The organism is Nocardia thraciensis (assembly GCF_054782435.1).
Genome location: NZ_BAAGSM010000011.1, coordinates 170,102 through 225,417 on the forward strand (window position 1 = coordinate 170,102; position 55,316 = coordinate 225,417).

Sequence of the window (55,316 nt, forward strand, 5' to 3'; positions counted from 1 at the left end):
AACCCCGGCCAACGCTAGGCCCTGCAGCGCCCGCCCCGCCAGCAGCATGTCCAGCGTCGGGCTGAACGGCAGCAGCAGACCGATCGCGCTCGCCGCCACCGCCGAGGCGATCATCACCCGGGTCCGGCCGAACCGGCCGGACAGCACGCTCACCGGCACGATCGCGACCGCCAGCAGTCCGGTGGTCAGCGACACCGCCAGCGCCGCGTGCGCCGGTGTCGCCCCGAACGCGGCCGACAGGCTGGGCAGCAGCGCCTGCGCGCTGTACATCGAGGCGAACGTGGTCAGCCCCGCGGCGAACAGCGCCAGCGCGATCCGGCGCTCGTGTGCCGCGGTATCGGGCGAGGTGGCGGCGGGTGCGGTGGTCATGGACCCAGCATCGGCCCGCCGGGCTTCGAAAGAAAATGCATAATAATCAGCAAGTTGATGCGCTGACGGTATTAGCCCAGCTCCCGCTCGAAAGGTGCACCGTGCCGAGTGACGATTTGCACTGGTTCCTCACCCTCGCCGAGTTGGAACGCGTCGGCGCAGCCGCCGATCAGTTGCACCTCGCCCAGCCGACGCTGTCGCGGATGCTGGCCCGGCTCGAGCAGCGGCTCGGTGTGCCGCTGTTCGACCGCCACGGAAAACGCCTGACCCTCAACGACTTCGGCCGCATCTACTACGAGCACGCTCGCCGGGCCCAGGCCGAACTCGACGCGGCCGGGCGGGAGCTGTCCGACCTGACAAATCCGGCCAAAGGCGTTGTGCGGCTGACGTTCCTGCATTCGTTCGGGGCGCGGCTGGTACCGGAGCTCGTCGCCGGATTCCGCCGCGGTTCGGGCCGGATCACCTTCACGCTCAGCCAGGACGCCGCCGAGGCGGTGACGGCCCGGGTGCTGGACGGGACCGCGGATCTGGGCCTGGTGTCGCCGCGGCCCGCGGCCGCGGGCCTGGGCTGGCGCACCCTGCTGCGGCAGCGCCTGGCGCTGGGCGTCCCGGCCGACCACCGGCTCGCGGGGCGGCGCCAGGTCCGGCTGGCCGAGGCCGCGGACGCCGAATTCGTCGCCATGCCCACCGGTTTCGGCATGCGCCGCATTCTCGACGACCTCTGCGCCGCAGCCGATTTCCGCCCGCGCGTCGGGCTCGAGTCCAGCGATCTGGTGACCGTCGCGGGCCTGGTGGCCGCGGGCCTCGGGGTCGCGCTGCTGCCGATGGAGGAGCCGCCGGTCCGGGGTCCGCATGCCGGGCCGGTGCTGGTCCCGCTGGCCGATCCGGGCGCCGCGCGGGCCGTCGGCCTGATCTGGTCGGCGAACGCCGTGCCCTCGGATGCCGTGCGCCGATTCCGCGACTTCGCCTTCGACCGGGCGCAGCCGTAGCACCGGAACTTCCCGCACCCCGCGTTCGTTCGCGCACCTCTTCCAGCGCTTGCAGGGGGTGCGCGAGCGGGCATGGGGTGCGGGAAGGGCGGATGGGCTCAGGTACCCGGGCCGGTGGTGCGGGAAACCTTCCGGAACTCGCCCGTGACCTGGTGGTAGCCGCATATTCACTGGGCGGTGTCGGTGGTCCGCGTTAAACTTTCATCACACGAAACGATACGTTCGAGACCGGAAGCAGGCCATAGCACCTATTGCGAACCTCAGGCGACATCGGCGACCCGACAACTCCCCAGGCCGGCATCGGAGCCGGCGGCAACGGCTCGGGCCCTGCCGCGCGGACCGTTCGTTCCAGCATCGAACTCGCTCCCGAATCCGTCTTCGGCTTCCTCGGCTCGGCCGACGAGAATCTCCGTGAACTCGAAGGACTGCTCGCCGCCGACATCCACGTCCGCGGCAATTCGGTGACGCTGACCGGACGCGCCGCCGAGGTGGCGCTGGCCGAGCGCGTGATCGAGCAGCTGGTGGCCCTGACCGGCCGCAATCGCGTCGTGACGCCGGAGGCGGTCCGGCACACGTACTCCATGCTCACCGAGGGCTCCTCCGACTCCCCGGCGGAGGTACTGAGCCTGGACATCCTGTCCCGCCGCGGCAAGACCATCCGCCCCAAGACGCTGAACCAGAAGCGCTACGTCGACGCGATCGACGAGCACACCATCGTCTTCGGCATCGGCCCGGCGGGCACCGGCAAGACCTATCTCGCCGTGGCCAAGGCCGTGCAGGCGCTGCAGGGCAAGCAGGTCAACCGGATCATCCTCACCCGCCCCGCGGTGGAGGCCGGTGAGCGCCTCGGCTTCCTGCCGGGCACGCTGAACGAGAAGATCGACCCGTACCTGCGCCCGCTCTACGACGCGCTGCACGACATGATGGATCCCGAGGCGATCCCGAAGCTGATGCAGTCCGGCGTCATCGAGGTCGCGCCACTGGCCTACATGCGCGGCCGTTCGCTCAACGACTCGTTCATCATCCTGGACGAGGCGCAGAACACCACGCCCGAGCAGATGAAGATGTTCCTGACCCGGCTCGGCTTCGGGTCCAAGATCGTCGTCACCGGCGATATCACCCAGGTCGACCTGCCCGGCGGGACCAGGTCGGGCCTGCGGGTGGTCAGCGAGATCCTCGGCGATGTCGACGACATCCACTTCGCCGAACTGAACTCGAGCGACGTGGTGCGCCACCGCCTGGTGTCGGAGATAGTCGACGCCTACGACCGCTACGAGGCCGAGGACCGCCCCCAACTGTCGCACTACCCGGGCAACCGCGCCCAGCGCCGCGCCGCAGGGCGGGCCGGTCGGCGCTGAGCACGAAGCACAGCCCATTAGGCTGAACGGGTGAGCATCGAGATCGCCAACGAGTCGGGTATGGACGTATCCGAGGAGGAACTGGTCAGCGTCGCGCGGTTCGCGATCGGGCGGATGGACGTGCATCCGGCCGCCGAGCTGTCGATGGTGCTGGTCGATCTCGATACCATGGCCGACCTGCACATGCGCTGGATGGATCTGCCGGGGCCGACCGATGTGATGTCGTTCCCGATGGACGAGTTGGAGCCGGGCGGCCGCCCCGACGGCAGCGAACCGGGCCCGTCGATGCTCGGCGACATCGTGCTGTGTCCCGAGTTCGCGGCCGCGCAGGCGACCAAGGCGGGGCATTCGGTCGATCACGAACTGGCGCTGCTGACCGTGCACGGCGTCCTGCATCTGCTGGGCTACGACCACGCCGAGCCCGACGAGGAGAAGGAGATGTTCGGCCTGCAGAATCGACTGCTCGCCGAATGGTACGAGAGCCTGCGCGAGGCGCAGCGCCGTGCCGAACTCGCCGAACGCGACAGGCGGCTGCTGGGCAAGACCGGGTTCACCGCGCCCGGTGACCCCCTGGATCCCGCGTGAATTCTACGGTCCTGCTGATTCTGGCGGTCCTGCTGGTCCCGGTGGGCGGCGTGTTCGCCGCCGTCGACGCGTCCCTGGCCACCATCTCACCCGCCCGCGTGGAGGATCTGGTGCGGGCCGACCGGGGCGGCGCCCGCCGGTTGGCCCGGGTGGTGGTGGACCGCCCCCGGTACGTGAATCTCGTTGTGCTGCTTCGCCTGGCGTGCGAGATCACCGCCACCGTGCTGCTCGCCGCCGCGCTCAGCGACTGGCTCAGCACGGGCTGGGCGCTGGTGCTCACCGCGGTGGTGATGGTGCTGGTCGACTACATGGTCATCGGCGTCGGCCCGCGCACCCTGGGCCGCCAGCACGCCTATTCGATCGCGCTCGGCGCGGCGCTGCCGCTGCAGGCGATCGGATCGCTGCTGGGGCCGGTGAGCCGATTGTTGATTCTGATCGGTAACGCCATCACGCCCGGCAAGGGATTTCGCAACGGCCCCTTCGCCTCCGAGGTCGAACTGCGCGAGGTCGTGGACATGGCACAGCAGAGCGGCGTGGTGGACTCCGACGAGCGCCGGATGATCCAGTCGGTGTTCGAACTCGGCGATACCGCGGCGCGCGCGGTGATGGTGCCGCGCACCGAGATGGTGTGGATCGAGTCGGACAAGACCGCGGCGCAGGCGATGTCGCTGGCGGTGCGGTCCGGACATTCGCGCATTCCCGTGATCGGTGAGAACGTCGACGACATCGTCGGCGTCGTCTATCTGAAAGACCTTGTGCCGTATGCGGATCGGGGCAGGAAGGTGCGGGTGCGCGAGGTGATGCGGCCGCCGGTGTTCGTGCCCGACTCCAAGCCGCTGGACGCGCTGCTGGACGAAATGCAGCGCCGCCGCATCCATATGGCGCTGCTGGTCGACGAGTACGGCGGCATCGCCGGGCTGGTCACCATCGAGGACGTGCTGGAGGAGATCGTGGGGGAGATCGCCGACGAGTACGACACCGACGAGATCGCCCCGGTCGAGGAGCTCGGCGGCGGCAAGTACCGGGTGTCGGCGCGGCTGTCGGTGGAGGATCTGGGTGAGCTGTTCGGCATGGCGATCGACGAGGAGGACGTCGATACCGTCGGCGGCCTGCTGGCGCACGCGCTGGGCCGGGTGCCGCTTCCGGGGTCCAAGGTCGTCGCGCACGGGCTGCAGCTGCGCGGCGAGGGCGGCGCCGACGCCCGCGGCCGGGTGCGGGTGCACACGGTGGTGGTCAAGCGCGCCCCGGAGAAATCGGACACGGAGAAATCGGAGACCGAAGGCGGGCGGCCGGTCACCGCGGAGACGACGGACGAGCATCCGCCCACCGCACACGCGGGCTCGAAACTCAAGGGGCACAACGGGTTTGCCGAGTACGAGGACGGAGAGAGCGATGACTGAAACCCCTGGCCTGGCGGGCGAGGACGGCAAGCTGCTGGTGCTGGCGCGCGGCGCCATGGGTCGCACCGGCGGCGGCAGCGGCGCGGCGGTCCGCGATACCGACGGCCGCACCTACGCCGCGGGCGTCGTGGAGCTGAAGGCGTTGCCGCTGACCGCATTGCAGGCCGCGGTGGCCGCCGCGATCTCCAGCGGCGCCGAGGGCTTCGAGGCCGCTGTCGTGGTCGGGGGTCTGCGGCAGGACGCGGGAATCGCGGCCGTGCAGGAGGTCTCGCCCGCCGCCCGGGTCATTCTCACCGATCGCAAGGGGACGGTGAACGAGTCCGTTCAGGGTGGCGACCCCTACGGCGTGGAGAATCCGATCGGCGGCGAGACGAACACCGGGCACGGCCGCGGCGTCCCGGCGGGCTTCGACATCGACACCGAATCCGAGGTGTTCGAATGAGCTCCGGCTCGTCGAAGGACGAATTCCGTTCCGGCTTCGTCTGTTTCGTCGGTCGCCCCAATACGGGCAAATCGACGCTCACCAACGCCATGGTGGGCCAGAAGATCGCTATCACGTCCTCGCGCCCGCAGACCACCCGGCACACCATCCGGGGCATCGTGCACCGCGAGCACACGCAGCTGATCCTGGTCGACACCCCCGGCCTGCACCGGCCGCGGACACTGCTGGGGCAGCGGCTCAACGATCTGGTGCGCGACACCTATTCGGAGGTCGACGTCATCGCCGTGTGCATCCCGGCCGACGAGAAGATCGGGCCCGGCGATCGCTGGATCGTGCAGCAGGTCAAGCAGATGGCGCCGAAGACCACCCTGCTCGGCGTCGTCACCAAGATCGACAAGGTGGGTCGTGACCAGATCGCCCAGCAGTTGGTCGCCGTCTCCCAGCTGCTGGGACCCGAGGCCGACGTGGTTCCGGTCTCGGCGGTCGAGGGCGAGCAGGTCGAGGTGCTCGTCGACGTCATCGCCTCGAAAATGCCGGAGGGCCCGGCCTTCTACCCCGACGGCGAGCTGACCGACGAGCCCGAGGAGACGCTCATGGCCGAGCTGATCCGCGAGGCCGCGCTCGAGGGCGTGCGCGACGAACTGCCGCATTCGCTGGCCGTCGTCATCGAGGAAATCCTCCCGCGCGAGGACAACGAAGACCTCCTCGACGTGCACGCCCTGCTCTACGTGGAGCGCCCCAGTCAGAAGGCCATTGTCATCGGCAAGCGCGGCGCCCGGCTCAAGGAGGTCGGCACGGCCGCCCGCAAACAGATCGAGCACATCCTCGGCACCCGCATCTACCTGCACCTGCACGTCAAGGTCGCCAAGGATTGGCAGCGCGATCCGAAGCAACTGGGCAAGCTGGGCTTCTGAGGAGATCCCCTGCGCCGCAGCGGTCGCGCCGGTAGCCTCGGTCCGTGCACATCTCGATCACCGACGTGAGCCGACCGAACCATGGTGACGGGCAAGGCCTTTCGCTGGCGTGCCGGATCGTGGTGCCGCGGCAACGATGCGGCCGGACCGCGCGATAGGCACGATATCGCCGTTGCCGGTTCGACGCTGGAGGGGGTCAACGTGCCTGTCGTCACCACTTATCTGAATGTGCTACGCACCCTGTCGGTCCCCGAGGAGCGCCCGCGCGTCCTGCCGCATCTGCGCGATGCCCTGCTGCGTCGCAACCGTCGGCTGCCGCCGCCGATCGTGTGCCTGGTGTCCGACCGCACGGGGAGCGGCGAACTTCTGAGCCGGACGTCGGCGTGGCTCGAGGCCAGTCGCCGCCGCGCGGCCCCGCGCATGTATGTCGATATCGCCGGGATCGCGCCGGGACCGGACGATCCCGAGGGCGCCGAGGGCGTGGTCGCCGGATGCAAGAGCGTTCTCGATCAGCTGCGCATCGGCCTGGCCCGGGACAACACGGGCATGGGCCGCATCCGATTTCGGCGGTACCGCACCGCGGCGTGGCTGGTGGAGCAGGATTTCGGCGATGGCCGCGACATCCGCGCCGACCTGAAACAGCAGTTGCCGAATCTGATTCGCGGCCACGGGCAGCCGGGCGACCAGGTGCCGGCGGACAATGTCGGGGGTCCGTGGCTCGAACGAGTGCTGCGACTGGTCCTGTTGATGCAATGGGCCGTGCGGCTGTGGATCTCGTTGAGCTGGCGGGTCTCGTGGCTGTCGTCGAACAGCCGATGGTTCATGGGCCAGCGGTACCTGAGTCCCGAGTTGTCGGACAGCTTCCTGGGTTTCGCCAGCCGCCTGGTGCAGCCCAACCGTCGCCACGAGGATCCCGAACAGGTGGCGAAGCTGCTGGTGCACGCGTTCCTGGAGGATCTGCGCCGCGCGTACCGGTGCCGGTTGTGGCGGCCATCGGGCTGGCGTCGCACCGCGTATCCCGTGGTGCTGCTGGACCGCGCCGACCCGGGCACCCCGGGCGCGGCGGTTATGCGGTGGCTGAGCGATATCCGCAACGAGGCAGGCATGTTCGACCCCTTGCTGGTCGTCGCCACCATGACAGATCCGCCGGACGATCGTGAGCCGGGAGAGTTCGAGCACGTCGGGTCCGGGACACTCGACGGCGCACAGGCCGACCCGCTGGCACAGTGGTGCGACACGATCGGGGAGGCCCGTCGACGGCGGGTACCGGGCGCCTGGTACCTGCGGCTGCGGCTCCCGGAGCGGCTGGCCACACTCGACCGGGAGCTGCGTCCGAGCCCGGACCCGGTGCCGCCGAAACCTCCTGTCGGAGCGCGGAGATGGGTGGTCACATCGCTGGCGCTGGCGGTGTTCGCCGCCGTCGTCGTGCCCACCGCGACCGCCACCCTGTCGGATCGCGCCCGGCATTGCGGGCGCGGGTGGTGGAAGTCCGACCGCGCCGCCGCCGTCGTCCGCGCGGGCGGCGAATGCGTCGGCTACAGCAGTGACGGCAGCTTCCTGTTCGGCGACGACGAGACGTTGACCGCGTTGCAGCGGCAGGTTTTCGAGCAGAATCGGAAGGTCGAGCGGAACCGTCGGGACAACCCGCGGCGGCCGGTGGTGTCGCTGGTCTACTTCGCGGGCCTGACCTACTCCGACACCAATGTGCGGTATCCGCGCGCGCAGGCCGAGGAACTGGCCGGGCTCGCCATGCGGCAGTACGAGATGAACCGGATGCAGAGCACATCCGAGCCGCTCCTGCGGGTCATCGTGGCCAATGGCGGATCGAATATGGAACGGGCGGGGTGGGTGACCGACAACCTGCTGCGCGATCTCGTGCGTACCGATCCGAGCGTCGTCGGGGTGGTCGGAATGGACCGCAGCAGCACCGACACCCGCAGTGCCATCGCGCGACTCGGCGAATGGGGCGTGCCGGTCCTGCCGACCACGCTGTCCGGGGAGGGGCTGAGCGAGGCGTCGCCGCTGTACCTGCAGTCGGTGCCGAGCAATCGGTCCCAGGCTCGACTGGTGGCCGATTACGTTGCGGGCGCGCGGTATTCGAGCAAGGAGGACCGGGCGGGGCAGCCGCGCTACGACTCGCTCGTGCTCTACTACCCCGTCGATCCGGACGACCTCTATGTCAACAGCCTGGTCGACGGCCTGCGCGCGGAGCTGACGCGGCGGCGCATCCCCTTCCGCGAGCAGTCCTGGACCGAACAGCAGGAGCTGAATCGGGTGCCCGCGCCGTGCTCGGGCGGAACGGCGAACCCGCGCGAGGTGCATTTCTTCGCGGGCCGCAACCACGACTTCGTCTCGTTCCTCAAGGCCATGACCGTCGGCTGTGGTGGTGCCGCGCTGCCCACGATCGTCGCCGACGACGCGGCCACGCGGGTCATCGCCGACCCGCACGGCTTGGATGTCGTCCCGATCGGGCTGCCGGTTCGCTACGTCACCAAGGGAGCCCCGGCGGTGCTGGGGGGCACGGACTGCGTCGACGGGGTCGGCAGACTAGGAAACCGGCCTACGGGACCGGGTTTCAGCAATTTCTGCAATCTGCTGGCCGAGCTTGTCTCGCGGACCGGGGACGGGTACCGGCCGGTCTGGCCCGCCGATCGCACCGGGCTGGCCTTCGAGGTCGCGGGCCTGTTTCTCGACGCGGTCCGGCAGAACGGTGGCCGGTTCCACCACCCGGACGGGGGTGACGGGGCGCCGAACCGCGCCGCCATCGCCATGGAGTTGCGTGAGCGCGACTATCCGGGAGTGACCGGGCGGCTGCGTTTCGTCGGCGCGCGGGTGGCCGAGGACGCCACGCTCGGGATCCTGCGCACCGGCAATGTGCGGGACCAGAAGGAGGCGCAGCGCTGCGTGTTGCTGGTCGGCGACATGGTCGACAGCGGCGCGGATCGGGGAGCCGACGGCTGCCCGGTCGGGACCCGCGTCGAGGATGAGGCGTGGGCGCCGCCGGAGTGAGTCGGCGCCGTCTCAGGCGGGCCGTTCCCACCAGGCGTCGGGACGGTGGCGCTCCCAGCGCAACTCGGATTCCAGTTGGGAGGCGACCGAAACCAGCATCGCCTCGGAATCGGCCGGGCCCATGAGCTGGGCGCCGACGGGCAACCCGGCGTCGGTGAAACCGGCGGGGACGTTGATGCTGGGCCAGCCCAGCACATTCCACGGCCAGGTGTAGGGACAGGCGGCGGTGATGAGGGCGTCGGTGGCGGTGACGCCGAGGCCGTCCATGGCGTCCACGGGCGGCGGCGGGGTCGCGGTGGTGGGGGCCAGGACCAGGTCGAAGTCGTCGAAGAAACGGCCGATCCGCCGATGCAGCAATGGTTCCGCGGCGCGGGCGGCGAACAGGGCCGGGCCGCCCAGCGCCAGGCCCAGCGCGGCGTTGAACCGGGTGCGCGAATCCACTTGGGCGTCCGGCCGTTTCGCCAGTTCGGAGCGGATGCCGGTCATCGAGCGGGGCAGGAAGCTGGCGCCGATCATGATGCCGTAGTGCAGGTCGGCGACGGTGACCTCATGCCCGAGACGGCGCAGCGCGTCCGCCGTGGCGCGCACCCGCGCTGCCACCTCCGGGTCGAGCGCGGTTCTGGTGGCGGTGAACGGGATGCGCAGCGACAGAGCTATTTTCAGCTTGCCCGGGTCGCGCCCGACGGCCTCGGACACCGTGAGCGCGGGCGGTGTGTGCCTGTCGCCGGGGTGCGGCCCCGCCGCGACGTCGAGCAGCAGCGCGGCGTCGGCGACGGTGCGCGCGAGCGGGCCGTTGACGGTGAGCCCGTTGAACGACTCGGCCCGCGGCCACGTCGAGATGCGGCCGCGCTGCGGCTTGATCCCGACAAGGTTCGTCCACGACGACGGGATGCGCACCGAGCCCGCACCGTCGGAACCCAGTGCGGCAGGCACCAATCCGGCCGCCACCGCCGCCGCGGATCCGCCCGAGGAGCCGCCGGGGGTGCGTCCCGCATCCCAGGGGTTGCGGGTGTAGCCGAAGGATTCGGCATCGGTGAACGGCCACTGGCCGATCTCACAGGTGTTGGTCTTGCCGACGATCACCGCGCCCGCGGCCTTCAGCCTGCGCACCGTCTCGGCGTCCTCGGATTGCGCCGGGAAGTCGCCGCCGCAGCCGAATGCCGTTGGCTCCCCGGCGATATCGGTATCGTCCTTGATCGCGATCGGCACGCCCAGCAGCGGCAGCCGGGTCCCGGCGGCCAGTCGCCGGTCGGCGTCGGCGGCCTCGGCGAGGGCGCGCTCGCGGCGAATCACCCGGAAGGCGTTGAGCTTCGGCTGGCTCGCCTCGATCCGGTCGAGGGCATCGGTGGTGGCGGCCACCGCGGTGGTCGTGCCCTGTGCGATCGCGGCCGCCAGCTCGGCCAGTCCGAGGTCGCGTGTCGAGGCCGTGGTCATGGTGATCTCCGTCTCCTCCGTCTGCTGGAAAGGTAGCGCGCATTTGGTCGAACGTCCAGAATGAAGCTGGGCCGCCCGCCCGGCGTGGGCCCGGGCAGTCCGCTGACCTGGTCTTGGCGGGCACCGCGCGAAGGAATCGCGGACATCGGTCGGGGATGGCCCGGGGCCGTAGTCGAATTGTGATGTCGGGCCGTTCGCATTTTCGCAGGTCGGCCCGTCCATCGGCATCGACGCCGAGGGTGCGGTGACCCTACGATGCTTCTTCGTGAAGTGGATGTCCCGAGCGTTCGGCTCGAAAGAGCTACCGCTACAACTGCGTTCGGATCTGGAGTCGGAAGGGATCGTGGTATTCGGTCCCATCAGTGGATCGGTCGCGCACCGCAGTTATCGGACAGCGCTGCACTACGCCTCCTCGAGCTGGGAGAACATCGACACCGGCGCCGTCGCGATGAGCCGTCGCCGCCTGATCGTGTGGGGCAACCGCACCGCGCTGATCGACGTCCCGCTCGGCCACCCCGCCGTCACGATGGAGCCGCAGGGCCCCGAACGCATGCTGCTGGAATCGGACAACTTCGCCATCGACCGCACCCGCAGCGGCTGGACCACCCTGCTCCTACGCACCCTGCATGCCCCCCGCATCGCCCAGGTGTATGCCGAAGGGGTCGGCGTCCAGCCCCTGAGACGATCGGCGCGGTAGCGGGCGTCGACATCGGTGCGGCGCCGGTCGGCCGGGAAGGCGTGGCGATCTCGCGCTGTCGTCCGGGCGTGGGAGGATGGGGCCGTGCGTTTGTATCGTGATCATGCGGTTGTGCTGCGCCAGCACAAGCTGGGGGAGGCCGATCGCATTGTCACGTTGCTCACGCGGCAGCACGGGCTGGTTCGGGCGGTGGCCAAGGGGGTGCGGCGCACGCGGTCGAGGTTCGGGGCGCGGCTGGAGCCGTTCGCCTATGTGGACGTGCAGCTGTATCCCGGGCGCAATCTCGACACCGTTACCCAGGTGCATACGGTCGAGGCGTTCGCGGCCGATATCGTCGCCGACTACGGCCGCTACACCACCGCGTGCGCGGTGCTGGAGACCGCCGAGCGGCTGGCGGGCGAGGAGCGCGCCCCCGCGCCGCGACTGCACACCCTCACCGCCGGTGCGCTGCGCGCGATCGCCGCTCAGCAGCGCCCGCATGAACTGATTCTGGACGCGTTCCTGTTGCGCGCCATGGGTTTCGCGGGCTGGGCGCCCGCGCTGGACGACTGCGCCCGCTGCGCCACTCCCGGCCCGCATCGCGCCTTCCACGTGGCCGCCGGGGGAGCGGTGTGCGTGCACTGCCGCCCGCCGGGCTCCGCCACCCCGGCGGTGGGCGTACTGGACCTCATGAGCGCCCTCTGCCGCGGCGAATGGGCGGGCATCGACACCGTCTCCGAATCGGTGCGCCGCCAGGCCAGCGGCCTCACCGCCGCCCACCTGCAATGGCACCTCGAACGCCAACTCCGCACCCTCCCTCTCATCGAACGCACCCGCCCGCACGGCGTGGTGCCGGACGCCATGCCCGAGTCGGCCGAGAGTCGCGTCGGCTGAGCGCCCGCACCGTGCTGGCGCGCCCAGCCGAGATATCTGAGTAAGTCCGGGCCTTTGCAGAAACGGACCGGTGCGTACGACACGCCATACCGCTCTACTGACCGAACTCGTAACGCCGTCGGGCACCACAGCGAACCCTCATCAAGGGATGCCCGCTGCGCGAGGGGTAACCGCGCACCACCCTGCGGGGTGTCACAAAGGGGAAAAGTCTGTGGACCAGACCGCGACGGTACGCAAGGCCATCGAGGACCAGCGTGCGGTACTCGTGTTGGGGACAGGGGTGTCGACCGCCAGTGCGGTTGACGCGTCACATTGTTCTTGGATCGACTTCTTGGCCGCGGGTATCGAATATATTGCAGAACACGGCCTCATAGCGCACGAACCTGTCCTTGACAATATTCGCGACGACCTCGAGGTCGGTGCGAAGTACGACAACACCTATCTATTGACTGCGGGCGAAAAGATCGTCAATGCGTTGGGTGGCAAATCATCGCCCCACTTCGAACAGCTCCTGTCTATGACGGTCGGAAGTATCCAACCCGATCCCAAGAAGTATCTTCTGGTCGAAAACCTGGCCGGACTTTCCGTGCCCATAATTACGACCAACTATGACACAATAGTCGAACAAATTACAGGACGCTCGCCGGCGCCATGGACCGATGCCAGGGCCTTTGCGGCAGTGCTCAAATCGGAGTCCGCCGACATCGCGCACCTTCATGGAACCTGGAACCGTCCTGATTCTGTGATCTTGACGACGAGTGACTATGAAAGAATTGTGCGCGACACTGTCTTTGAGGCACTGCGTCAATCTATCGGATTGCTCGATACGATAGTCTTTGTCGGCTACGGAGCCGGATTGAACGACCCACACTTTTCCGCACTGTGGAACTGGCTGCAGCCGTTGCGGCGCGTTGGCGCGATTCATTTCACGTTATGCCGCGATAGCGATGTGAAGTCGATCGTCGATCGTACCAAGAGCAGCCCGGTCATACCGATTGGATACGGTGCGGACCATAGTGATCTCCCGAAATTCATAGAGAGTCTTACGCCTTCTAGTATATCTACGGTTGGTGGGCTATCCGATCGACGTATATTTGGGCATGTGCGCGATTCATGTCGGAGAAATGTGCTAGACTTTCTGAGTGACACAACGGTCCTGCCGAAAGTTGTGGAAATGGTGGGCACAGAACATGAATTAGATGAATTGGTTATCGAGCCAGTTTTGCTTCCGGTTCCACCAGAACAGTTCGCAAACGAACACCGCACCGGGCAGAAGTTGGAATATTTGGACCCACAAGAAGTTCTGTCCACTTCATCGGCCGTTACTCTCGTAGGCGAGGAGCAGTCCGGAGTAACCACAGCTCTGGCCTGGTCGCTGATAAAGATTTGCGATGACTCGAACTGTATTCCGATCCGCATCGATTATCACAAGTTGACGGGCGGCCTCAAGCCGATTCACAATAACGTGCGGAAACATTTGCGTCATTCGGGTGCACCGTTGGATTCCAGGGAACCCCTGCCCTCGCGAGTCGCCCTAGCAATCGATAACGTGTCTCCGTCGAACGAGCGCAATCTCAAGCGAATGGTGAACGATGTAATCGACCTGAATCCGCAAATCGTAATCTTCGGATGTAGGCCGGGCACGGAGATCTACGTGCACGACATTTATGCTGACCGTGGGGCCGTAGCTACCCCTGCTTATTTGGGCAAATTGAATCGACGTCACGCGATCGAACTTGCGAAGCGTGTCGATCCACTGCAGGCCGGTCCCGTTGCGGACCGTGTACTCGAGATCGCAAAGAAGGAAGGACTGTCGAGAACTCCGCTTTCTTTGACACTACTCATCATGGGAGTAGTCTCCGACGAAGGCTGGATAAATACGGTTTCAAATACATCATTCATCGATTCTTTTATCGATTCACTTCTCGGACGTGGCGGTATTCGCGACGATATGCGTTTGCAAATCGACGCCAGCGGGTATTCGAGGGTTCTCGAAGCTTTGTCTATCAAAATAGTTCATGACGACGTCGCTTCGCTTCCTCGAATGCAAGTTCTCAATTACATATCGGAAGTGTTTTCGAGTCTCGATTGGTCCGACCGTCCGGAGGATGTCCTCAACGCCTTGATAGCCAAGGGGATACTTGTCGATCGGTCCAATATGATAAAATTTCGTCAGAGTGCGTACTTCCACGTCCTCGCGGCCCGCGCGGCCCGCGTCAATGGTTCATTGCTGGAGAGACTCAAAAAACGACCATTGTACTACTCTCCCATCATTAGGCACTATGCCGCACTTCAACGTGATGACGATATACTATTGAAATGGGCGATAGATCTATTGGCCGAGGCGGAAGGTCGGCCTATGAATTCGTCTGGGATATTTCGCGAGCTTACCAGTGAAGAAATCGATGCCGATTCCCGGCAAATCGAATCATTCGGCAATTCGGAGACTATCGACGTCGAGCCAACGGTGCAGGGGACCCGGAGAACCGAGGATGGCGATCGATTTGGTTCTCGGGATGCGCCGGATGTCGGGAATGGTCGAAGCGAGGAGATAGACGAAGATCATGACGACAGGGACGATTTCGACCCGTACGATGCGCTTCACGATCACGAACGCGATCCCTTTCCGTCGGATGATCTGGAAAATGCGCCGGAAGCTATCCGCCTACCCGCTCAGCTGACACTGGTGTCCAATATTCTTCGGGATAGCGAACTCGTCCAGGATCCGGAATTGAAGGAATCCGGCTTGATGCGAACACTTCGGGTTTCTTCGGTCTATCTGGATAATATGTACAGCTCCCATGAAGTCAAGGACCTCGTAGATCGAATAATTGATACAATGCTGAAGTATCAAGATCTTCCGCCGGACAAGGTTGAGCGCCTGCGTGCCGGTATGGTCGAGACATGGTCAGTAATGGCATTTATGAGCCACCTGGACGACGAATTGGCGACAATAAAACTGGGACTTGCACTCAATAGAATTCTCAAGAATGCCGATAATAGGGCGCAGGCAAATCTTGTAGTTCCGGCACTCCTCCTTCGTTTGATTATTGACGGTGGCAAATGGAACCGAAGTCTCACACCGGCGATCGTCGAGCATTCGCGAAGCATAGCCATGCGCAACGTCGTCGACGTCTTCCTGATGCTCCAGTACAGCTTGGCAACCGACGGTGCGTATGCGGAAAAAATCGAGGAAGCGATAATAGAATTTCGCCTCGCTCCCTACAGTTCGGCTGGTCCGCAAAGGATGCGCCGACTGCGGGCAGGCTTGGTGCGGGCGCTACGGTTCAACAAAGCGGAAACGCGAGCTCTGATAAGTATGGAGAGTCGACGGAATCGTAGTATTACGGCACAGCAGTCCGAACAGAATCCGATAGAATGATTGACAAGAGAATGGGCCGCCGAATTGATTCTTCTCCGAGATTTGGCAGATCAGCGGCTGCTCCTTCTGTCAATGATGTGACGATGCGATCGAGATTGGCGAAGTTGACTCTACTGCTCGGTGTCGGCGGGGTTGTCGCACTTTCGGTCACGACAATCGTTCTGTCGCATTCCGAGGATCGCGACCGTGCAATCCAACTTGTATTCTCTTCGACCCTGCCCTTACTGGGAACTTGGGTAGGCACCATTCTTGCGTTCTATTTCGCAAGGGAGAATTTCGACGCTGCGACAGAGTCGACGTACCGCATCTCCAGGGCGGTGGATGGAAAATCATTGGTAGATGACGTGATGATCAAACGATCGGAGATGATTGTCCGACGAGCCGATGACGATTCCAACGCAGTAGACGTGAGATTGGCAACCATCGCTGACAGAATGCAGGCCAGTGGGAAGCGAAGAATTCCTCTGTTGACCTGCGAGGAGTATGTCCGTTTTGTGATACATGACTCGCTGCTCGACTCATTCGGGCGTGAAATCGGTAAGAGTTCATTCGAGAACGAGACGGTAGCCGAGTTGGTTTCTATTCCATCGCGCCACGCACTCGCCACCGGTTTCGGCTGTATTTCCTCGGGCTCGATTGTTGAACAGGCCAGAAAAAAGATGGAGTCGATTCCCGGTTGCAACGACATCTTCGTCACGGAAACGGGAGGTACGAACGAGCGGGTGCTCGGCTGGTTGACCAACACATTGTTGGCGACGATCGACTGACGTCCGATGTCAGGTTGCGGCCGGGAACGCGTGCGGGCTCGCACTGCGGTCTGACCGAGCTTGCGGCCGTCGGACTGCTCTCTGGAACCACGTCGGGACAACGGGGAACCGTGATCGGTGTCGCCGCAGAGACGCGTCGACACAGCCTCCGATCGACCAATCCTCGGCACTCGCGTATCTTGCAATTACACAACGGATCTCAGGCGCGGAGCACTAGGTGGGGTCGTTCAGGAGTTCGCGGGTGAGGATGTCGCTCCACCAGAGTTCGACCCGGTCCGGGGACCAGCCGCGTTCGACGGTGAGGGTCGTGTAGACGTCGATGTTGCACAGGGCGGCGAAAATGTCTACGGCCGTGGGGATGTCGAGGCTCGGGCGGAGGGTGCCCGCGGGCCATGACTCGAAGACCTGGACGCGGGTTTCGTCGGCGAGGCGGCGGCCGCGGCGGTAGGTGTCGGACAGGTCGGGCTCGGTGCGGCCCGCCTCGCGGATCAGGCCGATCAGGTCTCCGGAGTGTTCGAAGAGGCGGCGGTCGTATCCGGCCATCGCGGCGAGCTGGCGGCGGGGGTCGGTGGCGCCCTCCAGTTCGGTGAGCATCCGCGACATGTCGGCGGTCAGGTCGGCCGCCTCCACCAGCGCCCAGACCAGGCCGGTCTTGTTGGTGTAGGCGGCGTAGACGGTCGGGACCGAGACCCCGGCCTCGCGGGCCACGTCGCGCACCGTGGTCGCCGCCCAGCCCTGGATGACGAACAGGCGGCGTGCGGCCCCGGCGATGTCGGCGCGGGTGCGATGGGCCTGCGCCTGCCTGCGGAGCGAGTCGTAGCGCCGCCGTTCCGGTTGTGCCTCCACCATTGCCCTCCAGGTTTCCTGTCTATATATTCAATATAAGTCTAGTAAAGCCAATATTGGAAGCTTGTTCGCCGTCTCTACCGGGTCGTCGTCCCGCCACCGTCGGACGACGACCGAATCCGCATGCCGAATGACTGTGCCCTTCAATCTGTCTCGAGCGGTGCGGGTGGCATTCATCCGAGGAGGGTGGGAGGCGGACTCTGAAAGGGGTGCTCGCGTGACTATCACGGATCTGGCGGGATTGGGCGGTATCGGGTTCGTCGTGTTGGCGATCGTCGTCAACGTCTTCTATGTGCGCGGACGGCTGCCCATGCCGATGTCGGGGCGGAGTCTGGACGAGGTCGTGGAATCGTTCGCCGCCGTGGGGGATGCGTTGAAGCGGCCGTCTGTGCTCGCGCCGCTCACGTGGGTGTGCACGACGGTGTTCGCGGCGGGACTGCTGGCGCAGCTGTGGCGCGGCGGAACGGGCGTCGGCGCGTGGGCGCTGGTGGGTTTCGCGGGGGTGCTCATGCAGAATGTCACCTTCGCCTGCGTCGAGGCGCTGCGGTTCGCCATGGCCGCGGCCGCGCGACACGACCGCGGCTCCACGGTGGCGCTGTGGGCGCTGAGCAACGTGCTGTTCGGATTCAACCAGCTGTTCCTGGCCGTGGCGCTGCTCGGCTTCTCTGTCGCCGGGGACGGTTCCGGATTCATTCCCGGCTGGCACGCGTGGCTCGGATATGTCAGTGCCGCACTGCTTTTCGTATCCTCGTCGGCCAGCCCCTACAACGTGGACGGGACCAACCGGATCGCGGCGGTGGGCTTGGTCGGCTGGCTCGGCTGGGCCGCCTGGATCGTTGCCTACGCTGTTGAGCTGCTGGGTGTGTGATCGGCCGCTGGCAATGCGATGTGCCGATGTGCCGTGCACGGCGCAGACGCGGCGCCCGCGCGCAAATTCGACTGTTCGGCCACGGGCCCTGCACTACGCTCGCTCCATGCGGCATCGTGTGGTTCGACGCGCACGGCGATGTGCAGACGGCGGAGACCTCGGCGTTCGGGTAGCTCGGCGGGTTTCCGCTGCGGATGCCGGTGGGGTACGGGCGGCAGCTGATGGCCGACCGCATCGGGCTGCGCACCGTCCCCGAGGAGCGGGCGGTCCTGCTCGACGGCCGCGACCTCGACCCGCCCGAGGTGGAGTATCTGCGCACCGCGGGCACGAACCGTGCTGGACCGTGGTCGTGGACCGGTACCCGGACCCGGTGATGCAGGATGGAACCCGTGATCGGTAACCGCACCCAACCCGCAGCACAGCCCGGCCGCACGATTCGCCCGCCGTCGCCGCATCCGTCGGGCGCCAAGGCGCCGAACCTGCCGGCCCAGTTCGTGCCCAAACATGTGGCGCTGGTGATGGACGGCAACGGGCGCTGGGCGCAGGATCGCGGCCTGCCCCGCACCGCCGGGCACGAGCGCGGCGAGGCGGTGCTGATGGACACCGTCGAGGGCTGCATCGAGATCGGCGTGAAATGGCTGTCGGCGTACGCCTTTTCGACCGAGAACTGGCGCCGCAGTCCCGACGAGGTGCGCTTCCTCATGGGCTTCAACCGCGACGTGATCCGCCGCCGCCGGGACGAGATGCACGAGATGGGCGTGCGTGTGCGCTGGGCGGGACGGCGACCGCGGTTGTGGCGCAGCGTGATCAAGGAACTCGAGATCGCCGAGGAACTCACCAGGGACAACACGGTGATGAACCTCACCATGTGCGTCAACTACGGCGGTCGCTCCGAAATCGCCGACGCCGCAAGGGAAATCGCGCGCCGGGTGGCCGCGGGGGAGCTGGACCCGGAGAAGGTCGACGAGACGACCTTCGCCAAGTACCTCGACGAGCCGGACATGCCCGATGTGGATCTGTTCCTGCGCCCGTCCGGCGAGCTGCGCAGCTCGAACTTCCTGATCTGGCAGTCGGCCTACGCCGAGTTCGTCTATCAGCACACCCTGTTCCCGGATTTCGACCGCCGCAACCTGTGGGAGGCCTGCGTGGAGTACGCCAAGCGCGACCGTCGCTTCGGCGGGGTGAAATGACCGAGCTGACCACGGCGCAGGAGCTGCAGGTGCGCGCCGGCGCCTGCCTGGCCCAGTACGACATACCCGTGCGGATCGAGGACGGCGGTTTCGGCTTCGAATACGAGGGCGCGCTGTGCTCGCTGCGCGGGGTGAACCTGTCGCCGGGCCTGGACGTGCTCACCCTCACCTGCGTGCTGGCGTGGGATCGTCCGCTCAAGCCGCAGCTGCACAAGCGGGTCGCCGACCGCAACAGCGCCCTGCAGTTCGGCTCGATCACGATCTTCAGCCACGAGAAGCTGGCCGACGTCATCCTCCGCTACACCTTCCCGGCTGCCGGACTCGACGACGAGGCGCTGACGACAATGCTGCTCCTGGTGCTCTCGGGTGCGGGACGTGCGCGACAGGGGCTGGTGCCCTGAGGATTCCGGCCGAAAGCATGCCGGAAAGTAGGGAGGCGCAGGCCCGCGTGGCGGAAATGGGGAGGAGCGCGCGCCCGCGTAGCGGAAATGGGAGGAGCGCAGGTCCGCGTGGCGGAAAGAGGAGGGCGCAGGTCCGCGTGGGCGGAAATGGAGGAGGGGCGCAGGTCCGCATGGCGGAGCGACGAGGGCGGGACCGACAGCGGTCTATTCGCCCCGGCGGAAGTCCGGCAGTAGCAACTCGACGCCGCGGGCGATCGAATCGGACGTGATGTCGCCGAGGATCAGGTGCTGGAGGACGAATCCCGGCAGCACTCCGAGGAGGACCTGCGCGACGGCGTGGGTGTCGGCGTCGGCGGGTAGCCAACCGGCCTCGACCATGCGTTCGGCGTATTCGCGCCAGCGCTCGCGCAGCATGCCCATGGCGGTGCGGACGTATCCGTTGACGGTCTCATCGGTGAGGGCCAGTGCCCAGGCGTGCGGCGCCAGCCGGACGCGGCCACCAGCGGCGCTCAGTCGTGCGATCTCCGCGGTGAGCGCCATGACTACCTCCGCGGGCTCCGGCAGCGGGTCGGCGTGGATGATGCCCTTCATGACCCCGCGCAGCAGCGCCGTGGAATCGGCGGCCAGGGCCGCGATCAGTTCGTCCTTGCTCTTGAAATACCGGTAGACGGCACCGGCCGACAGTCCCGACTCGGCGAAGACGTCCTGCATCGACGTCGCGTGGAACCCCTTGCGGGCGAAACACTGCTGCGCGGCGTCGAGGATCTGCTGGCGACGGCGTTCGAGGTGTTCCTCGCTGACTCGGGGCATGTTCCAAAAGTAAAACGAATATCCGTTCTTGACAACGTGGTTCCGCCGATGCGACCGTGGGGGCATCAAAAAGAACGACCCTCCGATTTTTTGGGAGCATGTCATGAACGCCACGTCGCGCGCCGTCGCGGTGGGCCTCGCCGCCGCGTTGATCCAAGCCGTCATGCTGATCGCCTTCGCTTGGCCTGCGGCGAATCTGAAGCCGCACGATCTACCGCTCGTGGTGGCCGGTCCGCAGGCGCCGATGGTCGCGGGCAAATTGGCCGAGCACGATCGCGAGGCCTTCGCGATCACCACCGTCGCCGACGAGGCGGCCGCCCGCACGGCCATCGATGACCGCGACGCCTACGGCGCGATCGTCACCGGTGGCGGAGCGCCGCGGGTGCTGGTCGCCTCGGGCGCGAGTCCCGTTGTGGCACAACAGCTCACGGCGATCGCACAGCAGCTCTCGGGCGTTGCCGCGGCGCCGGTGCAGGACGTCGTCCCCGCCGATCCGGACGATCCGCGCGGTACCGGCTTCGGTGCCATGGTGCTGCCGCTGGTGATGGCCGGTCTCGGGGCCGGTGTGCTGCTGAGCCTGCTGGTGCGGACGGCGGGTGCGCGGCTGGTCGGATTGGTCACCTTCGGCATCGCGGCCGGACTGCTGAGCATGGCGGTCGCGCAGGGCTGGTTCCAGTTGCTGCCGGGCTCCTACCTCACCCTGTCCGTCATCGCGGGATTGGTGTCCTTTGCGGTCGCGGGTGCGGTCGCCGGGCTGTTCAGCGTCATGGGGGAGGCGGGTATCGGCCTCGGCGCGCTGGTCATGCTGCTGATCGGCAACCCGTTCTCCGCCGCCACCTCGGCGCCAGAGATGCTGCCGCAGCCGTGGGGCGAGATCGGCCAGCTGCTGCCGCCGGGCGCCGCCGCGACCCTGCTCCGCTCGGTCGCCTTCTTCGATGGCGCGGGGGCCATGGCCCCGCTGCTGGTGTTGCTGTGCTGGGCGGGCGGTGCGTTGCTCCTGCTGGGAATCGGGGCCCTGCGTCCTCGCCGCACCGCACCGGAGCCCCAGCCGGTAGCCGCCTGATCTCGCACGAGTCCACGACCCGCCGTCCGGGCGCCAGGGCGCCAGGGCGCCCGGACGGCGGGTCGACGGTGTGAGCCGGCCGGGTCGACGGTGTGAGCCGGCCGGGTCGACGGTGTGAGCCGGGCGGGTCGACGGTGTGAGCCGGCCGGGTCGACGGTGTGAGCCGGGCGGGTCGACGGTGTGAGCCGGGCGGGTAGACGATATGGACGGTGTGAGCCGGGCAAGTGCGTGAGGTCAGGCGTGGGCCGTGTGGCCGTCGCGGACGGCGGCGCACGCGCGGCAGGTGCCGAAGACTTCCATGGTGTGGCTGATGTCGGTGAATCCGTGCGCTCCGGCGACGGATTCGGCCCAGGCCTCGACGGTCGGGCCCTCCACCTCCACGGTGCGGCCGCAGTGGCGGCAGACCAGATGGTGGTGGTGGCCCTTGGAGCACTGCCGGTAGACCGACTCGCCGGTGTCGGTGCGCAGCACGTCTACCTTGCCTGCCTCGGCCAGCGACTGCAGGGTGCGGTAGACGGTGGTCAGGCCGATACCCTCGCCGCGGCGGCGCAGCTCGTCGTGCAGCTCCTGGGCGGAGCGGAACTCTTCGATATCACCGAGCAGCGCGGCGATCGCGCTGCGCTGGCGGGTACTGCGAATCCCGACAGTCTTCTCGGCTGTGCCCGTATGGTCCGGCACGAATCACCCTTCCTCGGCATGTGCGACGGCGTCGACGACGATACGCGCCAGGTGGTCGTCGACGAGTTCGTAGATCACCTCGCGCCCGGTGCGCTCCCCGCGCACCACGCCCGCCGACTTCAGGATGCGCAGGTGCTGGCTCACCAGCGGCTGCGTCACGCCCAGGGTATCGACCAACTCGTGCACGCAGCGCGGAGACTCGCGGAGCTGCAGTACGATCGCGATGCGCACCGGGGCCGCCAGCGCGCGCAGCAGCTCGCCCGCGTTGTCCAGGATGCCTCGCGGCGGCACCTCGGGAGCGCTGGGAGCCCGGTACGGATACGGGTCGTGCGGGATCGGGGTGGGTGCCTCCACGGCGACGCGGCTACGCCGCGCGGGGACACCACTGTCGGCGGTCATCGAACCAACTCCTTATTGGAAACCGATGCCATTATTGGTATGCACACGTGCGCATGTCAATCTTGGCACGCGGACTGCTTCGACCGGACCCGGGCGGCCCCGATACCCTGGACCGAATCGCTAACACCCATCCCAGAGGGAGAGCTTCAGTCGTGGCACCCAAGTCGAAGGTCGACACCGTCGCCAATCTCGCCAAGCGCCGGGGTCTCGTGTTCCCCAGTGGTGAGATCTACGGAGGCACCCGGTCGGCGTGGGACTACGGCCCGCTGGGCGTGGAGCTGAAGGAGAACATCAAGCGGCAGTGGTGGCGGTCCATGGTGACCGGTCGCGACGACGTGGTCGGCCTGGACTCGTCGATCATCCTGCCGCGCCAGGTGTGGGTGGCCTCGGGCCACGTCAACGTGTTCAACGATCCGCTGGTCGAATGCCTCAACTGCCACCACCGGCACCGGCAGGACCACCTGCAGGAGGCGTACGCGGAGAAGAACAAGATCGAGGATCCGGATACGGTCCCGATGGCCTCGGTCGCCTGCCCGGACTGCGGCACCGTCGGCCAGTGGACCGAGCCGCGCGATTTCAACATGATGCTCAAGACCTACCTCGGCCCGATCGAGTCCGAGGAGGGCCTGCACTACCTGCGCCCGGAGACCGCGCAGGGCATCTTCGTCAACTTCTCCAACGTGATGACCACGGCACGCAAGAAGCCGCCGTTCGGCATCGCGCAGATCGGCAAGAGCTTCCGCAACGAGATCACGCCGGGCAACTTCATCTTCCGCACCCGCGAGTTCGAGCAGATGGAGATGGAGTTCTTCGTCGAGCCGGGTGAGGACGAGCAGTGGCACCAGTACTGGATCGACACCCGCCTGGCCTGGTACACCGACCTCGGCATAGATCCGGAGAACCTGCGGCTCTACGAGCACCCCAAGGAGAAACTGTCGCACTACTCGACCCGCACGGTGGACATCGAGTACCGCTTCCACTTCCAGGGCAGCGAGTGGGGTGAACTGGAGGGCGTCGCCAACCGCACCGACTTCGACCTGAAGACGCATTCGGAGCATTCGGGCCAGGAACTGAACTACTTCGACCAGGCCACGGGCGAGCGCTACATCCCGTACGTGATCGAGCCCGCCGCCGGTCTGACCCGCTCGCTGATGGCCTTCCTCATCGACGCCTACAACGAGGACGAGGCGCCGAATGCCAAGGGCGTCATGGAAAAGCGCACGGTGCTGCGGTTGGACCGGCGACTGGCGCCGGTGAAGGCGGCCGTACTTCCGTTGTCGCGCAACGCCGATCTGTCGCCGAAGGCGCGCGATCTCGCCGCGCGGCTGCGCAAGAACTGGAACGTGCAGTTCGACGACGCGCAGGCGATCGGCAAGCGCTACCGCCGCCAGGACGAGATCGGCACCCCGTTCTGCATCACCGTCGACTTCGACACCCTCGAGGATCAGGCGGTGACGGTGCGCGAGCGGGACTCGATGGCGCAGGAGCGGATCGCGCTGGATCAGGTCGAGGGCTACCTGGCGCAGCGGCTGCTCGGGGCATAGTCGGAAGGTGTAGCCATGGCGCAGGCGGTCAGGTTCGATCGGTACGGCGATGTCGATGTGCTGAACGTGGTGGAGGTCCCCGATCCGGCGCCCGGGCCGGGGGAGGTGGTCGTCGCGGTGGTCGCGACCGCCGTCAATCCGGGCGAGGGCAAGATCCGCAGCGGCGCGCTGCACGAGATCTTCCCGGCGACGTTCCCGTCCGGCCAGGGCAGCGATTTCGCGGGCCGCATCGCCGCCGTGGGGAAGGGCGTGAGCGGGATCGCGGTCGGTGCCGAGGTGGTCGGCTTCACCAACGGTCGCGCGGCCCATGCCACGCACGTCGTGGTCCCCGCCGAACAGGTGGCGCCCAAGCCGTCCGGGCTGTCCTGGGATGTCGCGGGTTCGCTGTTCGTGGCCGGGACGACGGCGTTCGCGGCGGTGCGCGCCGTGGAGGCCCGAGAGGGCGATACAGTCGTGGTGTCGGCGGCCGCCGGGGGAGTGGGTTCGGTTGCGGTGCAACTCCTTCGGGCGCGCGGCGCGACGGTGATCGGGATCGCGGGCGCCGACAACCACGAGTGGCTGCGGTCGCTGGGGGTGGTCCCGGTGTCCTACGGGGAGCGGCTCGCCGAGCGCGTCCGGGCGGTCGCGCCCGACGGCGTCGACGCCTTCATCGACCTCTACGGCTCCGGATACGTCGACCTGGCGATCGAGCTGGGCGTGCGTCCCGACCGCATCGACACGGTGGTCGACTTCCCGGCCGTGGCGAAGTACGGGGTCAAGGCCGAGGGCAGTGCCGCCGCCGACACCATCGACGTGGTCGCCGAGCTGGCGGGCCTCGCGGCCGCGGGCACCCTCGACATCCCCATTGCCGCCGCCTACCCCCTCGCCCAGGTCCGTGAGGCCTATCGCGAGCTCGAACGGGGTCACGTCCGCGGCAAGATCGTCCTGCACCCCTGAGATCCCGGCCGCCGCGAATCCAAAGTTGGTGCCGCGCGGGAAGATCCGACCGGAAGGACCTCGACGCCGCGCTCGGCGGCGTGTTGCGCCAGGGCTCCGGCGACGCCGCCAGATCGCGCTGCGCGTCGACGATGTGGACGAATACCTCGCTGAACTCGAGACCCGCGGCGCCATCGTGGGCGACCAGGTGCGCGGCCCCGGGACGGGTCGGCGCCGCGCGCTACGATCGGGCAGGTGATCGCGATCGAAACCCCTTACACAGGCCATGTCTCGCAGGGCTCGGCCCCGCAGCAGCGTGAGGTGCCGGGTGCGCGCATCGTGAAGATGTCGGTCGGCCCGATGGACAACAACTGCTATCTGGTGCAGGACACCGCTACCGGCGCGGCGCTGCTGATCGACGCGGCCAACGAGGCGGACCGGATCCTCGAACTGCTCGGTCAGGAGGCGCCGGGGCAGGTGCGGCTGATCGTCACCACGCATCAGCATTTCGACCACTGGCACGCGCTGGCCGAGGTGGCCGCCCAGACCGGCATCCCGACCGCCGCCCACGAACTGGACTCCATCCCGCTCCCGATCCGGCCGGAGCGGTTGCTGGCCGACGGTGATACGGTGCAGATCGGTGATCTCGCGCTCGCGGTGATCCACCTGCGCGGCCACACGCCCGGCTCGGTGGCGCTGGCACTCACCGACGGCGCCGGGCGCACCCACCTGTTCACGGGCGACTCGCTGTTCCCGGGAGGTGTGGGCAAGACCCGGTCGCCGGAGGATTTCGACTCGCTGTACAGCGATGTCACCGGCAAACTGTTCGATCGCTACGGCGACGACACGGCCGTCTACCCCGGCCACGGCGACGACACCACCCTCGGCGCCGAACGCCCGCAACTGGCCGAGTGGCGTCGCCGCAGTTGGTGAGAAGACGCCGGATGCCGTGGCGGTCACTCCGCAACCTCGGCGTGACCGAGCGCTGGCAGACTCGGGGGATGCCATCGGCCGCCACCCGCCCAGCACCCCCGCGTCCCACCACCCCCGCGTCGCCCTCGCGCCGGGGCGGATCCGGCGCGCTGCGGTGGGCGCGTCGGCTGATTCTGGGCACCGTGCTGATGGCGATCGTGCTGGTCGGCGGCACCGCCGTGCGGGTGTGGCAGGTCGCGCGCATCGATGACTATTCGAGCGCGGACGCCATCGTGGTGCTGGGCGCCGCGCAGTACAACGGCACACCGTCGTCGGTGTTCCAGGCCCGGCTCGAGCAGGCGCACAAGCTGTTCGAACGCGGCGTGGCGCCGATGGTGATAACGGTCGGCGGCAAACGCGTGGGCGACAACTACACCGAGGCCGCCGCGGGCAAGACCTATCTGGAGGACCACGGCGTGCCGGGCGAGCAGATCCTGGCAGTGGAGTCCGGATCGGACACGCTGCAGAGCGTCGAGGCCGTCGCGGACGCGATGCACGAGCGCGACCTATCGTCAGAGGTGCTGGTCAGCGATCCGTGGCATTCGCTGCGCACCCGCACCATGACCCGCGACCAGGACCTGGAGGCGTGGACCGCGCCGACCCGCACCGGCCCGGCCGTCTACACCCGCGAATCGCAGCTGCACGGCATCGCCCGCGAGACCGCGGCGCTGCTGTGGTACCACCTCACCCACTTCTCCGCCGACTTCAAATACACTGCGGAACAGTGAGTTTCGTGCCTGCGGAGGATGAACGATGAACGTCGCCGAGGAGGCTTACACCGATCCGGACCGGGAGCGGATGGTGCCGGAGGCGACCTCCACGGCCGGACTGCGCTGGTCTGCGGCGCCCGCCCGCCGCACCGACTTCGCCCGCGACCGGGCCCGCGTCCTGCACTCGGCCGCGCTGCGTCGACTCGCCGACAAGACCCAGGTCATGGGCCCGCGCGACGGCGATACCCCGCGCACCCGGCTTACCCACTCGCTGGAGGTGGCCCAGATCGGCCGCAGCATCGCCGAGGGCCTCGGCTGCGATCCGGATCTGGTGGACCTGGCCGGGCTGGCCCACGACATCGGTCATCCGCCCTACGGCCACAACGGCGAACGCGCGCTCGACCAGTTCGCCGACGCGCACGGCGGATTCGAGGGCAATGCCCAGAACCTGCGCATTCTCACCCGGTTGGAGCCGAAGGTGTTCGACGACGCGGGGGAGAGCTTCGGCCTGAACCTCACCCGGGCCGCGCTGGACGCGACGGTCAAATACCCCTGGGGCAGAACGGCTTCGAACTCGAAGTTCGGCGCGTACGAGGCGGACCTGCCGCGCCTGGACTGGGTGCGCAAGGGCGCCCCGGAGCGGCGGCAGTGCCTGGAGTCGCAGGTCATGGACTGGTCCGACGATGTCGCCTACTCGGTCCACGATGTCGAGGACGGTGTGATCGCGGGCCGCATCGATCTGCGCGCCCTCGCCGATCCGGCGGAGCAGGCGGCCCTGGCCGAGCTGGGCCGGGCGCAGCACCGCACGCTGACCCTCGACGAGCTGATCGGCGCGGCCGAACGCCTGTCGGAGCTTCCGGTAATCGCGGCGGCGGCGGAATACGACGGCACCCTGCGCGCCTCGGTGGAGCTGAAGCGGCTGACCAGCGACCTGGTCGGGCGGTTCGCGACCGCCGCGGTGGAGGCGACCCGGGAGGCGTGGGGCGGGCGGCGGCTGTCGCGCTACGCCGCCGACCTGGAGGTGCCGCCCATCGTCGCCGCCGAGGTGGCGATGTTGAAGACGGTGGCGCTGCGGTATGTGATGTCGGATCCGGAGCACAACAAGCGCCAGGCCGCTCAGCGCGAACGCATCCTGCTGGTCGCCGGGCACCTGCTGGCGTCCGCCCCGGGCAGCCTCGATGCGCTGCTGCTGCCTTGGTGGGAGGAGGCCGACGACGACACCGCCCGCGTCCGGGTGGTCGTCGACCAGATCGCCTCGTACACCGAGAGCCGCTTGGAACGGGTCGCGGCGGCCATCGTCTGAGTAGCTGGCGGCCCCGTCCGGGTCGGAGACACGCCGAGCGCGCGGCTACACTCGGTGATCGTGGCCGGACGACTCCCTGATCGCGACATCGCGGCAATTCGTGAACGCGTGCGCATCGAGGACATCGTCGGCGAGTACGTCTCGCTCAAGCGTGCCGGTGCGGATTCGATGAAGGGACTGTGCCCGTTCCACGACGAGAAGTCGCCGTCGTTCCACGTGCGCCCCAACCACAATCACTTCCACTGCTTCGGCTGCGGCGAGAGCGGCGACGTCTTCGCGTTCCTGCAGAAGATCGACCACGTGGGGTTCGTCGAGGCCGTCGAGCAGATGGCCGACCGGATCGGATACCAGATCAACTACGAGGGCGGCGGCACCTCGGTGCAGCGCGACCGCGGCACCCGCTCGCGCCTGGTCGCCGCCAACGCCGCCGCGCACGAGTTCTACGCCGCGCAGCTCGACGAGCCCGGCGCCGAGGCCGCCCGCAAGTACCTGACCGACCGCAACTTCGACGGCAACGCCGCGCGGCAGTTCGGCTGTGGTTTCGCGCCCGCCGGGTGGGACAGCCTCACGAAACATCTGCTGCGCAAGGGATTCGACGTCAAGGAGTTGGAGGCGGCGGGGCTCGCGAAGCCGGGCCGCCACGGCCCGATCGACCGGTTCCATCGGCGGCTGCTGTGGCCGATCCGCAACCTGGGCGGCGACATCATCGGCTTCGGCGCGCGGCGACTGTTCGACGACGACCAGATGACGGCGAAGTACATCAACACGCCGGAAACGATGCTGTACAAGAAGTCTCAGGTGCTGTTCGGCCTGGACCTGGCCAAGCGGGAGATCGCCAAGAGTCATCAGGCGGTGGTGGTCGAGGGCTACACCGACGTGATGGCGATGCACCTGGCGGGCGTGAAGACCGCCGTCGCCTCCTGCGGCACCGCCTTCGGCGACGAACATCTGTCGGTGCTGCGCCGGCTGCTGATGGACGACAACTTCTGGCGCGGCGAGATCATCTACACCTTCGACGGTGACGAGGCCGGTCAGGCGGCGGCGCTCAAGGCGTTCTCCGGGGATCAGAAGTTGGCCGGGCAGACCTATATCGCCGTCGCCCCCGACGGTCAGGACCCGTGCGAGCTGCGGCAGCGCTCCGGCGACGGCTCGGTCCGCGACCTGGTGGCGCGGCGAGTTCCGTTGTACGAGTTCGTGATTCGCGGCCTGCTCGCCGACCACAACCTGGACGCCCCGGAGGGCCAGGTGGAGGCGCTGCGCCGGGCGGTGCCGGTGGTGGCGCAGATCAAGGACAACGCGCTGCGCAAGGCGTATGCGACCAAGCTGGCCGGGTGGGTCGGCTGGGACGATATCCAGTTGGTGGTGCGCCGGGTGGGGGACGCCGCGCGCCGCGGTCCCCGCAAGAACGGCGTCCCGGGACGCGAATCCGCGCCCGCCGCAACGGTTTCCGAGAATGCTGCGGCGCGCCCCAATCCGAACGATCCGGTGCTGCTGCCGCAGCGGCAGGTGCTGGCGGCCGCGCTGCAGTATCCGGCGCTCGCCGGGCCGATGTTCGATGCGTTGGAGCCGGAGGCGTTCACGCACCCTGCCTATATCGCCGTGCGGGCCGCGATCGCGGAGGCGGGTGGCACCGCGGCCGGGCTGGGCGGCTCGGAGTGGGTGACCCGGGTCGCCGACCATACCGACGATCTGACGCTGCGCGCCCTGGTGTCGGAGCTGTCCGCCGAGCCGCTCCCGGTGAAGTCGGTCGACGACATCCAGCGTTTCGTCACCGGTGTGCTGGCCCGCACCCAGGAATCCTGGGTGGGTCGCCAGATCGCCGAGCTGAAATCCAAGCTCCAGCGCGTCTCCTCCACCGAGCAGCCCGACGCCTACATGGCGCTCTTCGGCGACCTCGTGGCCCTCGAGCAGTACCGCAAGAGCCTGCTCACCCAAGCTATGAGCTAGGACGCCCGGACTCAGCGGCGCAGCTGATCCTGCGGGACCATGATCGTGGTGCGCTCGTCGAGCGGTTCCATCGGCTCCAGTTTGGGCTGGGTATTCAGCTTGTCCGACAGCTTCTGTCGACTGACCTGCAGGACCTTGCGGGTGACTGGGCTGGCGGTGATGGCGCGGGTGGTCTTGCTGATCTGCTCGTAGCGCGCTCGCCCGGCCTTGGTCCCGAGCACGTATCCGGCTGCGAGGCCGATGATCAACCGCAGCATTCCTTGGGCTCCTCCCGGTCGCTGTCCGCGCCGTATATCCTGCCCGACGCCCGGGCGGGCTGTCGATCCGGGCCGGGTCCGGCCGCGGCGTAGGGAGTACCTTGCCAGAAGGGTCCGACATGTCGGCATGCCCGGATCGGCTGGCAGCGGGCACGGGGACTGGGCATGACCGCGCTCTACCGGTCCAGAAGGTCGAACACCTGCTCGGCGCGATCGCGGGTGCGATACATCTCCCACGCGGCGGCGGCGAGTTCGTCGGGATCGAGCGTATGGCCCTCGGCGGCACCGAATTTCGCGGGATCCGAGGTGACCATGGCGTGAATGTTGCCGCGTTCGACCAGTCCGCCGATGGTGAGGGTGCCCGCGTAGACGCCGCGGTCGGCCAGGGCGGCGTGCAGCGTGACGGCATAGTTGCGGAGGGCGGCGACCGGCAGCACCAACTGCCCGAGCATCGGCAGCGGACGGACGCTGGACAGTCCGCCCGCGAACAGCAGCCCACCGGCGCCGCGTTCGAGCATCCCCGGCAGCACCGCGCCGACGACGCGCACGGCGGGCCAGACCCAGTCGAATGCCGATTGCGCGGTCTCGACGTCGATATCGGTGATCGGGACGATCGGCTGCGTCGGGCCGGGGCCGTAGTAGGCGAACTCGATATCCCCGTCGTGTGCGATCTCCGACAGCACCGTCGTCAGGCGGTTCGCGTCGGTGACGTCGGCGGCGTGCGCGGTCGCGTCGATGCCGTGCGAGGAGAGGTCGGCGAGGTAGGCGGCGTGCCGTTCCGCGCTGCGCGACACGAGGGCGACGCGGTAGCCCTCGCGGCCGAATCGGCGGGCCATGGACATGCCCAGGCCGGGGCCGACGCCGACGATCGCCGCTGTGGGAGTGCTCATTTCGGGCTCCTTGAAAATATTGAGGGGTACCTCAGTTTCGCCCGAGGTTAGCACTAGATTGAGGGGTGCCTCAAGTTTTGTAGGATGAGCGATGTGACCCGACCGATGCGCCGCGACGCCGCCCGCAATCGCGACCGGTTGCTGCGCGCGGCGGCCGATGTGTTCACCGAGCGGGGCTTGGCGGGCTCGCTGGAGGAGATCGCGCGGCGGGCCGGGGTCAGCATCGGCACCCTCTACAACCACTTCCCGACGCGCGACGCCCTCATCGATGCGTTGCTCCCGCCGCGCCTCACCGCCCTCGACGAATTCGCCGAACAGGCTGCGGCAGAACCGGATCCGTGGCATGCCCTCACCGGTTTCGTCGAGAACATGCTCGAGCAGCTCACCGCCGACCGCGGCCTGCTGGAGGCGTTCACCGGCGACCACCCGGCCGCCGCCGAACTGGCCCGGGCATGCACGCGGGGCATGACTCACTTCTCGGCCGTGCTCGACCGCGCCCGCCGCGCAGGGGCGATCCGCGCCGACGCCACCGACCAGGACGTGGTGAACCTGCTCTGGGCCCTCTCGCTGCTCGGCGAGAACGCCGGGGAGGCTGCCTGGCGGGGCGCGCTGCCCTTCGTGCTCGACGGGCTGCGAGCGTAGGTACGGCCCGCATGCGGTAAGTCGGTTACGGCCCGTGGCCCAGACCGGGGAGGTCCCCGTCGGCCCACCGGGCGTAGGCAGTTACCAACAGGCCAACCGGAGGACCGCGATGGTGCTGGCGAGGGGATGGACCGGTTTCGAGGCGATCGCGCTGCAGACCGCGATCCGGCTATCGGTCCGCGAGTTCGCGGCGCTGCTGGAGGTCGACCCGAAGACCGTGACGAACTGGCGGGCCAACGGAAGGTCGGTGGTCCCCAGGTTCGCACGCGAGGGCACGGTTCGATCAGATCGTCGCCGTCGATGGCCCGGTTCCCGGTGCTGTCTCGAGGTTCCCTCTGTCGGCCGCCTCGACCTCGCAGTTCTCGGCACGAAACATGCAGTCGGAAGCTGAATTACGGGCGTGGATAGATACGTAGATGTCGAATTGGGGTGACATGTAGTCCGGGGTGTCCTGTCGCCCGATCAACTGCCAGCCGCCGACGGCTTCGTAGAACGCGTGGGACGCCGCGGCCTGGGGCTGGACGGCCAGCGTCGCTCGCTCCTCGCGGCGGCTGCCGAGCAGCACGTCGAGCAGTCGGCGCCCGCGGCCCTGGCGACGCCAATCCTGCTGGACGGCAAGGTCTATGACGGCGAAGGTCCGTCCGGGCCACTCGCGGGTCACGCTGTCGGGAACAGGTCGCTGAAAGCCGTCCCACCACGGTGTGTCCGGCTTCAGGCCGACACCGTAGGCGAAGCCGACCAGCGACTCGGTGGTCTGGGCAAAGGCGACGCCGAATGTCGGATCCTGAACGAACCTGCGCATCATGTCCCGGTGCCGGGCCGACTCGCCCTCCGGCCAGACGAACGGCGGCGCCGAGAACACCTCGTCGTAGTGGTCGCAGATCGACCCCATCCACCGCTCGGTGTCGGCAGCCGATGCGAGTGCCTGAGCGCTGTTCAGCTGTTGTTGGTTTGCGTACAGATTAGATATTCATCAATATAGACACATGTCGAATCTGGGCTTGCCGGTCGCGGAGGTGCAGGGATGTGCCGCACGTCCCGTGGTACGCGAACCGCTGGCGGAGGTGGCGGCCGGGGAGTTGGCGGGCGTGTTCAAGGCGCTGTCGGACCCCATACGGCTGCGGTTGCTGTGGGGGATCGGGAGCCGGGTCGGTGGCGAGGCGTGCGTGTGTGAGTTGTCGGAGGGGATCGAGGTGAGTCAGCCGACGATCTCGCACCACCTGAAAGTGCTGCGGGAGGCGGGGCTGCTGGCCAGCGAGCGGCGCGCGTCGTGGGTGTATTACCGGGTCGTTCCGGAAGCGTTGCAACGGATTTCGGATGTCGTCCTGGTTCCGGGTGCCGCGGCGGGGGTGGGCGCGTGAGTATCGACACCGCGACCGCCGAGGGCGGGGTGGTCGGCAAGCTGTCGACGCTGGATCGGTTCCTGCCGGTGTGGATCGGCGTGGCGATGGTGGCGGGCCTGCTGCTCGGCCGGATGGTTCCGGGGCTGGGGGAGGTGCTCGGCGCGGTGGAGATCGACGGGATCTCGCTGCCCATCGCGGTCGGCCTGCTGGTCATGATGTACCCGGTGCTGGCGAAGGTGCGCTACGACCGGCTCGACTCCGTGACCGGCGATCGCGGTCTGCTCGTGGGCTCGCTGGTCCTGAACTGGGTGATCGGACCGGCGCTGATGTTCGCGCTGGCGTGGCTGCTGCTGCCGGACCTGCCCGAGTACCGGACCGGCCTGATCATCGTCGGCCTGGCGCGGTGTATCGCGATGGTGGTCATCTGGAACGACCTGGCCTGTGGTGACCGCGAGGCCGCCGCCGTCCTGGTGGCATTGAACTCGATCTTCCAGGTGATCATGTTCGCGGTGCTCGGCTGGTTCTATCTGTCGGTGCTGCCCGGATGGCTGGGCCTGGAGCAGACCACCATCGACGCCTCGCCGTGGCAGATCGCCGAGTCGGTGCTGATATTTCTCGGAATCCCTGTGCTGGCAGGCTATCTCACCCGTCGTCTGGGGGAGCGCGCGATGGGGCGCGCATGGTACGAGTCGGCCCTGCTTCCCCGCCTCGGTCCGTGGGCGCTGTACGGCCTGCTGTTCACGATCGTCATCCTGTTCGCGCTGCAGGGCGGACAGATCGCCTCGCACCCCGTGGATGTCGTCCGCATCGCCCTCCCGCTGCTGATCTACTTCGCGCTCATGTGGGGTGGCGGCTATCTGCTCGGCGCGTTCCTGCGTCTCGGCTACGCCCGCACCACGACGATGGCTTTCACGGCCGCGGGCAACAACTTCGAACTCGCCATCGCGGTCGCGATCGCCACCTACGGCGCCGCCTCCGGTCAGGCACTGGCGGGAGTCGTCGGCCCGCTCATCGAGGTGCCCGTGCTGGTGGGTCTGGTCTACATCTCGCTACCCCTTCGAAAGCGCTTCGGTGTCAACAATACCGAGCAAATCCACACCAGTTCCCGGAGTCGACCATGACCGAAAGTCCTGCCGCACAGACACATTCAGATCCGACCGGCTGTCCGAGCTCGACATCCCTGCCCCCTGAGCCGAAAGGCCCTGTACACCATGACATCCAAGCCCAGCGTCCTGTTCGTGTGCGTTCACAACGCGGGCAGGTCCCAGATGGCTCAGGGGTTTCTGGTCGAACTCGCCGGAGACGCGATCGAGGTGCGGTCGGCGGGCACCGCTCCGGCCGACTCGATCGATCCGGCCGCGGTCGAGGCCATGGCCGAGGTGGGCATCGACCTGTCCGCCCGGTCGCCGAAGATCCTGACCCCGGACGCCGTCGAAGCCTCCGACGTGGTCATCACCATGGGTTGCGGCGACACCTGCCCGTACTTCCCGGGCGTCGATTACCGCGACTGGACTCTGGACGATCCCGCCGGTAAGGGCCTCGACGCCGTGCGGCCCATCCGCGACGAGATCCGCACACTCGTCGCGGATCTCGTCGCCGAGTTGCGGCCTCCTCGCGCTATCCGGCGGCGAGCATGATCGCACCGGCTTCGCCCGCGAGTGCCGCGGCCACGTGCTCGGCGTCGCACTGGACGCTTCGCAGCGTGTCGGAGGCGAAGCTGCGCTGGAATTCCACACCGGTGTAGACCAATCCGGGGTGTCGGCTCGCGATAGTCGGCGGCATGCAGTGCGGCGGCGAGTCCGGACTGGCCGCCGCCGACGACGTGATATCGAAATCTTTTGGCATCGGGGATCCTTCACAATTCGAGGGGACGGCCGGGTGTGGCGGCCGGGGCGGTGGTGGTCGGATGGGCCGCGGGCGCCCCGGCCTCACCGCGCGGCTACATCACGAGGCCGGTTACCGGACTGTCGGTGTCCGCGTACGGATCGGCGAACTCGACGGCGTCTGGCGCGACACCGGCTTTCCTGGAGCGCCGTAGTCCGGTCAACTGAGACCCGAGAATTTTCGCCATCGATTCGCGCGCCGAGAAATTTCGGGCATGATCACCGCAGCGTATTCGCGATCAATCGACCCCAGGGACGTGAACGGCAATGTCGAACAGCGACTTTCGGAACAAGGCGAGCTGGCTGATCGCCACGGTGGTGGTGGTGATCCTGGCGGTGACCGGAATTCTCCTACTGCTGCCCGGGCTCACGGCGGACGAGCCGCCGCCGTTCGATGCCGACGCCGTTCCGGGCACCCAGGTCGTCTGGGTGACGGCCGAGCGCGGGGCCGACCACGGGACGCTCGAACTGTGGCAGCGCGGCAGTCGCTGGAAGCGCACGCTCAGCACCCCGGCATGGGTTGGGAAGGAAGGGATTTCGAAGCAGGCGAGGGAGGGCTCCTCCTTTACCCCGGAGGGCACTTTCACGGTGTCGGAGGCCTTCGGCCGCATGTCCGACACGCGGGCGCGGCTGCCCTACCTGCCCGTCGATCCGTCGAACACCTGGTGGTGGGTGTCGGATACCGAGAGCCCCTTCTACAACCAGAAGTATCAGTGCGCCGATTCGGAGTGCCCGTTCGACACCGAGGCCGCCGAGAATCTCGGGGCAACCGATCCGCAGTACAACTACGCGCTGGTCATCGACTACAACCGCGCACCGGTTGTCGCGGGGCAGGGTTCGGCGTTCTTCGTCCACGTCGCGGCGGACAAGCCGACCGCCGGATGCGTCGCGGTCCCCGAGGACGTCATGCGCACCCTGCTCACCACCCTGGAGCCGTCGCGAAAGCCGGTCATCGGCATGTACGCCACGTGACGGACGCGCTCGGCAGGGTCCCGGCCAAAAGCGTGCCGGGAATGCGGGGCCAGGGAAGCGTGCTGGGAACGCAGGGTCGGGAACCGTGCCGGGAACGGGGGCCGGGATTGGCGGCTGGCCTTATCCGATGGCGGGTAGCCGCACTACCTGGCCCGCGTAGGCGAGACCGGCGCCGAAGCCGAGCAGCAGGGCGATGTCGCCGGGCTTGGCCGAGCCGGAGCGCAGCAACTCCTCCATGGCCATCGGGATGGAGGCCGCGCTGGTGTTGCCGGTCTCGGCGATATCGCGGGCCACCGCGACATTGTCGGGGACGCCCAGCACGCGGATGAGTGCGTCGGTGATGCGGCTGTTGGCCTGGTGCGGCACGAAGGCGTCGAGATCGCTGACGGCGACCCCGGCCTGGTCGAGGGCGTCACGGCAGGCCTTCTCCAGAAATGTGACGGCCCAGCGGAATACGGCCTGGCCGTCCATCCGGATATAGGGCCGCACCGTGCTGCCGCCGCTCGCCTCGGCCGTGGCGACCTCGGCGAAGTACTGCTGAAAATCCTTGTCCTGCTTGATCGCCGCGGTCTGGCTGCCGTCCGAGCCCCAGGCGACCGGTCCGATGCCCTCGGCCTCCGCCGGGCCCACCACGACCGCCCCGGCGCCGTCGGCGAAGATGAACGCGCAGGTGCGGTCGGTCGGATCGAGCAGATCGGTCAGCCGTTCCACGCCGATCACCAGCACGTAGCGGGCCTGGCCGGAGCGGACCAGGTTCGCGGCGTTGGCCAGCGCGTAGCAGAATCCGGCGCACCCGGCCGACACGTCGAATGCCGCGGTGTCGTGCATGCCGAGTTCGGTGGCCACCACCGCACCGGCCGACGGGCCCAGCACCATCTGCGACGAGGTGGCCAGCACCACCGCGTCGATCCGGTCGGCGCCGATGCCGGAGGCGGCGAGGGCGTCGCGGGCGGCCGCGGTGCTCATGGAGATCACGGTCTCGTCGGGCTCGGCCCAGCGTCTGGCCGTGATGCCGGAGCGGGTGCGGATCCATTCGTCGGAGGACTGGATGCGGTCGACGATCTCGGCGTTCGGGACGACGCGGCGGGGTCGGTACACGCCCAGTCCGAGGAGTTCGGCATGGGAGACCGGGGTGGCGGTGGCGATGTGGGCGGGCACGGCGATCCTCTCTTCGCATGAACCGATCGGTTCACGCATGTAAGGTCTAACATGAACCGATTGGTTCACACAAGGGTAGGAGGGCTTCGCGTGACCGCCGGACCGCGCACCCGATTGATCGCCAGCACCATCGCCACGGTGCAGGAGCACGGCGTGCACGCGGCCGGGCTGAGTGAACTGCTCAAGCGCAGTAACGCCTCGCGCAATTCGCTGTATCAGCACTTTCCCTCGGGGAAGGGCGAACTGGTGGAGACGGCGACGCGGATCGTGTCGCGCGTGGTCTATTCGCACGTCTCCGTGACGGCCGACGCGCTGGCCACCGCGCCGACGCCGGAACAGTGGTTGGACGCGCTGTTCGCGTTCTGGCGCGACCCGCTCGAGGCCAGCGACTACCGGGAGGGGTCGTTCATGATGGCCGCCGCCCTGGACGAGCTCGACCCGGCGGTGCAGTCCGTGGCCGGGCAGGCCTTCACCGAGTGGACCGATCGCCTGGCCCGCGGACTGGTCGCCGCCGGTGTCCCCGTGGAGACCGCGAGCTCGCTGGCGGGCCTGCTGCTGTCGGCGATCGAGGGCGCGATCGTGCAGAGCCGCGCGCTCAAGTCGCCCCGGCCCTTCGACGACGCCCGCGCCCACCTGACGGTGCTGCTGCACCACCACCTCGCGCTCGGCGCGCAGGCCCCCGTGCGCACCTGACGGTTGCCGCATCTCGGCCTCGCGGTGGGCGCGGACAATCCCCCCGGTCCGGTAATCCGCGTGAAGCGCGCCACCGCAGGTGGGGGTGGATGGGAAGATCAACCGCATGAGGGTACGGAGCGAGCGAACGAGGGATAGAGCCGAACGGAGTTCCAGGCTCGGCCGGGAGAGGCGCGACGGGTGAGCGGCCTACGATTCGTCTCGACCGTCGAGGAGCTCGAGGCGCTACCGCTGATGTCGGTGATCATGGCCGCCAAGCCGTCGCGCTCGGTCTTCCAGAAGTGGCTCGACCAGCAGGACCGGACCCCGAAGTGGGTCCGTACGATGAGCAGCGACCGATACACCTCCGAGGAACTGAGCGTGGGCCCCTTCCCCTTGTCCGCGCCGCAGCAGTTCCGGTTCGTCGTGCTCTACGACCCCGCGGTGCACGGTCACCCCAACGACTGGGAGCCCACCGGGTCCGCGTGATCGGGTCAGGGCTCCAGTCGGTCCAGCAGCCAGCGCGGGCCGACCGTCCGCGCGCCGAGCGCCTCGACCCGGGCGCGGAGCCCGCGATCGGCGGTCACGACGGTGACCGGCGGCCGGGCGGCGGCCACCTCGGCGACTATGGCGTCGTCCCCGGACCCCGCCGCCGACACCACGCGCAGCGTGTCGAATTCGCCGCTGTTCCCGGCGGCGGCCCTCGCCGCGCCCTCGAGGACGACGACGATGTCCCCGAGCTGCCCGGTCGCGCTCAGCCGGAGGAGCAGTCGCCGTGCCGCCCCCGCGCGATCGCGCCACCAGCCGTCGGGACGAGAGCCGACGACATTGGCCGCGTCCACGACGATCAGCGGCTCGTCCTCGTGCACGTCCGAATCTCCTTCCGTCGCACCGAAGATATCCGGCCGCGGGTGTGAGAGGTTGGATGCGTGTCACTGCAGCAGACCGTGCCCGACGAGGTCGGCCGAACCCCGGTCGTCCGGATCGTCGCGCTCAGCGGTCCGATCTTCGACGCGCTCACCGCGGGCGATCTGGCGGCGGCGAACGCGCTCAGCCCGGTGCCGCTGACCGAGTATTTCACCGATCCCGGCTGGCGTCGGGTGTGGGCGTGGCGCGGCAGGCAGGCGCGGGAGGACCCGGCCTGCACAGCCTGGGTCACCGGCGCCGTCGTCGACGTGCCGCGGCAGCTGACCGTGGGGATGGCGGGGTATCACGCACCTCCTGACGACACGGGAACGGTGGAGGTCGGTTACGCCATCGACCCGGCCCACCGGCGGCGCGGCTATGCGCGCGCGGCGCTGGAGGCCCTGTTGCGCCGCGCGGGGGAAGATCCGCGGATCCGGACGGTCCGGGCCTCGATCAGCCCCGGCAATACCGCTTCCTATCGGCTGGCCTCGCGGTACGGCCTGGTCGAGGTCGGGCGGCAGTGGGACGAGGAGGACGGTCCGGAGATCATCTACGAGATCCTCGGGCGCAGGCCCTGACCCGCCCCTCTAGACTCGCGAAGAAAGGAGGAAGGACAAACAGATGAAGCGAAACCTGAACTGCCCCTGCGGCGAAGCGATCGTCGGGACCGACGAGGACGATCTGGTGGAGAAGACGCAGGCCCACCTGGCCGCGAACCACCCGGGGCACGAGTACTCGCGCGACGAGATCCTGTTCATCGCCTACTGATCGCCTAGATTCTGTCTCGTGGTGGACTATGAGACAGTATTCGACCGTGTTCGAGGCTCGCTGCTGGGCGGGGCCATCGGCGACGCGCTCGGGTGGCCGATCGAGTTCGTGCAACTGCCGAAGATTCGGGAGCGGTACGGCGCCGACGGGGTGACCGGATTTCTGCCGCAGTCGGATCCGGCTGCGCCGCAACAGATCACCGACGACACCCAGATGACGCTGTTCACGGCCGAGGGGCTGCTGCGCGCCGCGCCGGGCGCCGATCCGATCCCGGCCCTGCATCGCGCCTACCTGCGCTGGCTCTACACCCAGGAGCAGGAGGGCCCCGAGCCCGGCGGCTGGCTGATCGGCCTGCGGTTTCTGCACGCCGTTCGCGCACCCGGGAATGCGTGCATGTCGGGCCTGCGCCGGCAGGCGCGGGAGTTCCTGGCGCCGAGCCCGCTCGGGCAGGAGGGGCCGGTGAATCCGGGATCGAAGGGCTGCGGCACGGTGATGCGGTCCGCGCCGTTCGGGTTGATCGGCGTGGGGCCCGACCAGGCTTTCTCGACGGCCGCGCGGGCCGCGCAGCTGACCCACGGGCATCCGACGGGATACTTCGCGGCGGGGGCGTTCGCGGCGCTGGTCGATCGCGTGGTGAACGGTGTCGAACTGCCGGACGCGGTGCGGCAGACCATGTCTCAGCTCGCGGTGTTCCCCGCGGCGGGGGAGGCGGTGGCCGCGTTGGGCCGGGCGGTCGAGCTGTCGGAACAGGAGCCCACGCCCGAGCGGGTCGAGCAGGTCGGCGCGGGCTGGATCGCCGAGGAGTGCCTGGCCGTCGCGGTGTACTGCGCCCTGCACGCGGTCCGGACCGGTGACGTGCGCGCCGCACTCCTGTTGTCGGTCAACCACTCCGGCGATTCGGACTCCACCGGCGCGGTCGCGGGCAACCTCCTCGGCGCCGTGTACGGCGTCGCCGCCCTGCCCCGCGACTGGGCCGTCGCGGTGGAGGGCCGCGACATCCTCGTCCAGGTAGCCGACGACCTCGTCACCACCTTCGCCTCGGGCGACCGCACCGCCCTCGGCATCAGGTACCCGATCGACTGACCCCGGCCGAGAGCATGCCGGGGATGCGATTACGGGAGTAGGCCCGCGTCGCGGGCGAGCATGGCGGCTTGGACTCGGGAGCGTAGGTCGAGCTTGGATAGGACCCGGGAGACGTGGGTTTTCACCGTGGCCTCGCTGATCGAGAGGCGGCGGGCTATCTGCTGGTTGGACAGGCCCTCGCCGAGGCAGGTCAGGACGTCGCGTTCGCGGTCGGTCAGGTCCGCGAGACCGGGAGGCGGGGTGGACGGGCCCGGGGTGTCGGCGAAGGCGGTGATCACCCGGCGGGTGACGCTCGGCTCGAGCACGCCGTCCCCGGCGGCGACCAGCCGGACGGCCTCCACCAGCCGCGCGGCCTCGACCGATTTGAGCAGGAAGCCGGCCGCCCCGGCGCGCAGCGCCCCGTACACGTACTCGTCCAGGTCGAACGTGGTGAGCATGAGCACCTGGGCGATGCCCTGTTCGACCAGGTGCCGGGTGGCGTCGATGCCGTCGCGGCCCGGCATCCGCACGTCCATGAGCACGACGTCGGGCCGCAGCGCCGTGGCCTTGCGTACCGCGGCGTCGCCGTCGGCGGCCTCCGCCACCACCTCGATGCCGTCGGCCGCGCCCAGGATCATGGCCAGACCGGCCCGGACCGCCGCGTGATCGTCGGCGAGCAGTACGCGAACGGTCATCCGGCCGCCTCCGGCACCGGCAGCTCCGCCCGGACCCGCCAGCCGTCGTCGCACGGTCCGGCGGTGAGCACGCCGCCCACGGCATGCGCGCGTTCCCGCATGTTGGTCAGACCCGTGCCGCCGCCCGCGGAACCGGTCGCGGCCGCGGCATGGTTGGACATCACATCGATCACCAGCCTGCCGTCCGCGCGGCGCACGCTGACCTCGGCCCGGCTGCCCGGGGCGTGTTTGACCGCATTGGTAAGTGCCTCCTGCACGATTCGATAGGCGGAAAGGTCCAGCGCCGCAGGCAGATTCGGCGCGATGTCGAGATCCGCGCGCACGGTCAGCCCGGCCGCGCGCGCCGAATCCAGCAGCGGTTCCAGATCCGACAAGCGGGCGGGAGCGGTGCGGGGCTCGCCGGTCTCGTCCGACCGCAGCAGCCCGATCATCGCCCGCATCTCGGTGAGCGAGGCGACGCTGTTCTCCCGCACGGAGGCCAGCACGGTCCGCATCATGCGCGGGTCGCCGTCGACCATGGACAGCGCCGCCTCGGACTGGATCGCGATCGCGGACAGGTGCCCGGCCACGACGTCGTGCAGGTCGCGCGCCATCCGGGAGCGCTCGGCGGTGACCGCGGCCCGGCGGTCCAACTCGGCGATCCGTACGAGCTGATCGGCGCGATCGCGTTCGGAGTCGGCGATGGTGCGGTGCGCCCGGACCTCGTTCGCCCACCACACCGGAATCAGCGGAAACGCGCCGATTCCCAGCACGGTCAGCAGCCCCTTCCGCCAGTCGCCGGTGGCCAGGCCCGCGCCGAGACCGGCCGCGACGACCACCGACCCGGCCCCCCGGATGATGATCCGATTCGCCCGCAGCGAGCCGTTCAGGGTCGCGCAGTAGAGCAGGTCGCAGAGCACGTACAGCATGCCCAGGCTCCACCCGATCGGCGCGGCGGCCGCGGTGACCGCCAGCCCGGCGAGCAGGCCCGCGATCGGCGCGCGAGTCCGCAGCAGCTGGCAACAGCAGACACCGGCGAGCGGCACAAGATGTGCCCAGCCGGGCACGGACCAGCCGGTGCCGAACCGCACGGTCAGCGGCACCTGCACCGTCAGCAGCAGGCTGCCGGCCCCGAAACAGGCCAGCGCCATCAGCCCGTCGCGGCGCCAGGCGGGCCAGTCGCCGAACCTGGGCACCCTCATGCCTTCCATCTCAGCACATCCGGTGCCGGGTGGATCTCGGACGAAAGGGGGAACGAGTCTGGGCGGGCATCCAACGAAGTGATGACCCGGTGTGCCCCCGATCGCCGACGCGCGGCACGGGCAGGGACCGGCACGCTCGGGGCATGGAGGCGTTACTCGCTCAGGTTCGGGCCGGCACGCTCGATGGCGTGGCGGGGGCACTCGCTCAGGTTCGGGCCGGCACGCTCGAGGGCGTGGCGGGGGCACTCGACCCGGTTCGGGCCAACCCGCTCGCGGCGATGATCGCGGCCTGCGAGGTGGGGTTCTGGGTGCTGCTGGCGCTCGGGCTGGCCGTCCGCTATCTGCTGCGGTGGCGCCGCGTCAGCAACGCGCTGCTGATCAGCACGCCGCTGCTGGATCTGGCGCTGCTGATCGTGACGGTGTTCGACCTCGGTCGGGGCAGTACCGCCACCGCCGCGCACGGGCTCGGCGCCGCCTACCTGGGTTTCAGTATCGCGTTCGGGCACAGCACGATTCGCTGGGTCGACCAGCGGGTCAACCATCGGTTCGCCGGGGGACCGCCGCCGGTGAAACCGCCGCCGTCCGGCGCTCCCGGGCGGGTCCCCTACGAGTGGCGGGAATGGGCGAAATGCCTGCTCGCCTGGGCCATCGCCTGCGGTGTGATGCTGCTGCTGGTGTTCGTGGTCGGCTCGCCCGACCGCACCGAGCAGCTGTGGGCGTGGATGGGCAGGCTGACCACGGTGCTGCTGATCTGGCTGGCGGTCGGCCCGGTGTGGGCGACGTTCAGTTCCGCCCGGAGGTGATGTAGTAGTACATCGGGTCGATCATATCGAGCAGCCGCCGGATTTCTGTGTCGCTGAAGCGGTTTCGGCGGCTGATGGTGATCAGCACGAGATCGTTGATGGCCGCGAGGATGGTCTCGAAGGCGCCGTCCGCCACCTCCGTCTCGTCGGGGTTCCCGTTGTCTCCCGGCGGTTTCGACCGCTCGAGTTCCGCGCGGGCGCGGGCCGCCCGCTCCCGGAGCACCCCGGCGGAGCCGCGGCGGCTGGTGACCTTGGCGGCGTGGTCGTAGAACTGGATGGCGGCCTGGGTCAGCACGGCCGGATCGGGGCGGACGAGCGAACCGACCGCCCGCGGTGGCGTCGGACCGGTTCGCCGCTCTTCGTGCAGCACGAGGGCGCGGGCCTTGGCGGTGAGGTAGCGGGCGACGAGAATGTCACGGACGCTACCGAATTCGGTGGTCCGCAACAGATCGCCGGAGGCCTGCTCGTAGGCCGCGAGGTGGGCGAGGAAGGTCTCGGGCTCGGCGGCCGGGTCGATGCGGTCCAGGCGCCGCGCGAGGTCGTCGAGACGTAGCAGCGCCCGGACATTGCCTTCGTGACGGCGACGCTCGTCATTGGTCGCCGGGAAGCACGCCAGCAGGGCCCGCGTCAGCTCGGGCACCCGGTCGCCGAAGAGATCGGCGAACAGCTCCCGATGGTCGGGGTGGTCGGCATAGGCCAGCCGGATTCGGCACAGTCCGGCGATGATGTCGGCGAGTTCCTCGGCGCGCAAGCCGTCGCGGGGTTCTCGCGTCGGCGCGGAATCGGGTCCGCACAGCGCGGGCAGCGTCGTCGCGACGGTCAGCATCGCCTGCATCTCGCGCTCCGGGTCGGCCTCGACGAGCCCGCGGGCATGGTCGGCGTGGAATCGCGCCAGCTCCCGGTGCAGGTCCCACCCGAGCGCCGCGGCGAACGACATCTCGGTCTCCTTGATCGACCGAATCCGGCTCAGCCCTGTGGGCTCGTAGTCGGCCTCGCGCGACAGCACGGCCTCGGCCGCCGCGGCGGTCTGGGCGCAGCGGATGCCGATCATGCAGTCCAGGCGGGAATCGATAGCGACCAGGCGCAGCCCGCGGCGCGCCCAGTCGCGGGCGCTGCGCACGTGCGTCCGGTCACCGCGCCGGTGGCTGCGCAGTGGGCGCGCAGCGCGTTCGGCGGCCCAGTAGAGCATGTCGGGCCGGTCGTCGCGGGCGGAGGCGGCGTCGAACTGTGCCTCCAACTGCGCGAGGCTGTAGTGCTTGCTGGAGAACCGCGCTTCCCAGCGCGCCGCGTCGTCGGTCTCGCGGCGACTGTGCGGCCGGGCGCCGGCGGCGGCCAGGTCGATGATCTCGTCGGGAACGGGCCGGTTCCCCGCGGTCATCGTCTCGACCACCGCGGCGGCGAGCGCGCCGATCGTCTTGAAATGCTTCCACATCGTGGCCTTCGGGATCGGGCCCTCGGTGCCGTCGCGCCGGACGTATCCGCGCGCCGCCGCGCATACGTCGGCGGTGGTGAGGTGCGCGATCGAACCGTCCGGACCGGGCGCGGCGATTCTCGCGGTCATGACCTGCTCGGCCGCCGCGATGATCATCGCCTGCGTGCGCTCCTCGAGTGCGCGCCCGCTGCGCTGCTGATATGTCGGCTCCCCGCCGCGCTGCATTGCTGTAGACGACACGCTCGCGAGTCTATTGCAGTGCACATCGTTGTGTACGCGTCTATACCTACTAGTGTCGAGTGGAAGCGTAATCGGCAATCCCGCAGCAACGAGGAGGATCGACCCTTTGGAGACGACGACCGCGGCGAAGCTGAACTTGCTGCGCGAGCATCTCGCGTCGGCGCGGGAACCGGCCGGGGCGGCAGGTGTCGCCAAGCGCGCCGTGAAGGGTATTCCCAGTCCCCGCGAGCGCATCGACATGCTGCTCGACCCGGGGAGCTTCCTCGAGATCGGGGCGCTGGTGAAGCAGCCCGGCGCCGCCGACGCACTCTACGGCGACGGCGTGGTCACCGGGCGCGGGACCGTCGAGGGCCGCCCGGTGGTCGTGATCGCGCACGACCAGACGGTGTTCGGCGGTTCGGTGGGGGAGATGTTCGGGCGCAAGGTGGCCCGGGCGATGGATTTCGCCGCCGATGTCGGCTGCCCGTTCATCGCGATCAACGACTCCGGCGGCGCCCGGGTGCAGGACGCGGTGACCTCGCTCGCCTGGTACGCGGCCATGAGCAGGCGGCAGCTGCGGTTGTCCGGCGTGGTTCCGCAGGTCTCGCTGATGCTCGGCAAATGTGCTGCGGGAGCGGTGTATTCACCGATCAACACCGATGTGTTGATCGCGACCGAGTCGGCGCACATGTTCGTGACCGGGCCCGAGATCATCCGCGAGACGACCGGCGAGGAGGTCACCCTCGACGAGCTGGGCGGCGCCTACACCCAGGCTCAGAACGGCAATATTCACCATGTCGCGGCGGACGAGCGCGCCGCGTTCGACTGGGCGCGTACGTATTTGAGCTATCTGCCGTCGAACTGCTTCGAGCAGGCGCCCGTGGTCAATCCCGGCCTCGAACCCGAAATCACCGACGCCGACCGGGAACTCGACTCGATCATCCCCGACTCCGACCGCGCCGGATACGACATGTACGACGTGCTGCTGCGCATCTTCGACGACGGCGGGTTCCACGAGGTCGGCGACGGCGCCGCGCGCAATATGATCACCGGATTCGCGCGGGTGGACGGGCGCAGCGTCGGTGTCGTCGCCAACCAGCCGCTGGTGTCCAGCGGCGCGATCGACGCCCGGGCCTCGGACAAGGCCGCCCATTTCATCCGCCTCTGTGACGGATTCGGGATTCCCCTGATCTTCGTCGTCGACACCCCGGGCGTGCTGCCCGGCGTCGAGGAGGAGCGGATCGGCGTCATCAAGCGCGGCGGCCGGTTCTTCTACGCGGTGGTCGAGGCGACCGTTCCGATCGTCACCGTCGTGGTGCGCAAGGCCTACGGCGGCGGTTACGCGGTGATGGGGTGCAAGCAACTCGGCGGCGACGTCAACCTCGCCTGGCCAACGGCCCGCATCGCGGTGATGGGCGGCGAGGCGGCCGTCAGCCTCACCCAGCGCCGCCAGCTCGCGGCCGTCCCCGACGAGGACCGCCCGGCCCTGCGCCAGCAGATGATCGACTTCTACAACGCCACCGTCGCGACCCCCTGGGTCGCCGCCGAACGCGGCTACATCGACGCGGTCATCCGACCCGCCGACACCCGCCTGGAAATCCGCAAGGCCCTGCACCTGTTGCGCGACAAGACCGCCCGCCACGACCCTCGCAAGCACCATCTCATGCCGCTCTAGCCAACTCGTTGGCCGGGTGGGCGGGGTGGCTGTTACGGTGCGGGGGTGAATTCTCCGGAGTCGTCCAGACGGTAGCCGCTCGGTCTCAAGGGCCGGGCGGCGTTGCGGGTGCGTGGTCTCCGGTTGTCAACGGCCGGGGCGTATTCGTAACGCCGGACGATGTCGATTTCTTGCCGTCGGGGTTGTGCCCGGCGTGCATTTCCGTCCGGGCGCCGCGGGGCGCCCTCGCATCCGGAGATCTTCTATGCCCATTGTGGTGTTCGTGCTGGCTGTCGCGGTTTTCGCGCAGGGCACGTCCGAGTTCATGGTGTCGGGGTTGATGGCGCGGATCGCCGTCGATACCGGGGTTTCCCTCGGTAGCGCGGGTCTGCTGACGTCGCTGTACGCGGCGGGGATGGTGCTGGGGCCGCCCGCCGTGGTGGCGCTGGCGGGGCGATGGCCGCTAAGGCATTCGGCGGCAGGGTTTTTGGCGGTGTTCTGTGCCGCCCATGTCGTCGGGGCGGTCACGGCCGAGTTCGCGGTGCTGCTGGTGACCCGGGTGGTCGCCGCGGTGGCGAATGCGGGGTTCTTGGCCGTCGCGCTGGCGGCGTTGCCGCGGCTCGTCGGTCCGGCCGCGGTCGGACGCGCCACCGCCGTGGTGGTGTCGGGGGTGACCGTGGCCTGCATTGCCGGTGTGCCCGCCGGAACGCTGCTGGGCCAGGCTTGGGGATGGCGGTCGGCGTTCTGGGCGGTGGCGATCGTCAGTGCGGTCGCGCTGGCGCCGGTATGGGGGATGGTCCCGCGCACGGGTGATCGGCCGGCGGCGCGGGAACATTCGCTGCGGAGCGAATGGGCGGTCGTGGCCCGGCGGCCGGTCCGGGTCGCCGTCGCGGCGGGTGTGCTGGTCAATGCGGCGACGTTCGCGGGGTTCACCTATCTCGGCACGATCACCGGCGGTGTCGCCGCGGGGGCCGAGCGCTGGGTTCCCGTGGCGCTGGCATGTTTCGGCGTCGGCTCGTTTCTCGGAGTGACGCTCAGCGGCCGCTACGGCGACCGCCGCGGCGGACGGATCGTGGCCTTCGGAACTGTTGTGCTCGTGGGGGTTTGGCTGCTCGCCGCGCTGACCGCGCACACCCTGGTCGGTGTGGTGGTCATGGCGGCGGTGTCCGGCGCGGTCGCCTTCGGTGTGGGGTCCACCCTCATCGCGACGATCGTTCGGACCGCCGCGCCCACCGCGCCGCGCGTGGCGGGGGCACTGGCCACCACGACCTTCAACATCGGCGCCGTGCTCGGCCCGGCGGTAGCCGGGCTGGTGGTCGACGGCACCGGCCGTCCGGTGACGGCCCTGTGGTCCAGCGCGGCCTTCGCGGCCCTCGCGACCGCGGTCGTCGCCCTCGGCTACCGACAGGTCGCGACCCCGGCCGAGCAAGTGCCGGTCGCCGCGGACTGACGCAGCGCCGGATGCGGGGTCGCCCAGCTTCATGTTGACGGTGATCACTGCCGCGACGCCTATGGCCAGTCCGGCGGCAGTGATTCCCGTAAAGGATTCGCCGAACAGCAGCGCACCCCATACCGCGGTGACCGGCGCCATCAGGAACATGAGCGCATTCACCTGTGTGACACCGAGTTTCGCGACGAGGTACCAGTACAGGCCGTAGCCGCCCAGGGTCGACAGCAGGATCAGCCAGGCCAGTGCCAGCCAGAAATTCCCCGCCGCCGGTGGGGTGGCGGTTCCGGTCAGCAGTGCGGCGCCGGTGAATATCGCTGCGCTGGTGCAGCATTGGATCGTCAGACTGGTCAGCGGCGGGACCTGGCCGGGGGTGCGCCGCTCCACCAAGGTCGCCGCGATCAGGCTCAGCATGCCGGTCAGCGGGATCAGATACGCCCACCAGGGCACGCCCGAGGCGTTCGCCGCGTCGGAGGCGGTGACCAGGGCGACGCCGCAGACGCCCAACCCCAGTCCGGCCCACTGCCGCCCGGTCACCGCCACGCCCAGCAGCGGGCCTACCAGGGCCGCCGCGGCCAGCGGCTGGAGCCCGTCGATCAACGCCGTGGTGCCGGTGTTCACCCCGCGGGCGATCGCCCAGTACACCGTCGTGAGATATCCGGTCTGCGACAGTACGCCGATGACGATGTGCCGCAGCATGATTCGAGGCCTGGGCCGTGGAATGGCGCGAACGCGGTGAAATCGGTACGCCACGGGGGTCAGGACCGCGGCCAGGGGAATGAAACGCCACATGAGCACGGTGGTGATCGGTGCGTCCGCGGCACCCAGCTTCGCCCCGATGAATCCGGAACTCCAGCAGGCCACGAACAGCGCCGACAGCGCCGCGACCCGGACCCGGCCGAGAGTGACTTTACTGATCTGTATACCCATCGACTCCACTATACAGATCTGTATAGTGGAATGCGTGGACGTGGCAGCCCCCATCGATTGGACGCCGAAGGCCCGGCAGATCCTCGGCACCGCGTCGCGGTTGTTCTACGACAGCGGGATCACCGCGGTCGGCGTCGACCGGATAGCCGCCGAATCGGGAGTCACGAAGCGGACGCTCTACGACCGATTCGGCTCGAAGGAGCGCCTGGTCGTCGAGTACCTGCGCGCCCGCGACGCGGACTGGCGCGAACAGCTCCGCGACCGCCGCGTGGCGGTGCCGGACGATCCACAGGCGCAGCTGAAAGCGGTGTTCGACGCCTCCGACGAGTGGATGCGCGCGCACAGCGCCAAGGGCTGCAGCATGATCCGGGCCCACGCCGAACTGCCGCCCGACCACCCCGGCCACGCGGTGGCAGTGCAGCAGAAGCAGTGGATGCGCGAGCTGTTCCGCGCAATCGCCGAACGGGCGGGCGTCCCACACCCGGGCACCGTCGCCGACACCATCTCACTACTGCACGAAGGCGCGCTGGTCTGCTACGGCATGCGGGTCACCGCGTCCCCGATCACGGATGCCCGCGACGTGGCGCTGTCCCTGCTGGTAGGTGTCCCGGATCGGCCTTGAGGGAAACCGTTATCCGTCACAGGGTTCGCGGCGGCCCACCGGGTATGCGCGAGAATGTGGAGGTCTTCCCGGCGCTGGCCGGGCCCGCCCGGCAATTTATCCTGAGCAGCGACCCATTCGGGACTTCGGCATCTTGCCGGGACAGAAGCGAGGAGGTACACGGGGTGGCGCGATCTGTGGGACGGCGCGAATGGCTGGGCAGGACCGGCGCCGTCGTGGCAACGGTCCTGCTGTTGTCGGGGATCGGTGCGACGGCCCATGCGGTGCCGGTCTCCGCGCCGGTACTGCGGGCACCGGCGGGCGGATTCCAGGAGTTGTCCGTGCCGTCGAGCATGGGGCCGATCAAGGTCCAGGTGCAGTGGGCGGCGCGCGGCGGGAGTGCGGCGCTGTACGTGCTCGACGGCCTGCGCGCCCCGGCCGACCACAGCCAGTGGACGACCGATACCGACGCGCTGCGCCAATTCGCGGGCGACAACGTGACATTGGTGTTCCCGGTCGGCGGCCGCTCGAGTTTCTATACGGACTGGTATCGGCCGAGCAGCACCAATCGTCAGGCCACGACCTACCGGTGGGAGACCTTTCTCACCTCGGAACTGCCCGCCTTCCTCGCGCGGTATGGCGTCTCCCGGACCAACAATGCCGTCGTCGGCGCCTCCATGGGCGGCAATGCCGCCCTGACTCTGGCCGCCCACCACCGCGACCAGTTCAAGTTCGCCGGATCCTTCTCCGGATTCGTGCATCCGACCTTCCCGCTGTGGAACGAGGCGATGCGCGCGGCCATGTGGGACGAGGGCAACTTCAACGTCGACGACATGTGGGGTCCCGCGAGCGATCCCGCCTGGCGCCGCAACGACGCCACCGAACAGGCCGAACTGCTGCGCGGGCTGCCGATGTACGTCTCTGCGGGCAACGGCCTCCCGGGCCCGCTCGATCTGCCGAACGGGGTCGGCAACACCGTGAACGCGATGGGCCTGGACGCGCTGACGATGGTGGCCGCGCAGATGTTCCGAGATCGGGTGTCGGCATTGGGCATCGCCGCCCGGGTCGATATCGTCAACGGCACCCACACCTGGCCGTACTGGCAGCAGGCGCTGGCGACGGCGCGCCCGATGATCCTCGATTCGCTCGGCGTCAGCTGACCCGCCTCCCCGCGGAACGCGACGCGGTCCAGCGCCGCCGCGTGGGTTCGGCCCGGGTAGTGTCCCGGGCATGCGGGACTCGGTAACGGTTCAGATGGCGGCGCCACCGGAGAAGGTGTGGGAGCTGGTCAGCGATATCACCCGGATCGGCGAGTTCAGCCCGGAGACATTCGAAGCCGAGTGGCTGGGCACGGCCACCGGGCCCGCGGTCGGGGCGAAGTTCCGCGGGCATGTGCGCCGCAACGAGGTCGGGCCGGTGTACTGGACCGTGTGCAAGGTGGTCGCGTGCGATCCGGGCCGAGAATTCGCGTTCACGGTCCTGGGCCCGGGCGGCAAGGGAATCAACCGATGGGGTTATCGGTTGCGCCCCAACGACGGTGGTACAGAGGTGACTGAATCCTTCGAGCTGTCCGGCTTCCTGCTCCGCGTGTACTGGGCGGCGCTGGGCTGGGCGCGCGGCCGCCGCAACCGCAACGACATGCTCAAAACGCTCCAGCGAATGAAACAGGTCGTGGAAACCCCCTGAGGCACACCGCAATCCGTGGCCGAGATGACGCGACTCGAGTCGGCCCTCGATCATCAGAGGGGGAGTACTTTCGCAGCGCGCCGACGATCAGCGCGATTCCCAGTGCCCAGAGCAGAATTCGCGCTGTCGGCGGAGCTCGTCGCCGCCAGAGGAGCCGCATCGGCCGATCCCCACGGAATCGACCCGGCTGCTCGGCCTCGCCCAGCACCAGCGGTTTCGGTTTGTCCTTGATCGTCTGAACGACCTCGTCGAGTCGATGTAGCGCAGCACCGGCAACACCGGACCGAAAGACTTCCTGCTGCAGCGCCGGATCGCTCCCCTCGGACGGATACAACACGGTGGGCTCGACATAGCGGTCCGCGACGTCGAAGTGGCCGCCGGGCATGGCCATCACCTGGGTCGGTGCGAAAAGGGCGCGGCGCCCGGTGTTTTCGTCCGGGCGCCGCGCGGGGGCCGTCAGCGGGTGGTGTAGCCGCCGTTGGCGAGGATGGTCTGGCCGGTGATCCAGCCGCCGTCGGTGACGAGGAATTCGACCAGTGGGGCGATGTCGTCGATCTGGGTGAGGCGCCCGCCCATGGCCTGGGACTTGTGGAACTCCACGCGTTCCGGGGTTTCCTGGGGGTAGAAGAAGGGGGTGTCCATCGGGCCGGGGGCGACGTTGTTGACCGAAATGCCGCGTGCGGCGAACTCTTTCGCGGCCGCGCGGGTGAAGTGCTCGACCGGGGATTTGGCGCCGGCGTAGGTGGAGTAGCCGTCGGTGAACGCCGCCAGCAGCGAGGTCACGATGGTGACGATCTTGCCGCCGTCGTTGAGCCGCTTGCCCGCCTCCTGCAGGAAGAAGTAAGCCGCCTTGGAATTGATGTCGAACATCGAATCGTATTCGGCCTCGGTGGTTTCTACGATCGGCTTGCGTAGCACCTTGCCGACGGTATTGACCGCGATGTCGACCGAGCCGAACGCGTCGACGGCGGCGTCGAACATGCGCCGCACGTTCGCCGGGACGGTGAGGTCGGCCTGGAACTTGACCGCTGCGCGGCCGGCGGCCTCGATCGCGGCGACGGTCTTGTCGGCGTCGGCTTCGCTGCTCGCGCTGTTGTAGTGCACCAGCACGTTCGCGCCGCGCTCGGCGAGGCCGGTGCTGACGAGTCCGCCCAGGTTCTTCGCGCCCGCGGCCACGATCGCCGATTTACCTGCCAACACTGTGCTCATGAGAGAGTCCTTCTTGTCGGTTCGGGATCTTGCGAACTCGACGCTAGGAACGTCTTGCACAAATGTGAAACAGAACTTATTGGTGTACTCACCACTATTGATTGTTTGCGCAGGGTGTGCTCGCTTTGAACCTGGTTCTATTCCGGCGCGCTTTTGGCCGGAATCTACGGGCACTTGCAGTGGATCCGGCCAAAAGCGCGCCGGGGAATCGGGTCTCCGGGGCGTGCCGGGAAACCGGTCTGCGAGGATGCGCGGGGAATCGGGAGCCTGTGGGGGATGGCAGGTTATCGGCGGGGTGAAGGCGAGATGGTGCGCGGGTTGTCGCCGGTGGTGAGCAGGTCGCGGATGGCCGAGCGGGTGTGCGGTAGCCAGACGCCCTGCACCGGGGCGAGGGGTGGGTCTGTGATGTCGATGACTTGCACGTCGCCGCCGAGTGCCGGGCCGGGCGGCTCGGTGACGAAGGCGACCGCGTCCGGGTAGTCCAGCACCGCGGTGGCCGGCGTCGTGCCCTGAATCCGGTTCACCACCAGGGCCGGTTCGAAACCCGCACGGCGACAGGTACTCAGGATGAAGTCGGTGTAGAACGACGTGCCCGGCGGCGCCCAGACGATGAACCGCTCGTCGCGCAAGTCGTGAATTGCGATGGCGTGGTGTCCGGCGAGGTGGTGGTCGCGGGCGACGGCGAGATGCAGCGGGTGGTAGGCGATCACCGCGGCCGCCAGGGTGGCGGGGACGGTGGTGCCGCGCCGCAGGGCGAGGTCGACCGAGCCGTTCAGCACTGCCGTCTCGAGGTCTTTGGGGAACATCTGCAGGGCGGTGACCGACACGTCCGGCATTCCGTGGCGGACCGGTTCGAGCAGCCGGTGCACCTCCTCGGCCGTGATCGCCGGCGTATGTGCGACGACGAACGGCCGACGTTGCGCGGCGGCGGCGTCGCGGACCTGCCGCGCCAGTACCTGCCCCGCCGACAGCAGCACCGACGCACCGTCGCGCAGCGCCTGCCCGGCCGCCGTCAGCCGCACCTGCCGCCCGGTGCGGTCGAACAGGGTCACCCCGAGCTGGGATTCGAGTTTGGCGACCGATGCGCTGAGCGCCTGCTGGCTCAGGTGCAGCTGCTCGGCGGCCTTGCTGAACCCGGAATGGTCCGCGACACACAGGAATTGCTGCAATCGCCGCGAGTCCAGCGGCTCCTCGGTCGGCGACACCGCGGGATTGAGCATGCGCGGCATGCTACCGGCTCACGGAGCCCGTGCCGGAGTTCGACACCGTCTGCGCACTGAACCCGCTCGACCTGCACTTACAATCCCCCCTTGTAGGTAGCCAGTTATTTACTGTTTCCGAATCAGCGGGGTATGGACATACCGTCGATACCGGCGTGGACGGGGATGTTGCCGCGACATCACCGTTCACGCCATCCCCATCGCTCCGAGGGCGTGTGGCGATCGAGGAGGAGGACATGCGGCTGCAATCGCTGTGACGGACCGGTGACGAGCCGCCGGTCACGACGATGGAGTTGTTCTTCGATCTGGTGTACGTCTTCGCACAGGCACCGACCCGGCGCCGGAATTGGAGACCAGATGAGCCGCACCACCGTCATCATCCTCGTCGGATTCGTTCTGCTCGCCGTGTTCCTGCTCGTCGGCTCCGCCTTCGGCAAGCGCGGAATCCGCCGCGCCACAGAGGATTTCCTGCTCGTCTGGCTGGCACTGGTCAGCGGCAACATGGCCGTCGGCGTGATCGACGAAGAGTACGGCTTCGTCGAGGAAATCCCCTTCTGGCTGCTGAACTTCCTGCCCGCCGCGGCCGTAGCGTCCGTCGTCCGCTACGCGACGCGCCACCGCAGCGCGCATTGATCCGCTAGGAGTTTCGGTTGGTCGGTGCGCGCATATGGTTCGAGATGACGCCGGGTTCCGTTTGATCGAGGGTCGTGGACGGAGCGGAAGCAGGGCGCCGAGGTGGTGATCGCCGCGCTGGAGGAGTCGGCGACGAAGCTGGCTGAGGCCGCGAATCGGTATGAGGCGCAGGAACAGTCGGAGATGTGATCGCGGGTCTGCTCTTGGTGGGTTATGCGCGTAAGACCGTTCGTTTGGCTGGTCTGGTATGCGAGTATGGAGACGGGATCAGGGTGGCGCGGTCGATTCCGGAATTGTCGTTGACGCCTGATCATGGAGCCCATAGCCGGAGCTCCAGGCAACTCACCGGAGGAGAGCCGAATAATGTTGCCGCAGTCCGCTTTTCAGATCCGCCGAGCCGTCGCTGCCGATATCGATGCTGTGTTGCGTGAGGCGGTGACCGAATTGCACGAGCCGCTTCGACATATGGCCCAGTACCATTTTGGCTGGGTCGACTCCGATGGGGCCCCCACAGACCCGCATGAGCGGGTGGCACGCCGCCGTGCCGCGACGTTCACTTTGCTCGCCGCTGGGAGCGACGGTTCTTGCCGGCTCCGTGCACGCAACGTCGCGGTCGCCAACACATTGATGTTCGCCGGCATGTTCATTCACGATGATCTGGTCGACGGCGATCGGGTACGGTACGGAATCCCGACCATCTGGGCGAGTTTCGGCAAGCCCGCAGCTGTTCATCTGGGCACGGCTCTCGTGGCCTTGGCATTCGATCGGCTGGGCGGGGAGGCTGCCGACAACGGGGGTTGGCTACGCCACCAGATGGCCTCGTGCGTGTCGACCATCGGTCAGGGGCAGACGGCCGAGGCGGTCCTCAAGCGTAAACGCTCGGTCGGTTTGACCGAGGTCATGCGCGTCTATGCCGCCAAAGCTGCTGTTCCGGCCAGCTACTTTTTCAGTTCGGGGGCCGCAAGTGTCAACGCGCCCGCCGATCGCGTCGCCGCCGCCACGCGGTTGGGCAGAGCTTTCGGGTTGGCCTACCAGCTCAGAAACGATTACGCCAGCCTGTGGGAAGATCCCTACTCGCAGCTGGAAGATCCCCTGTCGGACCTGCGGCAGCGGAAACCGACCATCATCGCGGTCTATGCCTTGCAACACGCGCCCAGCACGTCTGCCGAATTGGCCGACTTCTACAGT

At 68.2% G+C, this 55,316-nt stretch carries 58 protein-coding genes and 1 pseudogene (2 of these 59 running past the window's edge); 41 read left to right on the top strand and 18 right to left on the bottom strand.

The window, feature by feature from the left end; all coding sequences use genetic code 11:
- On the bottom strand, nucleotides 1-369 hold the beginning of the coding sequence (locus tag ACYVLQ_RS05865) for an MFS transporter (RefSeq protein ID WP_460696332.1). Its footprint begins 861 nt before the window's first position; only the first 369 of its 1,230 coding nucleotides appear in the window; its start codon is at nucleotides 367-369; its stop codon lies off the left edge, out of view.
- A 101-nt stretch (nucleotides 370-470) separates the two neighbouring features.
- Between ACYVLQ_RS05865 and ACYVLQ_RS05870 the strand changes: the two genes are divergently transcribed.
- The 7 genes from ACYVLQ_RS05870 to ACYVLQ_RS05900 all read left to right on the top strand — a co-directional run bounded on the left by ACYVLQ_RS05870 (nucleotide 471) and on the right by ACYVLQ_RS05900 (nucleotide 9,066).
- Nucleotides 471-1,358 (top strand): LysR family transcriptional regulator, encoded by an 888-nt coding sequence (locus ACYVLQ_RS05870; protein WP_460696333.1) that lies wholly within the window; start codon nucleotides 471-473, stop codon nucleotides 1,356-1,358.
- Nucleotides 1,359-1,657: 299 nt separating this feature from the next.
- Nucleotides 1,658-2,716, top strand: a complete 1,059-nt coding sequence (locus tag ACYVLQ_RS05875) for a PhoH family protein (RefSeq protein WP_460696431.1) — start codon at nucleotides 1,658-1,660, stop codon at nucleotides 2,714-2,716.
- A gap of 30 nt (nucleotides 2,717-2,746) precedes the next feature.
- Entirely contained in the window at nucleotides 2,747-3,301 is a 555-nt protein-coding gene (gene ybeY / locus ACYVLQ_RS05880) for an rRNA maturation RNase YbeY (RefSeq protein ID WP_460696334.1), read from the top strand.
- Nucleotides 3,298-4,701, top strand: coding sequence for a hemolysin family protein (locus tag ACYVLQ_RS05885; RefSeq protein WP_460696335.1), 1,404 nt, complete (start codon nucleotides 3,298-3,300; stop codon nucleotides 4,699-4,701). The genes ybeY and ACYVLQ_RS05885 overlap by 4 nt, the downstream gene beginning before the upstream one ends.
- Complete coding sequence (locus ACYVLQ_RS05890; RefSeq protein ID WP_460696336.1) at nucleotides 4,694-5,143, top strand: cytidine deaminase; 450 nt, start codon at nucleotides 4,694-4,696, stop codon at nucleotides 5,141-5,143. Before ACYVLQ_RS05885 ends, ACYVLQ_RS05890 begins: the two co-directional genes overlap by 8 nt.
- Entirely contained in the window at nucleotides 5,140-6,057 is a 918-nt protein-coding gene (gene era / locus ACYVLQ_RS05895; RefSeq protein WP_460696337.1) for a GTPase Era, read from the top strand. Before ACYVLQ_RS05890 ends, era begins: the two co-directional genes overlap by 4 nt.
- A gap of 81 nt (nucleotides 6,058-6,138) precedes the next feature.
- Nucleotides 6,139-9,066 (top strand): type 1 periplasmic-binding domain-containing protein, encoded by a 2,928-nt coding sequence (locus ACYVLQ_RS05900; RefSeq protein WP_460696338.1) that lies wholly within the window; start codon nucleotides 6,139-6,141, stop codon nucleotides 9,064-9,066.
- A 12-nt stretch (nucleotides 9,067-9,078) separates the two neighbouring features.
- On the opposite strand, the gene ACYVLQ_RS05905 is transcribed toward ACYVLQ_RS05900, so the two are convergent.
- On the bottom strand, nucleotides 9,079-10,500 hold the full coding sequence (locus ACYVLQ_RS05905) for an amidase (protein ID WP_460696339.1): 1,422 nt from the start codon (nucleotides 10,498-10,500) through the stop codon (nucleotides 9,079-9,081).
- Between the two features lie 265 nt (nucleotides 10,501-10,765).
- On the opposite strand from ACYVLQ_RS05905, the gene ACYVLQ_RS05910 reads away from it, so the two are divergent.
- The 4 genes from ACYVLQ_RS05910 (at nucleotide 10,766) to ACYVLQ_RS05925 (ending at nucleotide 16,219) form a co-directional block, all read left to right on the top strand.
- Entirely contained in the window at nucleotides 10,766-11,197 is a 432-nt protein-coding gene (locus ACYVLQ_RS05910; RefSeq protein ID WP_460696340.1) for a hypothetical protein, read from the top strand.
- Between the two features lie 84 nt (nucleotides 11,198-11,281).
- Nucleotides 11,282-12,070, top strand: a complete 789-nt coding sequence (gene recO / locus ACYVLQ_RS05915; RefSeq protein ID WP_460696341.1) for a DNA repair protein RecO — start codon at nucleotides 11,282-11,284, stop codon at nucleotides 12,068-12,070.
- 211 nt (nucleotides 12,071-12,281) lie between these two features.
- Entirely contained in the window at nucleotides 12,282-15,452 is a 3,171-nt protein-coding gene (locus ACYVLQ_RS05920) for an SIR2 family protein (protein WP_460696342.1), read from the top strand.
- A complete protein-coding gene (locus tag ACYVLQ_RS05925) occupies nucleotides 15,449-16,219 on the top strand; it encodes a hypothetical protein (RefSeq protein ID WP_460696343.1) in 771 nt (256 codons plus the stop codon). The genes ACYVLQ_RS05920 and ACYVLQ_RS05925 overlap by 4 nt, the downstream gene beginning before the upstream one ends.
- A gap of 213 nt (nucleotides 16,220-16,432) precedes the next feature.
- On the opposite strand, the gene ACYVLQ_RS05930 is transcribed toward ACYVLQ_RS05925, so the two are convergent.
- Nucleotides 16,433-17,068 (bottom strand): TetR/AcrR family transcriptional regulator, encoded by a 636-nt coding sequence (locus tag ACYVLQ_RS05930; RefSeq protein WP_460696344.1) that lies wholly within the window; start codon nucleotides 17,066-17,068, stop codon nucleotides 16,433-16,435.
- A 214-nt stretch (nucleotides 17,069-17,282) separates the two neighbouring features.
- Between ACYVLQ_RS05930 and ACYVLQ_RS05935 the strand changes: the two genes are divergently transcribed.
- The 4 genes from ACYVLQ_RS05935 (at nucleotide 17,283) to ACYVLQ_RS05950 (ending at nucleotide 19,524) form a co-directional block, all read left to right on the top strand.
- A complete protein-coding gene (locus ACYVLQ_RS05935) occupies nucleotides 17,283-17,933 on the top strand; it encodes a 2-oxoglutarate/malate transporter (RefSeq protein ID WP_460696345.1) in 651 nt (216 codons plus the stop codon).
- Nucleotides 17,934-18,127: 194 nt separating this feature from the next.
- On the top strand, nucleotides 18,128-18,307 hold the full coding sequence (locus tag ACYVLQ_RS05940) for a hypothetical protein (protein ID WP_460696346.1): 180 nt from the start codon (nucleotides 18,128-18,130) through the stop codon (nucleotides 18,305-18,307).
- A 6-nt stretch (nucleotides 18,308-18,313) separates the two neighbouring features.
- Nucleotides 18,314-19,123, top strand: coding sequence for an isoprenyl transferase (locus tag ACYVLQ_RS05945; RefSeq protein ID WP_460696347.1), 810 nt, complete (start codon nucleotides 18,314-18,316; stop codon nucleotides 19,121-19,123).
- The gene (locus ACYVLQ_RS05950; RefSeq protein ID WP_460696348.1) at nucleotides 19,120-19,524 is read left to right on the top strand and encodes a hypothetical protein; all 405 of its coding nucleotides are present in this window, start codon (nucleotides 19,120-19,122) and stop codon (nucleotides 19,522-19,524) included. The genes ACYVLQ_RS05945 and ACYVLQ_RS05950 overlap by 4 nt, the downstream gene beginning before the upstream one ends.
- Before the next feature lie 204 nt (nucleotides 19,525-19,728).
- Here ACYVLQ_RS05950 and ACYVLQ_RS05955 read toward each other — a convergent pair whose 3' ends face one another.
- A complete protein-coding gene (locus ACYVLQ_RS05955) occupies nucleotides 19,729-20,334 on the bottom strand; it encodes a TetR/AcrR family transcriptional regulator (RefSeq protein WP_460696349.1) in 606 nt (201 codons plus the stop codon).
- Between the two features lie 103 nt (nucleotides 20,335-20,437).
- On the opposite strand from ACYVLQ_RS05955, the gene ACYVLQ_RS05960 reads away from it, so the two are divergent.
- The gene (locus ACYVLQ_RS05960; protein ID WP_460696350.1) at nucleotides 20,438-21,397 is read left to right on the top strand and encodes an ABC transporter permease; all 960 of its coding nucleotides are present in this window, start codon (nucleotides 20,438-20,440) and stop codon (nucleotides 21,395-21,397) included.
- 234 nt (nucleotides 21,398-21,631) lie between these two features.
- Here the strand turns inward: ACYVLQ_RS05960 and ACYVLQ_RS05965 are convergent, their stop codons facing one another.
- Together ACYVLQ_RS05965 and ACYVLQ_RS05970 are read right to left on the bottom strand one after the other, a co-directional pair.
- A complete protein-coding gene (locus ACYVLQ_RS05965) occupies nucleotides 21,632-22,075 on the bottom strand; it encodes a Fur family transcriptional regulator (RefSeq protein WP_460696351.1) in 444 nt (147 codons plus the stop codon).
- 3 nt (nucleotides 22,076-22,078) lie between these two features.
- On the bottom strand, nucleotides 22,079-22,474 hold the full coding sequence (locus ACYVLQ_RS05970) for an ArsR/SmtB family transcription factor (RefSeq protein WP_246010802.1): 396 nt from the start codon (nucleotides 22,472-22,474) through the stop codon (nucleotides 22,079-22,081).
- Between the two features lie 152 nt (nucleotides 22,475-22,626).
- Between ACYVLQ_RS05970 and ACYVLQ_RS05975 the strand changes: the two genes are divergently transcribed.
- The 6 genes from ACYVLQ_RS05975 (at nucleotide 22,627) to dnaG (ending at nucleotide 29,865) form a co-directional block, all read left to right on the top strand.
- Nucleotides 22,627-24,018: a glycine--tRNA ligase gene (locus tag ACYVLQ_RS05975; RefSeq protein ID WP_460696352.1), complete on the top strand. Its 1,392-nt coding sequence runs from the start codon at nucleotides 22,627-22,629 to the stop codon at nucleotides 24,016-24,018.
- A gap of 15 nt (nucleotides 24,019-24,033) precedes the next feature.
- Nucleotides 24,034-24,954: an NADP-dependent oxidoreductase gene (locus ACYVLQ_RS05980; protein ID WP_460696353.1), complete on the top strand. Its 921-nt coding sequence runs from the start codon at nucleotides 24,034-24,036 to the stop codon at nucleotides 24,952-24,954.
- Nucleotides 24,955-25,191: 237 nt separating this feature from the next.
- A complete protein-coding gene (locus ACYVLQ_RS05985) occupies nucleotides 25,192-25,866 on the top strand; it encodes an MBL fold metallo-hydrolase (protein ID WP_460696432.1) in 675 nt (224 codons plus the stop codon).
- A gap of 68 nt (nucleotides 25,867-25,934) precedes the next feature.
- Complete coding sequence (locus ACYVLQ_RS05990) at nucleotides 25,935-26,633, top strand: YdcF family protein (RefSeq protein ID WP_460696354.1); 699 nt, start codon at nucleotides 25,935-25,937, stop codon at nucleotides 26,631-26,633.
- A gap of 25 nt (nucleotides 26,634-26,658) precedes the next feature.
- Complete coding sequence (locus ACYVLQ_RS05995; protein WP_460696355.1) at nucleotides 26,659-27,918, top strand: deoxyguanosinetriphosphate triphosphohydrolase; 1,260 nt, start codon at nucleotides 26,659-26,661, stop codon at nucleotides 27,916-27,918.
- 60 nt (nucleotides 27,919-27,978) lie between these two features.
- Complete coding sequence (dnaG, locus tag ACYVLQ_RS06000) at nucleotides 27,979-29,865, top strand: DNA primase (protein ID WP_460696356.1); 1,887 nt, start codon at nucleotides 27,979-27,981, stop codon at nucleotides 29,863-29,865.
- Between the two features lie 11 nt (nucleotides 29,866-29,876).
- Here dnaG and ACYVLQ_RS06005 read toward each other — a convergent pair whose 3' ends face one another.
- Both ACYVLQ_RS06005 and ACYVLQ_RS06010 read right to left on the bottom strand, forming a co-directional pair.
- Entirely contained in the window at nucleotides 29,877-30,122 is a 246-nt protein-coding gene (locus tag ACYVLQ_RS06005; RefSeq protein ID WP_460696357.1) for a hypothetical protein, read from the bottom strand.
- Between the two features lie 176 nt (nucleotides 30,123-30,298).
- Complete coding sequence (locus ACYVLQ_RS06010) at nucleotides 30,299-31,012, bottom strand: SDR family NAD(P)-dependent oxidoreductase (RefSeq protein WP_460696358.1); 714 nt, start codon at nucleotides 31,010-31,012, stop codon at nucleotides 30,299-30,301.
- A gap of 93 nt (nucleotides 31,013-31,105) precedes the next feature.
- Between ACYVLQ_RS06010 and ACYVLQ_RS06015 the strand changes: the two genes are divergently transcribed.
- Nucleotides 31,106-31,654, top strand: coding sequence for a TetR/AcrR family transcriptional regulator (locus tag ACYVLQ_RS06015; protein WP_460696359.1), 549 nt, complete (start codon nucleotides 31,106-31,108; stop codon nucleotides 31,652-31,654).
- Between the two features lie 283 nt (nucleotides 31,655-31,937).
- Here the strand turns inward: ACYVLQ_RS06015 and ACYVLQ_RS06020 are convergent, their stop codons facing one another.
- Nucleotides 31,938-32,546 carry a GNAT family N-acetyltransferase gene (locus ACYVLQ_RS06020; RefSeq protein WP_460696360.1) on the bottom strand — a complete coding sequence of 203 codons (609 nt, stop codon included), beginning with the start codon at nucleotides 32,544-32,546 and terminating at the stop codon, nucleotides 31,938-31,940.
- 94 nt (nucleotides 32,547-32,640) lie between these two features.
- On the opposite strand from ACYVLQ_RS06020, the gene ACYVLQ_RS06025 reads away from it, so the two are divergent.
- The 3 genes from ACYVLQ_RS06025 (at nucleotide 32,641) to ACYVLQ_RS06035 (ending at nucleotide 34,634) form a co-directional block, all read left to right on the top strand.
- Nucleotides 32,641-33,015, top strand: coding sequence for an ArsR/SmtB family transcription factor (locus ACYVLQ_RS06025; protein WP_460696361.1), 375 nt, complete (start codon nucleotides 32,641-32,643; stop codon nucleotides 33,013-33,015).
- Nucleotides 33,012-34,118 (top strand): ACR3 family arsenite efflux transporter, encoded by a 1,107-nt coding sequence (gene arsB / locus ACYVLQ_RS06030; RefSeq protein WP_460696362.1) that lies wholly within the window; start codon nucleotides 33,012-33,014, stop codon nucleotides 34,116-34,118. Before ACYVLQ_RS06025 ends, arsB begins: the two co-directional genes overlap by 4 nt.
- Nucleotides 34,119-34,208: 90 nt before the next feature.
- Nucleotides 34,209-34,634 (top strand): arsenate reductase ArsC, encoded by a 426-nt coding sequence (locus ACYVLQ_RS06035; protein ID WP_460696363.1) that lies wholly within the window; start codon nucleotides 34,209-34,211, stop codon nucleotides 34,632-34,634.
- Here the strand turns inward: ACYVLQ_RS06035 and ACYVLQ_RS06040 are convergent.
- The gene (locus ACYVLQ_RS06040) at nucleotides 34,615-34,842 is read right to left on the bottom strand and encodes a hypothetical protein (protein ID WP_460696364.1); all 228 of its coding nucleotides are present in this window, start codon (nucleotides 34,840-34,842) and stop codon (nucleotides 34,615-34,617) included. The two genes, ACYVLQ_RS06035 and ACYVLQ_RS06040, sit on opposite strands and share 20 nt — an antisense overlap.
- Nucleotides 34,843-35,147: 305 nt before the next feature.
- On the opposite strand from ACYVLQ_RS06040, the gene ACYVLQ_RS06045 reads away from it, so the two are divergent.
- A complete protein-coding gene (locus ACYVLQ_RS06045) occupies nucleotides 35,148-35,852 on the top strand; it encodes a L,D-transpeptidase family protein (RefSeq protein ID WP_460696365.1) in 705 nt (234 codons plus the stop codon).
- Nucleotides 35,853-35,972: 120 nt separating this feature from the next.
- On the opposite strand, the gene ACYVLQ_RS06050 is transcribed toward ACYVLQ_RS06045, so the two are convergent.
- The gene (locus ACYVLQ_RS06050; RefSeq protein ID WP_460696366.1) at nucleotides 35,973-37,010 is read right to left on the bottom strand and encodes a beta-ketoacyl-ACP synthase III; all 1,038 of its coding nucleotides are present in this window, start codon (nucleotides 37,008-37,010) and stop codon (nucleotides 35,973-35,975) included.
- 90 nt (nucleotides 37,011-37,100) lie between these two features.
- On the opposite strand from ACYVLQ_RS06050, the gene ACYVLQ_RS06055 reads away from it, so the two are divergent.
- Complete coding sequence (locus ACYVLQ_RS06055; RefSeq protein WP_460696367.1) at nucleotides 37,101-37,703, top strand: TetR/AcrR family transcriptional regulator; 603 nt, start codon at nucleotides 37,101-37,103, stop codon at nucleotides 37,701-37,703.
- A gap of 180 nt (nucleotides 37,704-37,883) precedes the next feature.
- Complete coding sequence (locus ACYVLQ_RS06060; RefSeq protein WP_460696368.1) at nucleotides 37,884-38,171, top strand: hypothetical protein; 288 nt, start codon at nucleotides 37,884-37,886, stop codon at nucleotides 38,169-38,171.
- Nucleotides 38,172-38,176: 5 nt separating this feature from the next.
- On the opposite strand, the gene ACYVLQ_RS06065 is transcribed toward ACYVLQ_RS06060, so the two are convergent.
- Entirely contained in the window at nucleotides 38,177-38,551 is a 375-nt protein-coding gene (locus ACYVLQ_RS06065; RefSeq protein WP_460696369.1) for a PIN domain-containing protein, read from the bottom strand.
- 60 nt (nucleotides 38,552-38,611) lie between these two features.
- Between ACYVLQ_RS06065 and ACYVLQ_RS06070 the strand changes: the two genes are divergently transcribed.
- Genes ACYVLQ_RS06070 through ACYVLQ_RS06080 form a run of 3 tightly spaced genes read left to right on the top strand, consistent with a single transcriptional unit; the run spans nucleotide 38,612 to nucleotide 40,439 of the window.
- The gene (locus ACYVLQ_RS06070) at nucleotides 38,612-39,166 is read left to right on the top strand and encodes a GNAT family N-acetyltransferase (protein WP_460696370.1); all 555 of its coding nucleotides are present in this window, start codon (nucleotides 38,612-38,614) and stop codon (nucleotides 39,164-39,166) included.
- A 43-nt stretch (nucleotides 39,167-39,209) separates the two neighbouring features.
- Complete coding sequence (locus tag ACYVLQ_RS06075) at nucleotides 39,210-39,356, top strand: DUF1059 domain-containing protein (RefSeq protein WP_068015626.1); 147 nt, start codon at nucleotides 39,210-39,212, stop codon at nucleotides 39,354-39,356.
- 21 nt (nucleotides 39,357-39,377) lie between these two features.
- Nucleotides 39,378-40,439, top strand: a complete 1,062-nt coding sequence (locus tag ACYVLQ_RS06080; RefSeq protein WP_460696371.1) for an ADP-ribosylglycohydrolase family protein — start codon at nucleotides 39,378-39,380, stop codon at nucleotides 40,437-40,439.
- 29 nt (nucleotides 40,440-40,468) lie between these two features.
- On the opposite strand, the gene ACYVLQ_RS06085 is transcribed toward ACYVLQ_RS06080, so the two are convergent.
- Nucleotides 40,469-41,113 (bottom strand): response regulator, encoded by a 645-nt coding sequence (locus ACYVLQ_RS06085; RefSeq protein WP_460696372.1) that lies wholly within the window; start codon nucleotides 41,111-41,113, stop codon nucleotides 40,469-40,471.
- A complete protein-coding gene (locus ACYVLQ_RS06090) occupies nucleotides 41,110-42,294 on the bottom strand; it encodes a sensor histidine kinase (RefSeq protein ID WP_460696373.1) in 1,185 nt (394 codons plus the stop codon). Before ACYVLQ_RS06090 ends, ACYVLQ_RS06085 begins: the two co-directional genes overlap by 4 nt.
- 143 nt (nucleotides 42,295-42,437) lie before the next feature.
- On the opposite strand from ACYVLQ_RS06090, the gene ACYVLQ_RS06095 reads away from it, so the two are divergent.
- Nucleotides 42,438-43,097: a hypothetical protein gene (locus ACYVLQ_RS06095; protein WP_460696374.1), complete on the top strand. Its 660-nt coding sequence runs from the start codon at nucleotides 42,438-42,440 to the stop codon at nucleotides 43,095-43,097.
- Here ACYVLQ_RS06095 and ACYVLQ_RS06100 read toward each other — a convergent pair.
- Nucleotides 43,078-44,769 carry a hypothetical protein gene (locus tag ACYVLQ_RS06100; RefSeq protein ID WP_460696375.1) on the bottom strand — a complete coding sequence of 564 codons (1,692 nt, stop codon included), beginning with the start codon at nucleotides 44,767-44,769 and terminating at the stop codon, nucleotides 43,078-43,080. The genes ACYVLQ_RS06095 and ACYVLQ_RS06100 overlap by 20 nt on opposite strands.
- Before the next feature lie 106 nt (nucleotides 44,770-44,875).
- On the opposite strand from ACYVLQ_RS06100, the gene ACYVLQ_RS06105 reads away from it, so the two are divergent.
- Together ACYVLQ_RS06105 and ACYVLQ_RS06110 are read left to right on the top strand one after the other, a co-directional pair.
- On the top strand, nucleotides 44,876-46,423 hold the full coding sequence (locus ACYVLQ_RS06105; RefSeq protein ID WP_460696376.1) for an acyl-CoA carboxylase subunit beta: 1,548 nt from the start codon (nucleotides 44,876-44,878) through the stop codon (nucleotides 46,421-46,423).
- A gap of 244 nt (nucleotides 46,424-46,667) precedes the next feature.
- Nucleotides 46,668-47,852 (top strand): Cmx/CmrA family chloramphenicol efflux MFS transporter, encoded by a 1,185-nt coding sequence (locus ACYVLQ_RS06110; protein WP_460696377.1) that lies wholly within the window; start codon nucleotides 46,668-46,670, stop codon nucleotides 47,850-47,852.
- A 93-nt stretch (nucleotides 47,853-47,945) separates the two neighbouring features.
- On the opposite strand, the pseudogene ACYVLQ_RS06115 reads toward ACYVLQ_RS06110, so the two are convergent.
- A pseudogene (locus ACYVLQ_RS06115) lies at nucleotides 47,946-48,833 on the bottom strand (DMT family transporter); the annotation flags it as partial.
- Here ACYVLQ_RS06115 and ACYVLQ_RS06120 point away from each other — a divergent pair.
- From ACYVLQ_RS06120 to ACYVLQ_RS06130, 3 genes are all read left to right on the top strand, one after another.
- Nucleotides 48,814-49,401, top strand: coding sequence for a TetR/AcrR family transcriptional regulator (locus tag ACYVLQ_RS06120; RefSeq protein ID WP_460696378.1), 588 nt, complete (start codon nucleotides 48,814-48,816; stop codon nucleotides 49,399-49,401). The pseudogene ACYVLQ_RS06115 and the gene ACYVLQ_RS06120 sit on opposite strands and share 20 nt — an antisense overlap.
- Before the next feature lie 164 nt (nucleotides 49,402-49,565).
- Nucleotides 49,566-50,540 carry an alpha/beta hydrolase gene (locus ACYVLQ_RS06125; RefSeq protein ID WP_460696379.1) on the top strand — a complete coding sequence of 325 codons (975 nt, stop codon included), beginning with the start codon at nucleotides 49,566-49,568 and terminating at the stop codon, nucleotides 50,538-50,540.
- 70 nt (nucleotides 50,541-50,610) lie between these two features.
- Nucleotides 50,611-51,066: an SRPBCC family protein gene (locus ACYVLQ_RS06130; protein ID WP_460696380.1), complete on the top strand. Its 456-nt coding sequence runs from the start codon at nucleotides 50,611-50,613 to the stop codon at nucleotides 51,064-51,066.
- A 456-nt stretch (nucleotides 51,067-51,522) separates the two neighbouring features.
- Here the strand turns inward: ACYVLQ_RS06130 and ACYVLQ_RS06135 are convergent, their stop codons facing one another.
- Together ACYVLQ_RS06135 and ACYVLQ_RS06140 are read right to left on the bottom strand one after the other, a co-directional pair.
- On the bottom strand, nucleotides 51,523-52,275 hold the full coding sequence (locus tag ACYVLQ_RS06135; RefSeq protein WP_460696381.1) for an SDR family oxidoreductase: 753 nt from the start codon (nucleotides 52,273-52,275) through the stop codon (nucleotides 51,523-51,525).
- Nucleotides 52,276-52,559: 284 nt separating this feature from the next.
- A complete protein-coding gene (locus ACYVLQ_RS06140) occupies nucleotides 52,560-53,495 on the bottom strand; it encodes a LysR family transcriptional regulator (RefSeq protein ID WP_460696382.1) in 936 nt (311 codons plus the stop codon).
- Between the two features lie 29 nt (nucleotides 53,496-53,524).
- Here ACYVLQ_RS06140 and ACYVLQ_RS06145 point away from each other — a divergent pair, with 29 nt between their 5' ends.
- The 3 genes from ACYVLQ_RS06145 to ACYVLQ_RS06155 all read left to right on the top strand — a co-directional run.
- Entirely contained in the window at nucleotides 53,525-53,752 is a 228-nt protein-coding gene (locus ACYVLQ_RS06145; protein ID WP_460696383.1) for a hypothetical protein, read from the top strand.
- Nucleotides 53,753-53,852: 100 nt separating this feature from the next.
- The gene (locus ACYVLQ_RS06150) at nucleotides 53,853-54,128 is read left to right on the top strand and encodes a hypothetical protein (RefSeq protein ID WP_460696384.1); all 276 of its coding nucleotides are present in this window, start codon (nucleotides 53,853-53,855) and stop codon (nucleotides 54,126-54,128) included.
- 363 nt (nucleotides 54,129-54,491) lie between these two features.
- Nucleotides 54,492-55,316, top strand: partial view of a polyprenyl synthetase family protein gene (locus tag ACYVLQ_RS06155; protein ID WP_460696385.1) — the 5' portion only. It continues 210 nt past the right edge of the window; 825 of the gene's 1,035 nt are visible here — the first part of the coding sequence; the start codon lies at nucleotides 54,492-54,494; its stop codon lies beyond the right edge, outside the window.

Bases quoted from the DNA above. Each gene is read 5' to 3' on its own strand.
- ACYVLQ_RS05890 (WP_460696336.1), top strand. From the start codon at position 4,694: ATGACTGAAACCCCTGGCCTGGCGGGCGAGGACGGCAAGCTGCTGGTG.
- era (WP_460696337.1), top strand. From the start codon at position 5,140: ATGAGCTCCGGCTCGTCGAAGGACGAATTCCGTTCCGGCTTCGTCTGT.
- ACYVLQ_RS05900 (WP_460696338.1), top strand. From the start codon at position 6,139: ATGGTGACGGGCAAGGCCTTTCGCTGGCGTGCCGGATCGTGGTGCCGC.
- ACYVLQ_RS05905 (WP_460696339.1), bottom strand. From the start codon at position 10,500: ATGACCACGGCCTCGACACGCGACCTCGGACTGGCCGAGCTGGCGGCC.
- ACYVLQ_RS05925 (WP_460696343.1), top strand. From the start codon at position 15,449: ATGATTGACAAGAGAATGGGCCGCCGAATTGATTCTTCTCCGAGATTT.
- ACYVLQ_RS05930 (WP_460696344.1), bottom strand. From the start codon at position 17,068: ATGGTGGAGGCACAACCGGAACGGCGGCGCTACGACTCGCTCCGCAGG.
- ACYVLQ_RS05940 (WP_460696346.1), top strand. From the start codon at position 18,128: ATGCCGGTGGGGTACGGGCGGCAGCTGATGGCCGACCGCATCGGGCTG.
- ACYVLQ_RS05945 (WP_460696347.1), top strand. From the start codon at position 18,314: ATGGAACCCGTGATCGGTAACCGCACCCAACCCGCAGCACAGCCCGGC.
- ACYVLQ_RS05950 (WP_460696348.1), top strand. From the start codon at position 19,120: ATGACCGAGCTGACCACGGCGCAGGAGCTGCAGGTGCGCGCCGGCGCC.
- ACYVLQ_RS05955 (WP_460696349.1), bottom strand. From the start codon at position 20,334: ATGCCCCGAGTCAGCGAGGAACACCTCGAACGCCGTCGCCAGCAGATC.
- ACYVLQ_RS05960 (WP_460696350.1), top strand. From the start codon at position 20,438: ATGAACGCCACGTCGCGCGCCGTCGCGGTGGGCCTCGCCGCCGCGTTG.
- ACYVLQ_RS05970 (WP_246010802.1), bottom strand. From the start codon at position 22,474: ATGACCGCCGACAGTGGTGTCCCCGCGCGGCGTAGCCGCGTCGCCGTG.
- ACYVLQ_RS05980 (WP_460696353.1), top strand. From the start codon at position 24,034: ATGGCGCAGGCGGTCAGGTTCGATCGGTACGGCGATGTCGATGTGCTG.
- ACYVLQ_RS05990 (WP_460696354.1), top strand. From the start codon at position 25,935: ATGCCATCGGCCGCCACCCGCCCAGCACCCCCGCGTCCCACCACCCCC.
- ACYVLQ_RS05995 (WP_460696355.1), top strand. From the start codon at position 26,659: ATGAACGTCGCCGAGGAGGCTTACACCGATCCGGACCGGGAGCGGATG.
- ACYVLQ_RS06005 (WP_460696357.1), bottom strand. From the start codon at position 30,122: ATGCTGCGGTTGATCATCGGCCTCGCAGCCGGATACGTGCTCGGGACC.
- ACYVLQ_RS06010 (WP_460696358.1), bottom strand. From the start codon at position 31,012: ATGAGCACTCCCACAGCGGCGATCGTCGGCGTCGGCCCCGGCCTGGGC.
- ACYVLQ_RS06020 (WP_460696360.1), bottom strand. From the start codon at position 32,546: ATGGGGTCGATCTGCGACCACTACGACGAGGTGTTCTCGGCGCCGCCG.
- ACYVLQ_RS06025 (WP_460696361.1), top strand. From the start codon at position 32,641: ATGTCGAATCTGGGCTTGCCGGTCGCGGAGGTGCAGGGATGTGCCGCA.
- ACYVLQ_RS06035 (WP_460696363.1), top strand. From the start codon at position 34,209: ATGACATCCAAGCCCAGCGTCCTGTTCGTGTGCGTTCACAACGCGGGC.
- ACYVLQ_RS06040 (WP_460696364.1), bottom strand. From the start codon at position 34,842: ATGCCAAAAGATTTCGATATCACGTCGTCGGCGGCGGCCAGTCCGGAC.
- ACYVLQ_RS06045 (WP_460696365.1), top strand. From the start codon at position 35,148: ATGTCGAACAGCGACTTTCGGAACAAGGCGAGCTGGCTGATCGCCACG.
- ACYVLQ_RS06075 (WP_068015626.1), top strand. From the start codon at position 39,210: ATGAAGCGAAACCTGAACTGCCCCTGCGGCGAAGCGATCGTCGGGACC.
- ACYVLQ_RS06085 (WP_460696372.1), bottom strand. From the start codon at position 41,113: ATGACCGTTCGCGTACTGCTCGCCGACGATCACGCGGCGGTCCGGGCC.
- ACYVLQ_RS06090 (WP_460696373.1), bottom strand. From the start codon at position 42,294: ATGAGGGTGCCCAGGTTCGGCGACTGGCCCGCCTGGCGCCGCGACGGG.
- ACYVLQ_RS06095 (WP_460696374.1), top strand. From the start codon at position 42,438: ATGGAGGCGTTACTCGCTCAGGTTCGGGCCGGCACGCTCGATGGCGTG.
- ACYVLQ_RS06110 (WP_460696377.1), top strand. From the start codon at position 46,668: ATGCCCATTGTGGTGTTCGTGCTGGCTGTCGCGGTTTTCGCGCAGGGC.
- ACYVLQ_RS06130 (WP_460696380.1), top strand. From the start codon at position 50,611: ATGCGGGACTCGGTAACGGTTCAGATGGCGGCGCCACCGGAGAAGGTG.
- ACYVLQ_RS06135 (WP_460696381.1), bottom strand. From the start codon at position 52,275: ATGAGCACAGTGTTGGCAGGTAAATCGGCGATCGTGGCCGCGGGCGCG.
- ACYVLQ_RS06140 (WP_460696382.1), bottom strand. From the start codon at position 53,495: ATGCTCAATCCCGCGGTGTCGCCGACCGAGGAGCCGCTGGACTCGCGG.
- ACYVLQ_RS06150 (WP_460696384.1), top strand. From the start codon at position 53,853: ATGAGCCGCACCACCGTCATCATCCTCGTCGGATTCGTTCTGCTCGCC.